The 55307-nt window shown below is 66.3% G+C and carries 53 protein-coding genes, 4 tRNA genes and 3 pseudogenes (1 of these 60 running past the window's edge); 39 read left to right on the forward strand and 21 right to left on the reverse strand.

The genetic code is table 11. The features are described 5' to 3' along the window. On the reverse strand, positions 1-332 hold a 332-nt coding region (locus tag C1I89_RS24075), incomplete at its 3' end, for a DnaA N-terminal domain-containing protein (protein ID WP_308810285.1). A 427-nt stretch (positions 333-759) separates the two neighbouring features. Here C1I89_RS24075 and rpmH point away from each other — a divergent pair. The 5 genes from rpmH (at position 760) to C1I89_RS24100 (ending at position 4979) form a co-directional block, all read left to right on the forward strand. Further along, positions 760-894 carry a 50S ribosomal protein L34 gene (gene rpmH / locus C1I89_RS24080; protein ID WP_006228069.1) on the forward strand — a complete coding sequence of 45 codons (135 nt, stop codon included), beginning with the start codon at positions 760-762 and terminating at the stop codon, positions 892-894. 49 nt (positions 895-943) lie between these two features. Beyond that, positions 944-1315 carry a ribonuclease P protein component gene (locus tag C1I89_RS24085; RefSeq protein WP_102774967.1) on the forward strand — a complete coding sequence of 124 codons (372 nt, stop codon included), beginning with the start codon at positions 944-946 and terminating at the stop codon, positions 1313-1315. Beyond that, complete coding sequence (gene yidD, locus C1I89_RS24090; RefSeq protein WP_102774968.1) at positions 1312-1605, forward strand: membrane protein insertion efficiency factor YidD; 294 nt, start codon at positions 1312-1314, stop codon at positions 1603-1605. The genes C1I89_RS24085 and yidD overlap by 4 nt, the downstream gene beginning before the upstream one ends. Before the next feature lie 48 nt (positions 1606-1653). Beyond that, positions 1654-3342, forward strand: coding sequence for a membrane protein insertase YidC (gene yidC, locus C1I89_RS24095; RefSeq protein WP_102774969.1), 1689 nt, complete (start codon positions 1654-1656; stop codon positions 3340-3342). Positions 3343-3533: 191 nt separating this feature from the next. Beyond that, positions 3534-4979 carry a catalase gene (locus tag C1I89_RS24100; protein ID WP_102774970.1) on the forward strand — a complete coding sequence of 482 codons (1446 nt, stop codon included), beginning with the start codon at positions 3534-3536 and terminating at the stop codon, positions 4977-4979. A 65-nt stretch (positions 4980-5044) separates the two neighbouring features. On the opposite strand, the gene C1I89_RS24105 is transcribed toward C1I89_RS24100, so the two are convergent. The 10 genes from C1I89_RS24105 to C1I89_RS24150 all read right to left on the reverse strand — a co-directional run bounded on the left by C1I89_RS24105 (position 5045) and on the right by C1I89_RS24150 (position 16028). Continuing rightward, positions 5045-5923: an ABC transporter permease gene (locus C1I89_RS24105; protein WP_102774971.1), complete on the reverse strand. Its 879-nt coding sequence runs from the start codon at positions 5921-5923 to the stop codon at positions 5045-5047. 9 nt (positions 5924-5932) lie between these two features. Next, positions 5933-6760 (reverse strand): ABC transporter ATP-binding protein, encoded by an 828-nt coding sequence (locus C1I89_RS24110; RefSeq protein ID WP_102774972.1) that lies wholly within the window; start codon positions 6758-6760, stop codon positions 5933-5935. Between the two features lies 1 nt (position 6761). Beyond that, positions 6762-7805 (reverse strand): ABC transporter substrate-binding protein, encoded by a 1044-nt coding sequence (locus C1I89_RS24115; protein WP_102774973.1) that lies wholly within the window; start codon positions 7803-7805, stop codon positions 6762-6764. A 46-nt stretch (positions 7806-7851) separates the two neighbouring features. Then, entirely contained in the window at positions 7852-8775 is a 924-nt protein-coding gene (locus C1I89_RS24120; RefSeq protein WP_102774974.1) for a TauD/TfdA dioxygenase family protein, read from the reverse strand. 328 nt (positions 8776-9103) lie between these two features. Next, positions 9104-10303 carry a M20 aminoacylase family protein gene (locus tag C1I89_RS24125; RefSeq protein ID WP_102774975.1) on the reverse strand — a complete coding sequence of 400 codons (1200 nt, stop codon included), beginning with the start codon at positions 10301-10303 and terminating at the stop codon, positions 9104-9106. Positions 10304-10343: 40 nt separating this feature from the next. Further along, positions 10344-11504, reverse strand: coding sequence for an ABC transporter ATP-binding protein (locus C1I89_RS24130; protein ID WP_102774976.1), 1161 nt, complete (start codon positions 11502-11504; stop codon positions 10344-10346). Continuing rightward, on the reverse strand, positions 11501-12511 hold the full coding sequence (locus C1I89_RS24135) for an ABC transporter ATP-binding protein (RefSeq protein ID WP_102774977.1): 1011 nt from the start codon (positions 12509-12511) through the stop codon (positions 11501-11503). Before C1I89_RS24135 ends, C1I89_RS24130 begins: the two co-directional genes overlap by 4 nt. Before the next feature lie 11 nt (positions 12512-12522). Next, the gene (locus C1I89_RS24140) at positions 12523-13449 is read right to left on the reverse strand and encodes an ABC transporter permease (protein ID WP_102774978.1); all 927 of its coding nucleotides are present in this window, start codon (positions 13447-13449) and stop codon (positions 12523-12525) included. Continuing rightward, positions 13446-14420 (reverse strand): ABC transporter permease, encoded by a 975-nt coding sequence (locus tag C1I89_RS24145; protein WP_102774979.1) that lies wholly within the window; start codon positions 14418-14420, stop codon positions 13446-13448. The genes C1I89_RS24140 and C1I89_RS24145 overlap by 4 nt, the downstream gene beginning before the upstream one ends. 21 nt (positions 14421-14441) lie before the next feature. Then, positions 14442-16028 (reverse strand): ABC transporter substrate-binding protein, encoded by a 1587-nt coding sequence (locus tag C1I89_RS24150; RefSeq protein WP_102774980.1) that lies wholly within the window; start codon positions 16026-16028, stop codon positions 14442-14444. Positions 16029-16143: 115 nt separating this feature from the next. Here C1I89_RS24150 and mnmE point away from each other — a divergent pair, with 115 nt between their 5' ends. Next, the gene (gene mnmE / locus C1I89_RS24155; protein ID WP_102774981.1) at positions 16144-17496 is read left to right on the forward strand and encodes a tRNA uridine-5-carboxymethylaminomethyl(34) synthesis GTPase MnmE; all 1353 of its coding nucleotides are present in this window, start codon (positions 16144-16146) and stop codon (positions 17494-17496) included. 137 nt (positions 17497-17633) lie between these two features. Here mnmE and C1I89_RS24160 read toward each other — a convergent pair whose 3' ends face one another. Beyond that, positions 17634-17990: a MarR family transcriptional regulator gene (locus tag C1I89_RS24160; protein WP_102774982.1), complete on the reverse strand. Its 357-nt coding sequence runs from the start codon at positions 17988-17990 to the stop codon at positions 17634-17636. Positions 17991-18048: 58 nt separating this feature from the next. Between C1I89_RS24160 and C1I89_RS24165 the strand changes: the two genes are divergently transcribed. Beyond that, on the forward strand, positions 18049-18612 hold the full coding sequence (locus C1I89_RS24165) for a hypothetical protein (RefSeq protein WP_102774983.1): 564 nt from the start codon (positions 18049-18051) through the stop codon (positions 18610-18612). A gap of 5 nt (positions 18613-18617) precedes the next feature. On the opposite strand, the gene C1I89_RS24170 is transcribed toward C1I89_RS24165, so the two are convergent. From C1I89_RS24170 to C1I89_RS34620, 3 genes are all read right to left on the reverse strand, one after another. After that, positions 18618-18953, reverse strand: a complete 336-nt coding sequence (locus tag C1I89_RS24170; RefSeq protein WP_102774984.1) for a hypothetical protein — start codon at positions 18951-18953, stop codon at positions 18618-18620. A 177-nt stretch (positions 18954-19130) separates the two neighbouring features. After that, a complete protein-coding gene (locus tag C1I89_RS24175) occupies positions 19131-20513 on the reverse strand; it encodes a ClcB-like voltage-gated chloride channel protein (RefSeq protein WP_102774985.1) in 1383 nt (460 codons plus the stop codon). Positions 20514-20539: 26 nt separating this feature from the next. Further along, the gene (locus C1I89_RS34620; protein WP_181391042.1) at positions 20540-20689 is read right to left on the reverse strand and encodes a hypothetical protein; all 150 of its coding nucleotides are present in this window, start codon (positions 20687-20689) and stop codon (positions 20540-20542) included. A 314-nt stretch (positions 20690-21003) separates the two neighbouring features. Between C1I89_RS34620 and C1I89_RS24180 the strand changes: the two genes are divergently transcribed. The 5 genes from C1I89_RS24180 (at position 21004) to C1I89_RS24200 (ending at position 26329) form a co-directional block, all read left to right on the forward strand. After that, positions 21004-21684 (forward strand): response regulator, encoded by a 681-nt coding sequence (locus C1I89_RS24180; RefSeq protein ID WP_102774986.1) that lies wholly within the window; start codon positions 21004-21006, stop codon positions 21682-21684. Next, positions 21671-23143, forward strand: coding sequence for a sensor histidine kinase (locus C1I89_RS24185; protein ID WP_102774987.1), 1473 nt, complete (start codon positions 21671-21673; stop codon positions 23141-23143). Before C1I89_RS24180 ends, C1I89_RS24185 begins: the two co-directional genes overlap by 14 nt. A gap of 115 nt (positions 23144-23258) precedes the next feature. Then, the gene (locus tag C1I89_RS24190; RefSeq protein WP_102774988.1) at positions 23259-24257 is read left to right on the forward strand and encodes a Bug family tripartite tricarboxylate transporter substrate binding protein; all 999 of its coding nucleotides are present in this window, start codon (positions 23259-23261) and stop codon (positions 24255-24257) included. A gap of 111 nt (positions 24258-24368) precedes the next feature. Beyond that, the gene (locus tag C1I89_RS24195) at positions 24369-24806 is read left to right on the forward strand and encodes a tripartite tricarboxylate transporter TctB family protein (protein WP_102774989.1); all 438 of its coding nucleotides are present in this window, start codon (positions 24369-24371) and stop codon (positions 24804-24806) included. Continuing rightward, the gene (locus C1I89_RS24200) at positions 24803-26329 is read left to right on the forward strand and encodes a tripartite tricarboxylate transporter permease (protein WP_102774990.1); all 1527 of its coding nucleotides are present in this window, start codon (positions 24803-24805) and stop codon (positions 26327-26329) included. Before C1I89_RS24195 ends, C1I89_RS24200 begins: the two co-directional genes overlap by 4 nt. Before the next feature lie 131 nt (positions 26330-26460). Here C1I89_RS24200 and C1I89_RS24205 read toward each other — a convergent pair whose 3' ends face one another. After that, complete coding sequence (locus tag C1I89_RS24205) at positions 26461-27627, reverse strand: pyridoxal phosphate-dependent aminotransferase (protein WP_102774991.1); 1167 nt, start codon at positions 27625-27627, stop codon at positions 26461-26463. 88 nt (positions 27628-27715) lie between these two features. Here C1I89_RS24205 and C1I89_RS24210 point away from each other — a divergent pair, with 88 nt between their 5' ends. The 9 genes from C1I89_RS24210 (at position 27716) to C1I89_RS24245 (ending at position 37357) form a co-directional block, all read left to right on the forward strand. Continuing rightward, on the forward strand, positions 27716-28774 hold the full coding sequence (locus C1I89_RS24210) for an AbrB family transcriptional regulator (protein WP_102774992.1): 1059 nt from the start codon (positions 27716-27718) through the stop codon (positions 28772-28774). Positions 28775-29007: 233 nt separating this feature from the next. Further along, entirely contained in the window at positions 29008-29214 is a 207-nt protein-coding gene (locus C1I89_RS24215; RefSeq protein ID WP_006216596.1) for a cold-shock protein, read from the forward strand. Positions 29215-29986: 772 nt separating this feature from the next. Further along, complete coding sequence (locus C1I89_RS34185; protein WP_146196942.1) at positions 29987-30493, forward strand: hypothetical protein; 507 nt, start codon at positions 29987-29989, stop codon at positions 30491-30493. 612 nt (positions 30494-31105) lie between these two features. Then, complete coding sequence (gene mnmG, locus C1I89_RS24220; RefSeq protein ID WP_102774993.1) at positions 31106-33025, forward strand: tRNA uridine-5-carboxymethylaminomethyl(34) synthesis enzyme MnmG; 1920 nt, start codon at positions 31106-31108, stop codon at positions 33023-33025. Positions 33026-33108: 83 nt separating this feature from the next. Beyond that, positions 33109-33765: a 16S rRNA (guanine(527)-N(7))-methyltransferase RsmG gene (gene rsmG / locus C1I89_RS24225; RefSeq protein WP_181391055.1), complete on the forward strand. Its 657-nt coding sequence runs from the start codon at positions 33109-33111 to the stop codon at positions 33763-33765. Beyond that, entirely contained in the window at positions 33762-34562 is an 801-nt protein-coding gene (locus C1I89_RS24230) for a ParA family protein (protein ID WP_102774995.1), read from the forward strand. Before rsmG ends, C1I89_RS24230 begins: the two co-directional genes overlap by 4 nt. A gap of 9 nt (positions 34563-34571) precedes the next feature. Then, positions 34572-35396, forward strand: coding sequence for a GNAT family N-acetyltransferase (locus tag C1I89_RS24235; RefSeq protein WP_102774996.1), 825 nt, complete (start codon positions 34572-34574; stop codon positions 35394-35396). A gap of 43 nt (positions 35397-35439) precedes the next feature. Then, entirely contained in the window at positions 35440-36360 is a 921-nt protein-coding gene (locus C1I89_RS24240; protein ID WP_102774997.1) for a ParB/RepB/Spo0J family partition protein, read from the forward strand. Further along, positions 36353-37357: an asparaginase gene (locus C1I89_RS24245; RefSeq protein ID WP_102774998.1), complete on the forward strand. Its 1005-nt coding sequence runs from the start codon at positions 36353-36355 to the stop codon at positions 37355-37357. The genes C1I89_RS24240 and C1I89_RS24245 overlap by 8 nt, the downstream gene beginning before the upstream one ends. Here C1I89_RS24245 and C1I89_RS24250 read toward each other — a convergent pair. Beyond that, the gene (locus C1I89_RS24250) at positions 37351-38238 is read right to left on the reverse strand and encodes a LysR substrate-binding domain-containing protein (protein ID WP_102774999.1); all 888 of its coding nucleotides are present in this window, start codon (positions 38236-38238) and stop codon (positions 37351-37353) included. The genes C1I89_RS24245 and C1I89_RS24250 overlap by 7 nt on opposite strands. Positions 38239-38352: 114 nt before the next feature. Here C1I89_RS24250 and C1I89_RS24255 point away from each other — a divergent pair, with 114 nt between their 5' ends. The 5 genes and pseudogenes from C1I89_RS24255 (at position 38353) to C1I89_RS24275 (ending at position 43175) form a co-directional block, all read left to right on the forward strand. Then, on the forward strand, positions 38353-38940 hold the full coding sequence (locus tag C1I89_RS24255; RefSeq protein ID WP_102775000.1) for a cysteine dioxygenase family protein: 588 nt from the start codon (positions 38353-38355) through the stop codon (positions 38938-38940). A 2-nt stretch (positions 38941-38942) separates the two neighbouring features. Then, positions 38943-40127 carry a cystathionine beta-lyase gene (gene metC / locus C1I89_RS24260; protein WP_102775001.1) on the forward strand — a complete coding sequence of 395 codons (1185 nt, stop codon included), beginning with the start codon at positions 38943-38945 and terminating at the stop codon, positions 40125-40127. Positions 40128-40135: 8 nt separating this feature from the next. Further along, positions 40136-40399: pseudogene (locus tag C1I89_RS35410) on the forward strand (rhodanese-like domain-containing protein); the annotation flags it as partial. 320 nt (positions 40400-40719) lie between these two features. Then, positions 40720-42039: pseudogene (locus tag C1I89_RS34625) on the forward strand (rhodanese-like domain-containing protein); the annotation flags it as partial. Positions 42040-42179: 140 nt separating this feature from the next. Further along, positions 42180-43175: a Bug family tripartite tricarboxylate transporter substrate binding protein gene (locus tag C1I89_RS24275; RefSeq protein WP_102775002.1), complete on the forward strand. Its 996-nt coding sequence runs from the start codon at positions 42180-42182 to the stop codon at positions 43173-43175. Between the two features lie 18 nt (positions 43176-43193). On the opposite strand, the gene C1I89_RS24280 is transcribed toward C1I89_RS24275, so the two are convergent. From C1I89_RS24280 to C1I89_RS24295, 4 genes are read right to left on the reverse strand one after another with little or no spacing between them, the layout of a single operon-like run. After that, entirely contained in the window at positions 43194-43955 is a 762-nt protein-coding gene (locus C1I89_RS24280; protein WP_102775003.1) for a DeoR/GlpR family DNA-binding transcription regulator, read from the reverse strand. 26 nt (positions 43956-43981) lie between these two features. Then, entirely contained in the window at positions 43982-45664 is a 1683-nt protein-coding gene (locus tag C1I89_RS24285) for an ABC transporter permease subunit (protein WP_102775004.1), read from the reverse strand. Positions 45665-45674: 10 nt separating this feature from the next. Beyond that, positions 45675-46682 carry an ABC transporter ATP-binding protein gene (locus tag C1I89_RS24290; RefSeq protein WP_102775005.1) on the reverse strand — a complete coding sequence of 336 codons (1008 nt, stop codon included), beginning with the start codon at positions 46680-46682 and terminating at the stop codon, positions 45675-45677. A 49-nt stretch (positions 46683-46731) separates the two neighbouring features. After that, the gene (locus C1I89_RS24295) at positions 46732-47745 is read right to left on the reverse strand and encodes an ABC transporter substrate-binding protein (protein ID WP_440130663.1); all 1014 of its coding nucleotides are present in this window, start codon (positions 47743-47745) and stop codon (positions 46732-46734) included. Positions 47746-47939: 194 nt separating this feature from the next. Here C1I89_RS24295 and hisN point away from each other — a divergent pair, with 194 nt between their 5' ends. The 13 genes and pseudogenes from hisN to rplK all read left to right on the forward strand — a co-directional run. Then, complete coding sequence (gene hisN / locus C1I89_RS24300; RefSeq protein WP_102775007.1) at positions 47940-48746, forward strand: histidinol-phosphatase; 807 nt, start codon at positions 47940-47942, stop codon at positions 48744-48746. 61 nt (positions 48747-48807) lie between these two features. Beyond that, complete coding sequence (locus tag C1I89_RS24305) at positions 48808-50193, forward strand: glutamine synthetase family protein (protein WP_102775008.1); 1386 nt, start codon at positions 48808-48810, stop codon at positions 50191-50193. Between the two features lie 31 nt (positions 50194-50224). Further along, the gene (locus C1I89_RS24310) at positions 50225-51613 is read left to right on the forward strand and encodes an aldehyde dehydrogenase family protein (RefSeq protein ID WP_102775009.1); all 1389 of its coding nucleotides are present in this window, start codon (positions 50225-50227) and stop codon (positions 51611-51613) included. Between the two features lie 24 nt (positions 51614-51637). Then, positions 51638-52798 carry an iron-containing alcohol dehydrogenase gene (locus C1I89_RS24315; RefSeq protein ID WP_102775010.1) on the forward strand — a complete coding sequence of 387 codons (1161 nt, stop codon included), beginning with the start codon at positions 51638-51640 and terminating at the stop codon, positions 52796-52798. Positions 52799-52912: 114 nt separating this feature from the next. Next, positions 52913-52999 (forward strand) — tRNA-Tyr (locus C1I89_RS24320). A 164-nt stretch (positions 53000-53163) separates the two neighbouring features. Continuing rightward, positions 53164-53237 (forward strand) — tRNA-Gly (locus tag C1I89_RS24325). 9 nt (positions 53238-53246) lie between these two features. After that, a tRNA-Thr gene (locus C1I89_RS24330) sits at positions 53247-53321 on the forward strand. 69 nt (positions 53322-53390) lie between these two features. Continuing rightward, positions 53391-53603, forward strand: a pseudogene (locus tag C1I89_RS35415) (GTP-binding protein); the annotation flags it as partial. Between the two features lie 38 nt (positions 53604-53641). Then, complete coding sequence (locus C1I89_RS35420; protein WP_258231520.1) at positions 53642-53779, forward strand: hypothetical protein; 138 nt, start codon at positions 53642-53644, stop codon at positions 53777-53779. 142 nt (positions 53780-53921) lie between these two features. Next, a tRNA-Trp gene (locus C1I89_RS24340) sits at positions 53922-53997 on the forward strand. Positions 53998-54061: 64 nt separating this feature from the next. Continuing rightward, entirely contained in the window at positions 54062-54442 is a 381-nt protein-coding gene (gene secE, locus C1I89_RS24345; protein ID WP_102775011.1) for a preprotein translocase subunit SecE, read from the forward strand. A 9-nt stretch (positions 54443-54451) separates the two neighbouring features. Further along, a complete protein-coding gene (gene nusG, locus C1I89_RS24350) occupies positions 54452-54985 on the forward strand; it encodes a transcription termination/antitermination protein NusG (protein ID WP_006389586.1) in 534 nt (177 codons plus the stop codon). 65 nt (positions 54986-55050) lie between these two features. Then, positions 55051-55307, forward strand: the 5' portion of a protein-coding gene (gene rplK / locus C1I89_RS24355) for a 50S ribosomal protein L11 (RefSeq protein ID WP_102775012.1). The gene runs 175 nt beyond the window's last position; 257 of the gene's 432 nt are visible here — the first part of the coding sequence; the start codon lies at positions 55051-55053; its stop codon lies off the right edge, out of view.

Below are 55307 nucleotides of genomic sequence, written 5' to 3' on the forward strand. Positions count from 1 at the left end.
CCGCCCAGCGGGGCCGCGCCGGACGGGTGCGTCGGCGCCGGCTGCGCGGCCCGCACGGGCGCGACCGGCATGCGCGGCGCGGCGCCCTGGGTCGGCAGCTCGAACAGAACCTGCACCGGCCGCTCGAACCACTCCGCGGCCAACGCTTCGATCTGGTGGGAAAAGTTCTTCCGCACCCAATCCAGCTTGAAGCGGTTGGGCGCGGCCACGCGCAGCACCGCCTGCGTCTCGTCATACGCAAGCGGGACCAGCGGTCGTATCCACGCGCTGATTTGTTGGGGGGGAAGTTCCTGCTCAAGACGACTGACGCAGGTCTGCCAGAATTCTTTCATGTCGCTCTTATTCAAACCTCGATTCTACCTTGCCTGGGCTGGGGTTATCCACAGGGCGCGCCATAAGTGTGCGCAGGGCGCACGCTTAACTGTTTGACAAGACAGGGAAAACTTGCTGAAATGGTGGGCTTTTCCGAATTCTGTCTGTCAGAAGGTTTCACAGCGAGCGTGACCGTTTGCAGGAAAGGACAGGGCTTGCGCGGGTTTGAGACTTGCGCTTTGGCCGGGCCATTGGCCTATCCACCTGGCTTTTCAGCACGGCAGCCGCTAATAGGTCGCCTGGGAATTTTCCCGGTCAGAGCCCCGTCTGCAGGTTGTTTTTTGCCGATGTTGCAAAAATGCCCGCCAGATACCCGCTACCTGAATACGCGACCAGGAACCCTCCGGGCAGGTCCCTTCTGACTTTTGTTCTTTTTGTGGATCGTCCATGAAACGTACCTACCAACCTTCCGTTACCCGTCGCAAGCGCACCCATGGTTTCCGCGTGCGTATGAAGACCCGCGCTGGCCGCGCCATCCTGAGCGCTCGCCGCGCCAAGGGCCGCAAGCGTCTGGCCGTCTAAGTCCGTGTCTTCCGGTCCTGCCGGAAACCTGACGCCCGATCCGCAGTCCATGCCGCGCGCCACGCTTCCCCCGGAGGCGCGGCTGCATCGCCCCTCCGAGTTCGCCGCCGCCCTCAAAGGCCGGCGTCTTGCCCGAGGGGCTTTCTTCATTGTGAGCGCCGCTCCCAATGAGCTGCCCGCCGGCCAGGAAGCCTGCGCCCGCCTGGGCCTGGTGATCGCCAAGCGCTTTGCCGCGCACGCCAGCACCCGCAACGCCTTGAAGCGGGTCATCCGCGAGGCGTTCCGCCATCGGCGCCTGGAGCTGCCCGCGCGCGACTACGTCGTGCGGCTGCACAGCAAGGTCGCGCCCGCCACGCTCACCGCGCTGAAACGCAGTGCGCGAGCCGAAGTGGACGCTCACTTTGGACGCATCGCGCGATGACCGGGCGCAGCCGCAGGCTGGGGGCCGCTTTACTCATTGCCCCGATCCGGTTCTACAGGTTCTTCCTGAGTCCCTGGATCGGACGGCAGTGCCGCTTTACCCCGACCTGCTCGGCCTATGCGATCGAGGCGATCGAGCGCCACGGCGCCGGCCGCGGCTTCTGGCTCGCGCTGCGGCGCATCGGCCGCTGCCACCCGTGGTCGCCGGGCGGCCTGGACCCGGTTCCGCCGGCCAAGGGAACCAATGGCGCCCCGCGCTGTTCCCACAGCCACCGCATCGAGCATGATTGACGCTAAACTGGCGGGCTTTGCTGGCCCGTATTCACTTCAGTAGGCACCATGGATATCCGACGAACCGTCCTCTGGATGATTTTTTCCTTCTCGCTGTTGCTCCTATGGAACAACTGGCAGATCCATAACGGCAAGCCGTCGCTGTTCGGGGGCCCCACGCCCACGGCCAGCACGAGCGACCCGCAGGCTGCGGCCAACAACCAGGCTTCGAACGCCACGCCCTCGGTGCCCAGCGCGCCCGCGGCGGCTCCCGCCTCGGCCGTTCCCGGCGCCACCGCCCCCGCGGCCGCCGCGCGCTCGGAAGAAGTCGTCATCACCACCGACGTGCTGCGCCTGACGTTCGACACCATGGGCGCCCAGCTGGTGCGCGCCGAGCTGCTGAAGTACCCGGCCACCGGCCAGCCCGACAAGCCCACGGTGCTGCTGGACCGCTCCGCCGGCCTGAACTACGTGGTGCAGACCGGCGTGGTCGGCGCACCCAACGGCCAGAGCTTCCCCACCCACCAGACGCCGTTCCGCGTCGTATCGTCCGAGCGCCAGCTGACCGGCGACAGCCTGGTCGTCGCCTTCGAGGGCGAGTCCGGCGGCGTGAAGGTCACCAAGACCTTCACGCTGCACCGCGGCCGCTACGACATCGACGTGCGCCACGATCTGGCCAACACCGGCTCCGCCGCCGTGACGCCCTCGCTGTACCTGCAGCTCGAGCGCGACGGCAACGACCCGGCCGACACCTCCAGCTTCTATCACACCTTCACCGGCTTCGCGGTCTATTCCGAGCAGGACAAGTTCCAGAAAGCCACCTTCAGCGACATCGAGAAGAAGAAGGCCAGCTACATCAAGCAGGCGGACAACGGCTGGATCGCCGTGGTGCAGCACTATTTCGCCACCGCCTGGGTGCCGCCGCAGGGCAAGCCGCGCACCAACGAACTGCTGGAAGTGCAGAAGAACCTGTACGCCGCCCGCAGCATCGAAGCCGTCGGCGAAGTCGCCCCGGGCGCTTCCGCGCGCGTCGATTCGCACCTGTGGGTCGGCCCGCAGGACCAGAAGGCCATGGCGGCGCTCGCCCCCGGCCTGGAACTGGTGGTCGACTACGGCTGGCTGACCATCATCGCCAAGCCGCTGTTCAAGCTGATGACCTGGCTGCACTCCATCCTGGGCAACTGGGGCTGGACCATCGTGGCGCTGACCGTGCTGATCAAGGCCGTGTTCTACCCGCTGGCCGCCGCCAGCTACCGCTCCATGGCCCGCATGAAGCAGGTGGCTCCGCGCCTGCAGGCGCTGAAGGAAAAGTACGGCGACGACAAGCAGAAGCTCAACGCCGCCATGATGGAGATGTACCGCACCGAGAAGATCAACCCGCTGGGCGGGTGCCTGCCGATGGTGGTGCAGATCCCGGTGTTCATCTCGCTGTACTGGGTGCTGCTGGCCAGCGTGGAAATGCGCGGCGCGCCGTGGATTCTGTGGGTCCACGACCTGTCGATCCGCGACCCGTTCTTCATTCTGCCCGCCATCATGATGGCCACCATGTTCCTGCAGATCAAGCTGAACCCCACGCCGCCGGACCCCGTGCAGGCCAAGGTCATGATGATCATGCCGCTGGTGTTCGGCGGAATGATGTTCTTCTTCCCGGCCGGCCTGGTGCTGTACTGGTGCGTCAACAACATCCTGTCGATCGCGCAGCAGTGGTCCATCACCCGCGCCATCCAGCGCAAGGCGGAAGCGGCGGCGAACCGCTGATCGCCCCGCTGCAAGCGAAAAACCGGCCCCGTCATCGGGGCCGGTTTTTTTTCGTCCGCGCTGGCCCCTGTGCGATAGTTATTTTTTATCAAGCCAGCTATTGCAATCAACTTCACAACGTCATGCAGGCCACCTATGATGGGCAGGCGTCGGGTCCCGGCCGGCCCGTGCATCAACTCAAGGAGCGTGCAATGAACGACAAGAAGCATCTGACCACCGCCTCCGGGGCGCCCGTGGCGGACAACAACAACACCATGACGGCGGGCCCCCGCGGCCCGGCGCTGTTGCAGGACTTCTGGCTGATCGAAAAGCTCGCCCACTTCGACCGCGAGCGCATCCCTGAACGGGTGGTGCACGCCAAGGGCTCGGGTGCCTACGGCACCTTTACCGTCACCCACGACATCACGCGCTACACCCGCGCCAGCCTCTTTTCCCAGGTCGGCAAGCAGACGCCCCTGTTCCTGCGCTTTTCCACGGTGGCCGGCGAACGCGGCGCGGCCGACGCCGAACGCGACGTGCGCGGCTTCGCCATCAAGTTCTACACCGACGAAGGCAACTGGGACCTGGTGGGCAACAACACCCCCGTGTTCTTCATCCGCGACCCGCTGAAATTCCCCGATTTCATCCACACGCAGAAACGCGACCCCAAGACCAACCTGCGCAGCGCCACGGCCGCCTGGGATTTCTGGTCGCTCAATCCCGAATCGCTGCACCAGGTCACCACCCTGATGAGCGACCGCGGCATTCCGGCCAACCTGCGCCAGCAGCACGGTTTCGGCTCGCACACGTTCAGCTTCATCAACAAGGACGGCGAACGCTTCTACGTGAAATTCCACTTCAAGTCGCAGCAGGGCATCGCCTGTCTGACCGACGAAGAAGCGGCCCAGGTCGTGGCCCACGACCGCGAAAGCTCGCAGCGCGACCTGTTCGACAACATCGAGCAGGGCAACTTCCCGAAGTGGACGCTGAAGGTGCAGATCATGCCCGAGGCCGAAGCCGCGACCTACCACATCAACCCCTTCGACCTGACCAAGGTCTGGCCGCACGGCGACTACCCGCTGATCGAGGTCGGGGTGCTGGAACTGAACAGGAACCCGGAAAACTACTTCGCCGAAGTGGAGCAGGCCGCCTTCACGCCGGCCAACGTGGTGCCCGGCATCGGCTTCTCGCCGGACAAGATGCTGCAGGGCCGGCTGTTCTCGTATGGCGACACGCACCGCTACCGCCTGGGCATCAACCATCACCAGATTCCGGTGAACGCGCCGCGCTGCCCCTTCCACAGCTTCCACCGCGACGGCGCCGGACGCGTGGACGGCAACGCCGGCGGCACCCTGAACTACGAGCCCAACAGCTTCGGCGAATGGAAGGAAACCCCGTCCGCCGCCGAGCCGCCGCTGCCGCTGGACGGCCAGGCCGCGGCGCGCTGGAACCACCGCGTGGACGATGACTACTATTCGCAGCCGGGCGCGCTGTTCCGCCTGATGACGCCGGCCCAGCAGGAACTGCTCTTCGGCAACATCGGCCGCCACATGGCCGGCGTGCCCGAGGAAATCCAGCGCCGCCAGCTGGAGCACTTCCGCAAGGCCGATCCGGCCTACGCGGCCGGCGTGGCCAAGGCGCTGGGACTGAAGCTGTAATTCCCTGCGCCGGCAGCAAAGGCGGCCCTTGCGGGCCGCCTTTTTTCATTGCCGCTCGCGACCGTTCAGCGCTGCATGCCCCAGCGCCTGACCGTCAGGCGCTCCAGCGTGTCGAATCCCAGGTTTTCCACAAGCAGGCCGATGATGACGACGGCCGCCAGCCCGGCGAACACGCGGTCTGTGTACAACTCGTTGCGGTTCTGGAAGATGTACCAGCCCAGGCCGCCCTTGCCGCTGGACGCGCCGAACACCAGCTCGGCCGCGATCAGGGTGCGCCAGGCGAAGGCCCAGCCGATGCGCAGCCCCGCCAGGATGGCGGGCAGCGCCGCCGGCACCAGGATCTGCAGCACGTAGCGCAGGCCGCCCAGGCCGTAGTTGCGCCCCGCCATGCGCAGCGTCTCGGACACGCCCAGAAAGCCCGCATACATGTTCAGGGCCAGCGCCCACAGCACGGAATGGATCAGCACGAACACCAGGCTGCCCGTCCCCAGGCCGAACCACAGCAGCGCCAGCGGCAGGAGCGCGATGGCCGGCAGCGGATTGAACATGGCGGTCAGGGTCGACAGCAGGTCGCGCCCGAAGCGCGTCGAGACGGCCAGCGTGGTCAGCACGAAAGCCAGGGCCACGCCGGCCGCGTAGCCCTGCACCAGCACCTGCAACGACTGCGCGGCGCGGGCCGGCAGTTCGCCGCCGGCCAGGCCCTGCGCGAAGGCCTGCGCCGTCTGCAGGGCGCCGGGCAGCAGCAGTTCGTTGTCGGTATAGCGCGCGGCCAGCTCCCAGATGCCGGCCAGCAGCGCCAGGATGGCCAGCTTGCGCAGGCCGGCATGCTGCCACAGGCGTTCATGCCAGGGCAGCGGCGTTTCCGCGGCCTGCGCCGGCAGCGGCGGCAACGCGTATTCGATCTCGGGCCGGATCGGGACCGGCCCGGCATGGACGTGATTCATGCTTGCTCCTCAGGCCGCGGCCCGCTGGGCCGGCTGCGGCGCCGGCTCGAACAACAGGTCGTGGATGCGCCGGGCGGCCGCCTGGAAGGCCGCCGATCCCTGGCTGTGCAGGCCGAAGGCATGCGCGTTCAGCTCGGCCCGCACCCGGCCCGGATGCGGCGACAGCAGCAGTATGCGGCTGCCCAGCACCAGGGCCTCTTCGATGGAATGGGTGACGAACAGCAGCGTGAACCGCACCTCTTCCCACAGCGCCATCAGCTCTTCCTGCATGCGCCGGCGCGTGAGCGCGTCCAGCGCGGCGAAGGGTTCGTCCATCAGCAGCACGCGCGGCTGCATGGCCAGGGCGCGGGCGATGGCCACGCGCTGCTTCATGCCGCCCGACAGCGTGTGCGGATAGGCGTCGGCGAAGGCGGACAGGCCCACTTTCTCCAGATAATGCATGGCGCGTTCGTCGGCTTCGCGCCGCCCCAGCCTGCGCGCGGCCAGCAACGGGAACGCGACGTTCTGGCGCAGGGTCTTCCAGGGCGGCAGCTGGTCGAATTCCTGGAACACCACGATGCGGTCCGGCCCCGGGCCGCGCACGGCCTGGCCGTCGATCTCGATGCGCCCTTCGGTGGGCGGGATGAACCCCGCGATGGCCTTGAGCAGGGTCGACTTGCCGCAGCCCGACGCCCCTAGCAGGATCGTGCGCTCGCCCTCGTGCACCGAGAAACTGGCCTGGTGCGTGGCGCGCACCCGCCGGTCGCGCGTCTTGTATTCGATCGACACCTTATCCACAAGCAGCAGGGGCGCGGGCTTGTCAGGCTTATCCACAGGCGTGGCGGCGGTCAGGCCCATATCAGCTGCCTTGCGCCGTGAGCGGATCGTCGAAGAAATAATCCTGCCAGCTCGCCGGCGCGTTCTTGATCGCGCCCACCTTGTGCATGAACTCGGCCAGCGCATAGGTGTTCTGCGGCGCCAGCTTGAACTGCACGTCCGGATTCTTGATGACCCCGATCAGAAAGCCGCGGTCCAGCTTGGCGCCGGTGACGCGCAGGTAGGTATCGGCGGCCTGTTCCGGATGGGCGGCGGCGAAGGCGGCCGCTTCCTGCAAGGCGGCCTGGAACGCCTTGTAGGTCTTGGGATTTTCCTTGCGGAATTTTTCCGTCGCGAACAGCACGGTGGAGGAGCTGGGTCCGCCCAGTACGTCGTACGATTTGAGGACGATGCGCGCCTTGGGGTTTTCGGCCAGCTCCTGTTCCTGGAACGGCGGATTGCCGAAATGCGCCGTGATCTCGGTGCCGCCGGCGATGATGGCGGCCGCGGCGTCCGGATGCGGCAGGGCCACCGACAGCTTGTCCAGCTTGTTGTACTGCGCATCGCCCCACAGCTTGGCCGAGGCCAGCTGCAGCACGCGCGACTGCACCGAGACGCCCACCGAGGGCACGGCGATGCGGTCCTTGTCGGTGAAATCCGCGATCGTCTTCACGTCCGGATTGTTGCTGACCAGGTAATAGGGAAAGTTGCCCAGCGAGGCCACGCCCTTGACGTTCTGCTTGCCGCGCGTGCGGTCCCAGATCGTCAAAAGCGGCCCGACGCCGGCCCCCGCGATATCCACAGCCCCCGACAGCAGCGCGTCATTGACCGCCGAGCCGCCGGACAGCTTGGCCCATTCGACCGAGATGTCCAGGCCTTCGGCCTTGCCGTGCTTCTCGATCAGTTGCTGGTCGCGGGCCACGTTGAGCAGCAGGTACACGATGCCGTACTGCTCGGCGATGCGGATGCGGCCTTCGGCCAGCGCCGGCGTCGGCGAGGCGAGCGCCAGCACGGCCAGCGCCAGCGCAAGACCCGCGCCGGTGGCGGCGCGGATGAAGCGGTCCCTCAGGTTGGAAGAAAAATGCATGGCGTTCCTTGTGGATAAATCGTGGGGCGGGCGCGGGCGCCGGTTTTCAGAACGGCATATCGCCTTCGATGGTGGTGCGGTACAGCTTGCGGCGCAGGTGGTCCGGCGTGCCGGCGGCCAGGTGGATCAGCGAGCGGTTGTCCCAGAACACCAGGTCGTGGGGCTGCCATTGGTGGCGGTAGATGTGTTCGGGCCGGATGCTGTGGGCGAACAGCTCGTCCAGGATCTGGCGGCTCTCGTCCTCGGGCAGGCCTTCGATGCGGGTGGTGAAGCCTTCGCTGACGAACAGCGCGCGGCGGCCCGATTCGGGATGCGTGCGCACCACGGGATGAACGACTTCCTGCACCTGCGCCAGCTGCTGCGCGCTCAGGTCGGGACGCCAGGCGCCTTCCTTCTGCAGCTGCCCGTACTTGGCCAGGTAGGAATGCACGGCGCGCCTGCCTTGCACGGCATCGCGCAGCGCGGCGGGCAGCGTGTCGTAGGCCAGGTGCATGTTGGCGAAAAGCGTGTCGCCGCCCTGCGCCGGCAGTTCCTGCGCATGCAGCAGCGAGCCCAGGCTGGGCAGCGCCTTGTACGAGATGTCCGAATGCCAGTACTTGCCGGCGTCGCCCAGGCCCACCGGCTTGCCGTTTTCCACGATGTTGGACACGACCAGGATCTCCGGATGTCCGGGCAGGTGGAATTGATGCAGCACGTGGATCATCAGGCGGCCGAAGCGGCGGCTGAAATCGATGTGCTGCTGCGGCGTGATGCGCTGGTCGCGGAACACCAGCAGATGGTGGTCCAGATGGGCCCGGTGGACCCGGGCGAAATCGGCCGCGTCGAGTTCCTGCGACAGGTCGATGCCGACGATTTCGGCGCCCATCGCGCGCGCCAGCGGGCGGATTTCGAAATCCTGGGGGGCGGGGGCGCCGGCGTAACGCGGCGCGGTGTGCGCTTCGGGCAGGCGCAGCGCGTTGCTCTGGGACATGGATCGCTCCTTGCGGTTGGGCCGCCGGCCGGGCCGGCATTGGAGCGATCCATTATGAAAAGCCGGCAGCCCGGCACCAACGAATTATTCGGCCTTTGTTCAAGCCGCTCCGGCATAAAGGGGACTGTGCCGGCCTGTGGATAAACCTATGGATAAGCCTGGAGACAAGCCCGGGAAAAGCGGTGAATAGCCGGTGGATACCCAGGGGATATCCCGGTGGATAGCCGGTGGAAAGCCAGTGGACAGGCGGTGCACAACCCGGCCCGCGCATGGAAAAAGGCGCGGACCCCGACGGTTCCGCGCCTTTTAAATCAATGACTTGCGTATATCAGGGGGCGGCCAGGAAGGTCTGAGCCAGTTTCACCCAGTAAGTCGCGCCCACCGGCAGCAGGGCGTCGTTGAAGTCGTAATTCGGGTTGTGCAGCTGGCACGGCCCCATGCCGTGATAGGTTTCCAGCCGGTGCCCGCCGTCGCCGTTGCCCAGGAACAGGTAGGCGCCCGGCACCGCCTCCAGGAAGAAGGAAAAGTCCTCGGCGCCCATGAAGGGCGGCATGTCCCGCAGCACCTGGTCGGCGCCGAACACGTCTTCGGCCACCTGGGCGGCGAAGGCCGTTTCCTTTTCCCAGTTCACCAGCGGCGGATAGGCCCGCACGAAGTCCAGTTCGCCCGTGCCGCCGTATACCTGGGGCAGCGTGGTGGCGATGCGGCGCATGTCGGATTCGATCTTGTCCAGCGCCTCCACCGTATAGGTGCGCACGGTGCCGCGCAGCACGGCCTCGCCGGGAATCACGTTGTAGGCGTCGCCGGCGTGGATCTGCGTGATCGACAGCACCGCCTGGTCCAGCGGATTCTTGCTGCGCGAGATCACCGTCTGCAGCGCATGCACCATGTCGGCCGCCACCACGATGGGATCGACCGAGGCGTGCGGCTGCGCCGCGTGGCCGCCCACGCCCTTGATGACGATGTCCCAGCGGTTGCTGGAAGCCATGGTCGGCCCGGCGCGGAACCCGAACTGGTTGACCGGCATGCCCGGCATGTTGTGGATGCCGAACACCGCGTCGCACGGAAAGCGGTCGAACAGGCCATCCTCCATCATGGCGCGCGCGCCGGCGTTGCCGCCTTCCTCGGCCGGCTGGAAGATGAACACGATGGTGCCGTCGAAGTCGCGATGCCTGGCCAGATACTGCGCCGCGCCCAGCAGCATGGTGGTGTGGCCGTCATGGCCGCAGCCGTGCATGCGCCCGCTGATCGTGGACTTGTGCGCGAAGCGGTTGTGCTCGGGCATGGGCAGGGCGTCCATGTCGGCGCGCAGCCCGATGGTTTTCTTGCCGCTGCCGGCGCGCAGCACGCCCACCACGCCGGTTTTCCCCAGCCCGGTGTGGACTTCCAGCCCCCACTCCCGCAGGCGTTCGGCCACCAGCGTGGAGGTGCGCGTTTCCTGGAAGGCGAGTTCGGGATGGGCGTGGATATCGCGGCGCAGCGCGGTCAGCTCGCCGTGCACGCGTTCGATTTCGGCTATGGTTTTCATGGCTGTGGATAAACGGTAGGAGTGTGGATAGGCGTTTTTTCTAGGCCGCGTCGTTCAAATGGCAGGCGCTGAGCTGGCCCGGCGCGACTTCCTTCAGCAGCGGCCGCTCGGCGGTGCAGCGCGGCATGGCGTGCGGACAGCGCGGATGGAAGGCGCAGCCGCTCGGCGGGTCCAGCGGCGAAGGCAGTTCGCCCTTGATCGGCTGGTACGTGCGCCGCCCCGGCTGCAGCGTCGGCAGTTCTTTCAGCAGGGCCTGGGTGTACGGATGGTTGGCGCGCCGGAAAACGGTGTCGGTGGGCGCCAGCTCCACCACGCGGCCCAGGTACATGATAGCCACGCGGTCTGAAATATGGCTGACCACGCTCAGGTTGTGGCTGATGAAAAGATAGGTCAGGTCCAGGTCGGCGCGCAATTGTTCGAACAGATTAAGCACCTGGGCCTGGATCGATACGTCCAGCGCGGCGACCGCCTCGTCGCACANAGCCACGCGGTCTGAAATATGGCTGACCACGCTCAGGTTGTGGCTGATGAAAAGATAGGTCAGGTCCAGGTCGGCGCGCAATTGTTCGAACAGATTAAGCACCTGGGCCTGGATCGATACGTCCAGCGCGGCGACCGCCTCGTCGCACACGATGACCGAAGGCTTGAGCGCCAGCGCCCGCGCAATACCTATGCGCTGCCTCTGGCCGCCCGAGAATTGATGGGGATAACGCTGTGCAAAACTCGCGTCCAGGCCCACCTGGCGCATCAGCCCCGCCACGTACTCGGCCTTGTCGCGCGAGCGCACCAGGCCGTGCGCCACCGGCGCCTCGCCGATGATCTCGCGCACCCGCATGCGCGGATTCAGCGAGGCGTAGGGGTCCTGGAAAATCATCTGCACGCCCAGTTCGTACGCCTTGCGCGCCGGGCCCGCCAGGTCCTGCACCGGCTTGCCCAGGTAATGCACCTCGCCGGCCGTCGGCGGCAGGATGCCGCAGACCACGCGGCCCAGCGTGGATTTTCCACAGCCCGACTCGCCCACGATGCCGATCACCTCGCCGGGCATCACGTCCAGGTCTACGCCGGCCACCGCGTGCACCACCTGCGTCTTCAGGCCCGCGCCCAGCAGATTGGCGATGCGGCCGGCCAGGTCCACGCGCTGCACGAAGCGCAGCTCGACCTGGCGCAGGGACAGGATGGGGCGGGAATCGGCGGCGTTCATTGGATGTCGGGGCCTCCTGCATGCCAGCAGCGCACCCATTGCGCCGGACGGACTTCCACGGGCTGCGGCTCGGCCAGACAGGCGTCGGTGGCGCGCGGGCAGCGCCCCCGGAACGCGCAGCCCGCCGGCAGGTTGAGCAGCGACGGCGTCATGCCGGGAATCGGCACCAGCGGCTTGCCGCGAGATTGCGGCGTGGGAATCGAGGCGATCAGGCCATGCGTGTAGGGATGCATGGGATGGCTGATCACGGCCTCGGTGCTGCCGGTTTCGACCACGCGGCCCGCGTACATCACGGCCACGCGGTCGGCCAGCCCGGCCACCACCGCCAGGTCATGCGTGATCCAGATCAGGCCGGTGCCGGTCTCGCGGCACAGCTTCTGCACTTCGAACAGGATCTGCCCCTGTATGGTCACGTCCAGCGCCGTGGTCGGCTCGTCGGCGATGATCAGGCGCGGCGAATTCAGCAGCGCGATCGCGATCGCCACGCGCTGGCGCATGCCGCCGGACAACTGGTGCGGATAGCTGCGCAGCCGCTCCTGCGGAGACGGAATGCCGACCATCGCCAGCGTTTGCAGGGCGCGCTGGCGCGCCTGTTCGCGCGTGGCCGGGCCGTGCGCCTGCACCGCCTCTATCATCTGCGTGTCCACGCGCAGCACCGGGTTCAGCGTCATCATCGGGTCCTGGAAGATCATCGCGATCTCCTGGCCGCGCAGCTGCCGCCAGCGCGCCGGCGTGGCGCCGCGCAGGTCTTCCCCGTTCAGCCGCAGCTCTCCGTCGACGATGCGGCCCGGCGGGTCCAGCAGCCCCATCAGCGAAAAGCCGGTAATGCTCTTGCCGGAGCCGGACTCGCCCACCAGCCCCAGGATCTCGCCTTCGGCCAGATGCAGGTCCACGCCGTCGACCGCCTTCACCACGCCGGCGCGCGTGAAGAAATGCGTCTTCAGCCCGCGCACTTCCAGGATGGAGCGCGGCGCGGCGGACGGGTTTTCCACAGGCTGGGTCTGCATCGCGGCGCCCCTCAATTCGCGTGGCGCGGGTTGAGCACGTCGCGCAGGTGATCGCCCACCAGATTGATGGCGATGATGGCCAGCGCCAGCGCGATGCCGGGAAAGAACGAGATCCAGTACTGGCCCGACAGCAGGTATTCGAAGCCGTTGTAGATCAGCATGCCCAGCGACGGCTCGGTCACCGGCACCCCCACGCCCAGGAACGACAGCGTGGCTTCCAGCGCGATGGCGTGCGCCAGGTCTATGGTGGCGATCACGATCAAGGGCGGCATGCAATTGGGCAGCACGTGGCGAAACAGCACCCGCCCCCATGACAAGGACATGCAGCGCGCCGCCTCCACGTATTCCTTGCCGCGCTCGACCAGCGCCGCGCCGCGCGCCGCGCGCGCGAAATACGCCCACTGCACCACGATGAGCGCGATGATCACCTTGTCCACACCCTTGCCCAGGATCGCCAGCAGCATCAGCGCCACCAGGATGGCCGGAAACGACAACTGGATATCCACAATGCGCATCAGCAAGGCGTCGATGCGGCCGCCGAAATAGGCCGCCACCAGGCCCACGGTGGCGCCGATGCCGAAGGCGGCCAGCACCGACACCGTGGCCACCAGCAGGCTGGTGCGCATGCCGTACAGGATCGCCGACAGCAGGTCGCGCGCCTGGCCGTCGGTGCCCAGCCAGTAGCGCATGCTGGCGTCGCCGCTTTCGCTGCCCGGCGGGAGCTTGGAATCCATGATGTCCAGCATCGCCAGGTCGTACGGATTCTGCGGCGCGATCCACGGCGCCAGCAGCGCGGCGCCCACGATCAGCACCAGCATCGCCAGGCCCAGCGTGGCCAGCTTGCTGGCGAAGAAATCGCCCAGGAAGCGGCGCCAGGGCGTCTGTTCCCGGACCGGTTGCGCGGTCGCGGCGGCGGGGGCGGAAACGGGCGTGGTCATCGGCGGCTATCCAGTCGTACGCGGGGGTCCAGCACCGTATAGATGATGTCCACCACCAGGTTCAGCATGACCAGGAAAAACACGATCAGCAGCAAGTAGGCCACCACCACCGGACGGTCCAGGTTGATGATGGAATCGATCAGCAGCTTGCCCATGCCGGGCCAGGAAAACACCGTCTCGGTCACCACCGCGAACGCCATCACCTGCCCGAACTCCAGGCCCGCGACCGTCACCACCGGAATCAGGATGTTCTTGAGCAGATGCACGCCCAGCACACGCTTTTCCGACAGCCCCTTGGCGCGCGCGAACTTGATGTAGTCCATCGGCAGCGCCTCGCGCGTGGCCGCGCGCGTCACGCGGATGATCATGGCGCACTTGGCGAACGCAATGGTGGCGGCCGGCAGCGCCAGGCTGAGCCAGCCGTCGAAAGTCAGCACGCTGAGCTGCAGGGCGCCGATGCTGACGGTCTGCCCGCGCCCGCCGGCCGGCAGCCAGCCCAGCATGACGGCGAACACCATGATGAGCATCAGCCCCACCCAGAAGTTGGGCAGCGAAAAACCCAGCACCGAGCCCGTCATGATGGCCCGCGATCCGGGCGCCTCCGGCTTGAGGCCGGCGCGTATGCCCAGCGGCACGCCGATCAGCACCGACATCAGCATGGCCACACAGGCCAGCTCCACCGTGGCCGGCATGCGCTCCAGGATCAGCCGCATGGCCGGCTCGCCGGTCAGGAAACTGTTGCCGAAGTCGCCGCGCACCGCCTGGCCCATGAAGATCAGGTACTGCCGCCACAACGGCAGGTCCAGGCCCAGCGAGGCGCGCACCGCGGCGCGCTGCGCCTCGGTGGCTTCCGGGCTGGCCAGCATCGAGACCGGGTCGCCCACCATGTATATGCCGGCGAAGACCAGCGCCGACATGACGAACATGACGACGATGGTCTGCAGCAGCCTTCTTACGATCGTGGCCAGCACGTGGCGTTATCCGCGGGCGCGCTACTTCTTCAGGGTCGCGTATTGCGCCAGCGTGACCTGGTCCGGCCGGCCCTGGTAGCGGATGTCGTTCTTCATGGCCCACACCGACAGCTCGAAATGGATGGGCAGCATGGCGTAGTCATCCATGGCGATGTTGCCGGCCTCGGACAGCAGCTGCGCGCGCTTGGCGTCGTCCATGGTGGACGAGGCCTCCTTGACCAGCGCGTCCATCTTCGGATTGGAATAGCGGCTGCGGTTGGTGGTGCCCAGGCCCGCTTCCGGGTTGCGCGTCACCAGCAGCGACGTCAGCGCGTTGGACATTTCGCCGCTGGTCACCGACCAGCCCGCCAGGTAGGCCGAGAACTTGTAGCTGTCGCGGCTCTTGAAGAACACCGGGGGCGTCAGCGCGTCCACGCTGGTCTTGACGCCGATGCGCGTCCACATCGAGGCGATCGCCTGCGCCACCTTGGAGTCGTTCACATAACGCCCCGAAGGCGAGCCCAGCGTGATCGAGAAACCGTCGGGATAGCCCGCTTCCTTGAGCAGCGCCTTGGCTTTCTCGACGTCGGCCTTGGGCGCCTTGGAATGCTCCTTGCTCGATCCGAACATGGGATAGGGCAACAGGTTGCCGGCCGGCAGCGCCACCCCGCCCATCACGCGTTCGACCAGCGCCTGGCGGTTGATGGCCAGCGACAGCGCCTCGCGCACGCGCTTGTCCTTCATGGGGTTCTTGTCGGTGCCCTGCACCCCGAGCGACGGCTCGGCGTACTGGTCCAGCGCGACGTACACCACGCGCACCGACGGCGTTTCCTCGACGTAGAGCTTCTTGTCGGCCTTCAACTTGGGCAGGTCGTCGGTCGGGGGGTCCTCGATCATGTCCACGTCGCCGGCCAGCAGCGCCGCCACGCGCGCGGCCGCATTGCTGATCGGGCGGTAGACCACGCGATCCCATTCGGGCTTCTTGCCCCAGTAATTGTCGTTGCGCGCCAGCACGAACTCGGCGCCGCGTTTCCACGACACGAACTTGTACGGGCCGGTGCCGATCAGGCCGTCGCCGCTATTGAGTTCGGTGGTGGTCTTGCCCTCCGGCGCCGGCCCCGAGGCCGCCTTCTTGGACATGATGGGCAGCTGCGCCAGGTTGACCAGCAGGTTCGGCGCCACTTCCTTGGTGGTGATGCGCACGGTATGCGGATCGACCGCCTCGGTCTTTTCCACCGCGCCCAGGTACAGCGTGAAGGGCGACGGGCTGTTGGGCACCTTGGGCACGCGCGCATAGGTGAAGACCACGTCTTCGGCGGTGAACGGCGTGCCGTCGGAGAACTTCACGCCGGGCCGCAGCTTGAAGGTCCACACCTTGCCGTCCACGGTCCAGGACTCGGCCAGCGCGGGGCGCGGCTTGAGCTGCGCGTCGGTCGCCACCAGCGTGTCGAAAATGGTCTGGGAGATCTGCGTATTCGGCGTGAGCGCGTGATACTGCGGGTCCATGGAGGACGGTTCGGTCTTCAGGGCGATCACCAGATCGCGGGCCATGGCCGAACCGAGAGCGCCCAACGCCAGAACCGCCGCGGCCGCGCCGCAGGTCAAGACACGCGAAAACCGAGACGCCATAGTGATCTCCCAGAGTAGTTTCGGGTTTTGAACCTCCGGGCCACATTAACCAGCAAACAAGCCGCCGCGCAACAGTTATATTCCCTTATTGTCCTTGCCCCGCCCCGCCTGAAATATGTCCGTCCACGCCCCCATCGCCGCCATCGCCACCGCCCCCGGAAGAGGCGGCATCGGCGTCGTACGGGTCTCGGGCGCGGACCTCTCGGGCTTGGCGCGCCGTCTGTTCCAGCGCGACCTGACCCCGCGCCACGCCCACTACCTGCCCTTCAAAACCGAATCCGGCGAACTGCTGGACGAAGGCATCGCCATTTATTTCCGGGCGCCGCACTCTTACACCGGCGAGGACGTGCTGGAACTGCAAGGCCACGGCGGGCCCGCCGTGCTGCGCCGCGTGCTCGACAGCTGCCTGGCCGCCGGCCGCGACCTGGGCCTGAGGCTGGCCGAGCCCGGCGAATTCACGCGCCGCGCCTTTCTCAACGACCGCATGGACCTGGCCCAGGCCGAGGCCGTGGCCGACCTGATCGACGCCTCGTCGGTGGCCGCCGCGCGCGGCGCCATGGCCTCCCTGTCGGGCGAATTCTCGGCGCGCGTGAACGACCTGTCCGACCGCATCGTGCATCTGCGCATGCTGGTCGAGGCCACGCTGGACTTCCCCGAAGAGGAAATCGACTTCCTCGAAAAATACCAGGCGCGCCCGACGCTGGAAGCCCTGGCCGCCGACCTGGCCGCGCTGATCGCCCAGGCACGCCAGGGCGTCATCCTGCGCGAAGGCCTGCACGTGGTGTTCGCCGGCCAGCCCAACGTCGGCAAATCCAGCCTGCTCAACGCGCTGGCCGGCGACGACATCGCCATCGTGACCCCCATCGCCGGCACCACCCGCGACAAGGTCGTGCAGGAAATCCATATCGACGGCGTGCCGCTGCACATCGTCGACACCGCCGGCCTGCGCGAAACCGAAGACACCGTCGAAAGCATAGGCATCGCCCGTACCTGGCAGGAAATCGAACGCGCCGACGTCATCCTGCACCTGCAGGACGCCACCCAGCCCGGCGACCAGCTCGACGCCCAGATCACCGCGCGCCTGCCGCCGCGCACGCCGGTGCTCAAGGTCTACAACAAGATCGACCTGCTGGCCGCCCCCTTCGCCGCCGGTCCCGGCGAACTCGGCATCTCGGCCAAGCGCGGCATCGGCCTGGACGCGCTGCGCGCCGAACTGCTGCGGATCGCCGGCTGGAACCCGGGGGCGGAATCCCCTTGGCTCGCGCGCGAACGCCATCTGCACGCGCTGCAGGCGGCCGCCGAACACCTGGCGCTGGCCGGCGAACACGCGCAACAGGACGACCGCGTGCTGGACCTGTTCGCCGAAGAACTGCGCCTGGCGCACGACAGCCTTTCCAGCATCACCGGAAAATTCACCAGCGACGATCTGCTGGGGGAGATTTTTTCGAGTTTTTGTATTGGGAAGTGAGGCCAGCTTCAGGGCCGGCAAAATGCTTGCTCGACCATTTTGCGCAAGTCCGCAAAATGGTCCGCCACTGATTCGTAGATCAGGCTGCAGCTTTCTAAGGCAATCCGGACCGCGATACCGGCAACCCGCAATCACTGCTACGGCTTGCGCGCCGCCTCCACCAGGCATTCCGACAGCCGGTCGAAATGCTTGAGCGCCGCCTGGCTGAGTTCGACCTGCTTGCGGCGGGCATCCTCGGTGTCGACCAGTTGCACCCAGCCTTTCTCGCGCATGGATTTCAGGCGCGCGTGCAGGGTCGCGGGCGAGCCTATGCTGTCGACGGCCATGACGTCGCGCACCGACAGGCGGCGCTCTTCCTGAGAGGCGCGCGCCACCAGCGTGAGGATGCGTTCTTCCACCGGGTCCAGAGTGGGCAGCGAGGGCAGGCCTCGCAGCGCGTCGGCCAGGTGCAGAAAGCGCAGGTAGATGTCGGCGGGCCTCTTTCTTTGTTTCATGGATAATGACGCGGCGACCGAGGGCGGGCAACGAAAAGTGGGCAAAGATACTTAGGTTATGGGCGACATTCTAAGGCAGGGAAAATGGGTGCTGGCCACGACCTTCCTGTTCCTCGCCAGTCTGGCAATCAACGAGTGGGTGTTCACCAATCTGGAATTCATGCGCGGCGTGAACTGGGTCTACCTGCCCGCCGGCGTGCGGCTGGTTGCCACGCTGCTGTTCGGGCTGGCGGGGGCGATGGGCGTGCTGATCGGTTCCTGGACCGCCTACTTTTTCTACCATTTCCCGAACGACGTCGTGCAATCGGTGGCCGGTGGCATCATGGAAGCCGCGGCGCCCTATCTGGCCTATCTCTGGGCCCGGAGCGCGCTGCGGCTGCGGCCGGACCTGGGCAATCTGACCACCGGACGCCTGCTGGCCTGCGCGGTCAGCTACGCGCTGGTGAATTCCGCCATCCACCACGCCTGGTTTTTCCTGCATGGCGCGCGCGAAACGCTGGCCACCGGGTTCGTGGCGATGTTCATCGGAGACCTGACGGGCGCCCTGTTCGTGCTGTATGCGCTCAAGGCGGCCACGGCCGTGCTGCGCCGGCTTGCGGCCGGCGCACGCACTGACCGATAGCGGTATCAGCCTGCCAGCACCGCCGGGTCCCGTTCGGGCGTTTCGCTGTCCAGGGCCGGCGCGACGGTTTGCTGGTTGCAGCCGGCCAGCGCGCGGTCCAGGCGCGCCGCGAGCTGGCGCATGTCGCGGGCGCGCTTGCCATGCAGCACGCGGCCCAGCGCGCCCAGGTTGAGCGCCATGATTCTCAGTTCCGCGCACTCGTTTTGCGCCAGCGGAATATGCGGGTCCGCGCACTGCTCGATGCGGTCCAGAACGGCGACGCACGCCTCGTGGAATCTGGCGTACTGCTGCCAGAGATTGGGCGCGTCGCTACCTGCCGTGGCAGACTTGCCGGGTGCCATGGATGCTCCTGTGGGTACTGCTGATCATTCTTCTTGTGACTGCGCGCCCTCATGGGGCGCGCAGCGGTTTAGTTATAAATTCTATAACTAAATTGCCGGCAATGCCGGCCGCCGCCTGCAAGGCCGCGGCCGGACTCGTATTTTTCGCCCGGCCAGAATACGAGTATTTACTCGCAATCAAGCGGCAGGCTTGCTTTCGGCCCTTTCTCCAGGGACCGCGAGCCGCGCCCGCCGGTTGTTGGCCAGCGACTTGGCGTACACCGAATCCGGCCTGATCCGGTGCGCGATCACGTAGGCCGTGACGCAGGCCAGCATGAGCGGCAGCATGACTTCGTAGCTCAACGTCATCTCGAAGATCATCAGGATGGACATCAAGGGCGCATAGGTGGTGGCCGCCAGCAGCGCGCCCATGCCGACGATGGCGTAGCTGGACACGGCCGAAAGATCGCCCGCGGGAAACAGGGCTTGCAGGCCGGTGCCATACAAGGCGCCGAGCGCCGCCCCCACGAACAGGGTCGGGGTGAACACGCCGCCCACCGCGCCCGACCCCACGCTGGCGGCGGTGGCCAGCGTTTTCAGCAGCAGGATGGCGGCGACCGCCTGCCATGCCCATTGCGTGTGCAGCATGCTGTTGACCACGCTGTAGCCATTGCCCCAGACCTCGGGGTTGACCACCGAAAGCGCGCCCACGATCAGCCCGCCCGCGGCCATCCTGGCCCACAAGGGCCAGGGCAGCCGGCCGAAGGCGCGCCGCGCCACGTCCAGGAAGCGCAGGAATTGCGGCGCCGCCAGGCCGGCGATCAGGCCCAGGCCCAGATAATTGATGACTTCCCAGCCCGACACGAAATCGAAGCGCGGCATATGGAACACCGCGTCGTAGTGCAGGATCTGGCGCGTCACGATGTTGGCCACCACCGACGAGACCACCAGCGGCACCAGCGTGGCCGAGGAAATCGCGCCGTAGACGATTTCGGAAATGAACAACGCGCCGGCGATCGGCGCGTTATAGGCGGAGGTGATGCCCGCGGTGGCGCCGCAGGCCACCAACAGCCGCAGATGCCGGGGCGGCAGCACCAGGTAGCGCCCGCTCAGCGAGGACAGCATGGCCGCCAGCTGCACCATGGGGCCTTCGCGGCCGATCGAGGCGCCCGAACTGATGGAAAAGATCGACGACAGGCTGCGCGCGATGGTCTGGCGGAAACCGATGACGCCGCGGCCCACCGAGATCGCTTCCATATAGTCGGCCGCGCCGCGCTTGGGCAGGCGGCTCGCGGCCAGCTGCAGGATGACGCCGGCCACCGCGCCGCCGGCGGCGGGCAGCAGAAACCGCTGCCAGGGGTCCAGCCCCCGCGCCAGCGACACCATGCCGTGGGGCGCGTCGCCCCCGCCGAGCAATACCTGCGTCCAGCCCAGCAGTTCCCGGAACACCACGGTGGCCAGCGCCCCCAGCAGGCCCATCAAGGCGGCCGCGCAGACGGTGGCGGGCAGGTTATCGGCCAGCAGACGGCCTCGCAGCCAGGTCGCCCAGCCCGAATGCTTGATTCTGATTTCTTTCGCCATGGCTCGGATTTTACGGCGAAAGCTGCTCACTTTTTGTTCAGTCCCTTGTAATGAAAGCGGGCATTCCAGGCCCCGAATCCCGGTTTCCGATAGGCGCTCAGCGGGCCTTTAAACGCGTCTGAAAGGCCGAAAAAGCGGGGATGCACAAGCCGGTTTTTCGGGGTAAAAGTGCCCATTTCCCGGTCCGCACCCAGGAACAGGGCTGTGGATAACTCCTAGGGCGGCCGGTTGTGCACATTTTGTGGAGGCAAGTTGAACAAGCAGGGGTTTCGGACCGGGTCCAAAATCTTGTCCAACTTCAGCTTTTTTCCCACACAGAGTTCTTGCACAGCCAAAAACGGCCGCAAGGCTATGAAAAAAAAGAGGTTTTCAGGGTTAAGGTAGTTATCCACAGCCCTTATTAATCATTAGTCTTTATATAAAGAGAAATAAAGGAAAAGCCAAACATGTCTTCCCATTCCGCCCAGCCATCCCCCCGCGGACTCCGTCCATGCGCATCCTGCTGATAGAAGACGAAGCCGAACTTGCCCGCTGGCTTTCACGAAGCCTGGCCCGCCATGCCGGCTTCGTCGTCGAGTGGGCCGATGACGGACTGGTTGCCGAACGACGCCTGGCGGTCGAGGAATTCGACGCCGTCATCCTGGACCTGGGACTTCCCGGCATGGATGGCCATACTTTGCTGGCCAAGATCCGCGCGCGGGACGACCGTACGCCGGTGCTGGTCCTGACCGCGCGCGATTCGCTGGCCGAAAAAATCGGGACACTCCACCAGGGCGCGGACGATTTCCTGCCGAAACCCTTTGTCGTGGAAGAATTGGAAGCGCGCCTGATTGCGCTGATCCGGCGCAGCCGCGGGCGCGAACATCCGCGGCTGACTCTGGGAAACCTGGTTTTCGAGACTGCCGCGCAAAAATTCACGGTCCACGGACAGGCCCTGCAGTTATCCCCACGTGAACACGCGGTGCTGCGCGTGCTGATCCAGAAAAGCGGAGAACCCATCAACAAGCAGCAGATCCTGGACCGCATCCTGACCGACGACGCGGACATCAACCTGGAGGCCATCGAGGTCCTGGTGCACCGGCTGCGCAAAAAATTGGCGGATACCGGCGTGCAGATCGTGACCATGCGGGGCATGGGCTACTGCCTGGAGAACGCTGTTGACAACCCGTAGTTCGAAAAAAACCGGGCAGAAACGCAACCGCACCCTGAAGACCCAGTTGCTCTGGTGGCTGATTCCGACCCTGGTCCTGGTGATGGTGGGCGCGCTCTGGATGTCCAACCAGCAGCTGCGCAACCAGGTCGATACGGCCTACGACCGATCCCTTGCCGGAGCGCTGCGCGCCATCGACCACAACATATCCACAGCCAGCGGTGGATTAGCCATGGAGCAGCCATACCTGATGCTGGAATTTTTCGAGCTGACGGCCAATGGCAGCGTGTTCTACCGCGTGGCCACCGAGGACGGGCTGGCCGAAATCGGCTATCCCGACCTGCCGATGCCGGCCGAGCCGCTGGTTTCGGGCGAGCCGCGCTTTTTCTACGCCACCTACCAGGGCACGCCGGTGCGGGTGGCGGTGCTGGCCCGCCCCATGGACCCGCCGCTGTACGACAACAAAGGGGGACGGGTAGTAGTGCAGGTCGCGGAGGGGCTGGGCACGCGCCAGGCCTTCCTGCACCGGGCCCTGGTGCGCTCCGTGGAGCGGGACCTGGCCGTCATCCTGATCAGCGTCCTGGTGATCATCGTGGGCGTTTTCATGGCCTTGCGGCCCCTGGCCCGGCTGCGGCAGGAGGTCGAAGGGCGTTCTGCGGACGATTTAAGCCCCGTCAGCGCGTCCGACATGCCGGGGGAGGTCCTACCCCTGGTGGCGGCCGTAAACCTCCACATGGCCCGTTTTGCGGCCCAGGCGAGGGTCCAGAGCCAGTTCCTGGACGACGCATCGCACCAGTTGCGCACGCCGCTGTCGGTTTTGCGGACCCAGATGGCCTATGCTCTGCGCGAGACAGACCCCCAGGAGGTCCGTACAGCCCTTCTGGCGATGCAGGAGGGGCTGGACAGGGCCGTACGCACCACCAACCAGATGCTGGCCCTGGCGCGCGCAAAAGACGCCTCCCTGGCCGAAGGGGGATTTGTCCCCGAATCGGTGGACCTGGTGGACCTGGCCGACGGCGTCATCCGCGGCCTGCTGCCCACCGCCCGCCTGCGCCAGCTGGACATCGGCCTGGAGGCCGAGCAGCGGCCCGTCATGGTGCGCGGCGCCGACTGGCTGCTGCGCGAAGCGGTCAGCAACCTGGTGGACAACGCCATCCGCTACACCTCGCCGGCCGGGGAGGTCACGGTGCGGATACAGGCCGACGCCGTCCAGGCCCGCCTGCTGGTCGAGGACAGCGGCCCGGGCATGTCCGCCGACGACATCGCGCGGGCCTGCGTGCGCTTTCGCCGCGGCGCGGCCGGCAAGAACAAGCCCGGCGCCGGCCTGGGCCTGGCCATCGTCGGCACCATCGCCGAAATCCTGGGCGCGCGATTGGTGCTGGAGAACCGCGCGCCGCTGCCCGGACTGCGGGCGGCATTGGTGTTTACCCTTGGATCGGCGTCGGATGCTGCGCCGCGGCAAGAAATCGGTCCAGTTTGAAAGGTGTTGGAAAGGTTCGATTTTGTACGGTTGCGTTCACTGGGGCAGCCACCGTGCAGAATCGGCGGCGCGGCTTCCAGACACACCTAGACCTATAAATCTCGGAGACGCAAAAATGCAGACGAGTCTGAAGCTGCGCCTGGCCGCCTTTGCGGCGCTTGGCGCGATCACCCTGTCCCTGGGAGCCGCGCAGGCGGCCGAAGAGCCCCGCCGTCCGGAATGCATCGCCCCGGCCCAGCCCGGCGGCGGCTTCGACCTGACCTGCCGCCTGGCCACCGAAGGCCTGAAGCAGAGCGGCGCGCTCAAGAGCGCCATGCGCATCGTCTACATGCCCGGCGGCATCGGTGCGGTGGCCTACAACAACATCGTGGCCCAGCATCCCAACGAGCCGGGCACCATCGTGGCCTTCTCCGGCGGTTCGCTCCTGAACCTGGCGCAGGGCAAGTTCGGCAAGTACAACGTCAACGACGTGCGCTGGCTGGCCGGCATCGGCACCGACTACGGCGTGGCGGTGGTCCGCAACGATTCGCCGTACACCGATCTCAAGAGCCTGATGGAAGCGTTCAAGCAGGACCCGACCAAGATCGTGCTGGGCGCCGGCGGCACCGTGGGCAGCCAGGACTGGATGAAGGCCGCGCTGACCGCCAAGGCGGCGGGCGTGGACTTCAAGAAGATGCGTTTCGTGGCCTTCGAGGGCGGCGGCGAAGCCGTCACCGCGCTGCGCGGCGGCCATATCCAGGCCTACATGGGCGACGCGGCCGAAGCCTTCACCATGCTGGAAGGCGGCGCTCCGATCCGCGTGCTGGCGGTGTTCAACGACGAACGCCTGCCGGGCAAGCTGGGCACCGTGCCCACCGCCAAGGAACAGGGCTATGACATCGTGTGGCCGATCATCCGCGGCTTCTACGTGGGCCCGAAGGTGTCCGACGCCGACTACCAGTTCTGGGTCGACGCCTTCAACAAGGCGACCAACTCGCCCGAGTTCGCGAAACTGCGCGAGCAGCAGGGCCTGTTCCCGTTCAACAAGACCGGCGCCGAGCTGGACGCCTACGTGAAAGAGCGTGTCCGGCACTACGGCGAGCTGGCCGATTCCTTCGGCCTGATCAAGAAGTAAGCCAGGCCTTACTCCCCCGTTCGCGCCCGTCAGGGCTCCTTTCCGCCGCGGTCCGGCCGCGGCGGCGGGAGGCGCTGCGCCGCGTGATGCGACTACATCGGAAAAGTGATCATGAACGATCGAATACTGGGATTGGCGGCGCTCGGGCTCGCCGTCTTCCTGACCGCCGCGGGCTGGGGCATCGAAGCCCCGTTCGCCTATGAGCCCGTCGGCCCGCGCGCCTTTCCGCTGCTGCTGGCGCTGATCATCGGCCTGTGCGGCCTGTGGCTGGTCTACAAGGGCGGCCACCAGGTGGAGGCGAATCCGCCGGGCGCCAACGGCCGCATCGCGCTGATGGTGGTGTTCGCCACGGCCTATGCGTTCCTGTTCCAGTGGCTGGGCTTCGTGATCGCCACCACCCTCATGACGGTGTTCGTCGGCCGCCTGTTCGGCGGCGGCTGGATCAAGTGCGCCATCGGCGGCGTGGTCATGAGCATTTTCTTTTTCGTGCTGTTCGACAAGGTGCTGGACGTGGTCCTGCCGGCCGGACTGCTGGAGAACCTGATATGAGCGCCATTCTTGATCATCTGTCGATCGGCTTCGGCGTCGCCTTCTCGGCGACCAACCTGCTGGTGGCCGCCATCGGCTCGTTCTTCGGGACGATGGTGGGCGTGCTGCCCGGGCTGGGGCCGATCAACGGCGTGGCGATGCTGATACCGATCGCCTTCGCCATGAACCTGCCGCCCGAGACCGCGCTGATCCTGCTGGCGGCGGTGTACGTGGGCGCGGAGTACGGCGGGCGCATCACGTCCATCCTGCTGAACGTGCCGGGCGAGGCCAGCGCCATCATGACGACGCTGGACGGCTATCCGCTGGCGCGCCAGGGCCTGGCCAGCGTGGCCTTGTCGCTGTCGGCGTGGTCGGCGTTCTTCGGCGCCATCGTGTCGGTGGTCGGCATCATCCTGCTGGCGCCGCTGCTGGCCAAATGGGCGCTGGCCTTCGGCCCGGCCGAGTACTTCGTGCTGATGGTGTTCGCGTTCTGCTGCCTGACCAGCCTGCTGGGCAAGCAGCCGGTCAAGGGCGTGCTGGCCGCGATGATCGGCCTGGCGATTTCGGTGGTGGGCGTGGACGCCAACTCCGGCGTCTACCGCTATACGTTCGAGTCGGTGCACCTGGCCGACGGCATCGACTTCGTGGTGGTCGTGATCGCGCTGTTCGCGGTGGCCGAAATGCTGGAGATGCTGGAGAAAGTCATGGCCGGCCACAGCGTCGAAGTCAAGCCCAGCGGCCGCAAGATCTTCAATCTGAAAGAGCTGGTCTTCACGTGGTGGAGCGTGGTGCGCAGCGCTTTCGTGGGCTTCGGCGTGGGCGTGCTGCCGGGCGCCGGCGCCAGCGTGGCCGCCGCCGTGGCGTACTCGCAGGAAAAACGCATCATCGAAGCCAAGGACCCGAACGCCAAGTTCGGCAAGGGCGACATGCGCGGCCTGGTGGCGCCCGAGGCCGCCGCCACGGCCTCGGCCATCGGCTCCTTCGTGCCCATGCTGACGCTGGGCGTGCCCGGCTCGGGCACCACGGCGGTGATGATGGGCGCGCTGACCCTCTACAACATCACGCCGGGCCCGGTGCTGTTCGATTCCAAGCCGGATCTGGTGTGGGGTCTGATCGCTTCGCTGTTCGTCGCTAACGTGCTGCTCTTCATCATGAACGTGCCGCTGGTGCGCCTGTTCTCCAAGGTGCTGTCGGTGCCGGGTTGGCTGATGGTGCCGGGCATCCTGTGCATCAGCTATATCGGCGTGTACGCGATCAACGCGGGCACCTTCGACCTGCTGCTGGTGGCCGGCATCGGGACGCTGGGCTACTTCCTGCGCAAATTCGGCGTGCCGATGGCGCCGCTGGTGCTGGGCGTGGTGCTGGGAGACATGATGGAGCAGAACCTGCGCCGCGCGCTGTCGATCACCGACGGCGACGTGGGCGTGCTGTTCGCCAGCCCGGTCTCGATCGGCCTGTGGGCGGGCGCTGCCGCCGTCGTGATCGTGCCGCAAATCATGCGCAAGCTGCGCGCAGCAAGAAAGGTTGCCGCCGACCCGGCCTGATGCGAAGCCGGCGCGGATGCGCCGGGGCATCGCCGGAACTGCATGGGGCGCCTCGCGGCGCCCCTTTTTTATCCATCGAAACCGGCAAAATATGAATATGAGCTTTTACTCATATTCGGTCGAAGTTGCCGTCAGACCCGGGCCAGCCGCTGCAGCGCGGAGTCCAGGGTTTCGTCCTTTTTCGCGAAACAGAAACGCACGATGCGATGGTTCGATTCGGGCGCGTCGGGATGGCGGTAGAACGCCGAAACCGGGATCACGGTGACGCCGTGATTGACGGTCAGGTCGCGCGCGAAGTCGGCCTCGTTCTGGCGCGAAATCTCGCTGTAATCGGCCAGCAGGAAGAACGTGCCGGGGCTGGGCAGCGGGCGGAAACGGGTCTTTTCCAGTCCTTGCGCCAGGCGGTCGCGCTTGGCCTGGTAGAAGGCCGGCAGATCCAGGTAGGGCTTGGGGTCGCGCATGTATTCGGCCAGCGCGAACTGCATGGGCGAGGGCACCGTGAACACCATGAACTGGTGCACCTTGCGCAGTTCGGCGCTGAGCTGGCGCGGCGCGCAGCAGTAGCCTATCTTCCAGCCGGTGGTGTGATAGGTCTTGCCGAAGGACGAGATCACGAAGGCGTGCTCGGCCAGCAGCGGGCGGCGCGCCACGCTGGCATGCGGCCTGCCGTCGAACACGATGTGTTCGTAGACCTCGTCGGAAACCAGCAGCACGCCGGTGTCGCGCACGATGGATTCGAGCGCGTCGAGGTCGCTGTCGTCCAGCACGGCGCCGGTGGGGTTGTGCGGGAAGTTCAGCATCAGCAGGCGCGTCTTGGACGTGATGGCGTCGCGCACCCGCTGCCAGTCGATGCGGTAGTAGGGATCGTCTGCGGTCGGCGCGCGCAGCGGCACCGGCACCGCGGTGCCGCCGGCCAGGCGGATCGCCGGCAGATAGGAGTCGTAGCAGGGCTCGATGACCACGACTTCGTCGCCGCTGCCCACGGCGGCGAGCACCGTGGCCATCAAGGCCTCGGTGGCGCCGCTGGTCACCGTGATCTCGGTTTCGGGATCGTACGCGTGGCCATAGCATGCGAGCGTCTTGGCGGCGATGGCGTCGCGCAGCGGCGCGACGCCGGGCATGTAGGGGTACTGGTTGTGGCCCTCGGCCATGGCCTTGGAGACCAGCTCGCACAAGGCGGGATCGGGATCGAAGTCTGGGAAGCCCTGGCCCAGATTGATGGCCTTGTGTTCGATGGCAAGGCGGCTCATCACGGTGAAGATGGTGGTGCCGACGTCAGGAAGTTTGGATCGGATCATGGTGGACGAGGAAGTGGACGCTACCAGCGCAGAGAGTTTTCGTAAGTATCCCACTAACTCATAATTCGTTTTCTCGAAACGCAGCGATATGGAAGGGGGCGTGGTGCAGAGTATGTCGGGTAGGGTGCTGGGCGGTTTCGTGATCGCGCTGGCCGGAGCGTTGCTGGCCGTGTGGGCGCATATTCCGCTGCCCTGGATGCTGGGCGCGCTGCTATTGACGGCCGCGACGCGGATCGCCGGATTGGGCACGGCCTGCCCCAGGCCCGCGCGCAACGGCGGGCAGTGGGTGATCGGCACCTCGCTGGGCCTGTACTTCACGCCGCAGGTGATCGGGCATATCGGCAACAACGCCGGCCCCATCGTCGTGGGCATGCTGTTCGCGCTGGGGCTGGCGTTTCTGGGCACGGCGATCCTGCGCCGCTACACCGACGTGGATTTCAAGACGGCCTGGTTCTCGGCGGCCATCGGCGGCGCCAGCGAGATGGCCAACCTGGCCGAGCGCCACGGCGCGCGCATCGACCGCGTGGCGACGGCGCACAGCGTGCGCGTGCTGCTGGTGGTGGTGACCGTGCCGTTCATTTTCCAGTGGTGGGGCGTGGCCGGGCTGGACCCCACCGTGCCCGGGCCGCGCGAGGTGCATGGCGCCGGCCTGGCCTTGCTGGTGGCGCTCACCTGCGTCGCCGGCGCCATCTTCATGAAGCTGCGCCTGCCCAATCCCTGGGTGCTGGGGCCGATGCTGGTGGCAATGATCCTGACGGCCTCCAGCATCGAGCTGTCGGCGCTGCCCGACTATGTGCCGAAGATCGGGCAGCTGTTCATAGGCTGGTCGCTGGGAGACCGCTACCGGCCCGATTTCTTCCGCGCCGCGCCGCGCTTCATCGCGGCGATGGCCGGCTTCACCATTCTGGCGCTAGCCCTGGCCTTCGGCCTCGGCGCCCTGTTGTCGCTATGGTCGGCGGCCCCGATCCCGACCCTTATTCTGGGCACCACGCCGGGCGGCATCGCCGAAATGGCCATTACCGCCAAGGTGCTGCAGCTGGGCGTGCCGGTGGTCACCGCGTTTCACGTGACGCGGATGGTGTTCGTGGTGCTGGTGACGGGGCCGCTATACCACCTGCTGGCGCCGCGTCAGGCGCGCTCCGCCTGAGCCGGATTGCTTCAAGTCTGAAAAATACGACATTGGGGAAAACAACTATATGAGTCTGTAATGTCCGGTGAGTATGCTGGTCAGGCAGTTGATTCAAGCAGCGCGCGGACTCGTTCTGCAGCCTGGCGGCAGGCGGGAACGCAGCAGCAACGCAGGTGTCACAACCGGTCGTTCAGTTCTCACGGCGTCCTTGATTCATTGCATTTCGAGTTAATTACAGGACGCTAGAAAAAATGGCTCAGAAGGGCAAAGTTAAGTGGTTCAACGCTGACAAGGGTTACGGTTTCATCACTCCGGACGTCGGCGGCACCGATGTTTTCGCACACTTTTCCGCCATCCAGGGCCGCGGCTATCGCAGCCTGAACGAAGGGCAGGAAGTCGAATTCGAAGTCAAGGATGGTCCGAAAGGACCTCAAGCGGCCGAAATTCGCCCGCTCTAAATCGGGAAATCCCAATTTCCCGTCTGCCAGGCTTGGCCTGGCTACAACGCCCCAAGACCTCAGGTCTGGGGCGTTGTTTCATTTGGGCGGCGTCGTCCAATGCGGGCGCCGCCGATTTTCGGTTTTGGGTTTTCAGCCATTTGTTAGTAGCTACTAACATATTCTCGGGCCGTGGATAAGTTTGTGGATAATTATTTTCGGGCATGAGTACTTTCATGCGCAGTAATGAAGCATTTCATTGCTCCCACGCAAGGATTTGCAGAGTTATCCCAAATTCCGTACCGCATTCCTGGTCTTGCCCAGGCAATGGCGCAAGGACCGCTACGGTGGTCTGACTGTCCTCAATACGCGCATTTTCCCCAGTAAATACGCAGGTTTGGGCGGATTTTCCCGCTCCAGCGGGGCACAGGCCTCTATATTCTTCCGGCGCCCCAAGGCCGATTTCTGGCCCGCCGGCGGGCGGTTGTTCACAAAGATATCCCCATCTCGGTTATGCACAGAATTAGGCCTTTGGTAGCCCGATTCGGGTGTTCGCGCCTGTGGATATAAATGGGGATAGCAGGAGCTCGCTAAGACTTTCGGATGGCATGGATGCCCAATGGCAGATGGCCCACGCCAGGCCGCTAGCCGTCGTGCGCGGTTAATTTTTTTGTCTTGAATCGTGCAGGCGAGTTTTCCACAACGCGCAGGGGATAATCCGGCACTCACCCAAAAGGATGATGGCGCGGCGAGCCGGGCAGGAGCAAGATACTTGCTTCATCAAAGATTCCCGATGACGGCGCTCTATGGATGCGATAGATCCGGAATATGGCTGCGGCATGGGATAACACTGGGGATAAGCCAAGGCGATGAACTTGGCAGGCGATTCCAGTTCGGAAATCAAATCTTGTTGGCCGGCGATGTCAGCCCGGCGGTGAGTTTTTCGGCGCGGCCGTTCGGCGGCGCCATCTTATCCACAAAGTTTTCCACGGTTATGCAGGGCGCTATGCGGCTTTTCGGCGCTGCGCTTTTTGCTGCTTTCTTGCTTTCATTTCCGAGTACTGCACGCGCCGCTTTCATAGGGGGCAGCTTGCGTATTTGTGCATTTTCATGGATTTGGCCTGGCGATTCCGGTGCGCGGCGAATAGGCGTGGGAACGCCCCTTGCGGCTGTCCGTATTCGACTTATCCCCAAAGTTGTTCCACGTGAAACGCGGGCACGCAGTAATTCAACGACAGCTGGATTTGTTGATAACTTTGTTATGAACTCGAAGCCGGTTTTATTGGGTCAATTTTGCTGATCTCGGCCAGCATGGAACTTTGCCGGAATGTTTTTCATAACGTGTAGCGGAGCGATCGTGGACAACAGTTCACGAATGCGTCGTCTGCCTTTGCTTGATTATGTGGTGAATACTTCGGAAAAATTGATTTTTCAGGGGTAGGGGTAGGGTAGGGGTGGAAATATCAGTTTTTCTTCGTTTCATCGGAACTTCGTGGTCTCACGTGAAACAACGATGAGGGACTGACGTTTTCATCTGCCGTATGTTTCACGTGAAACACGAAAAACGCTGTGGAGACGATGTTTCACGTGAAACATCGAGATCGGCGTCTTATGTGTCGAACCTGGAAATGACTATCCGGCTAAATGGGACTCCAAGGTAGTGTTTCACGTGAAACATCGCAGCACCGCGGGCCTTCCTTTAGACATCTGAATCCCGATGTTCCACGTGGAACACGCATTCGAAACACCGGCAGGTGCCGACATATTGTGCGGGTCTCCATGCCTGTCGTTGTCAATTGCCGACGCCTGAAGGGAGCTGCGACGCTTCGTTGCTGCAGCGAAACATGTTTCACGTGAAACATGGAAGCCCTGCCTCTATAATGAGCACCGAACGCTCTCTTACCTCCCCATCATGGACTATCCCCGCGCATTCGATGTCATCGTTGTCGGTGGCGGCCACGCCGGCACCGAGGCGGCTTTGGTTGCCGCGCGCACCGGCGCACAGACGCTGCTGCTGACGCATAACATCGAAACCCTAGGTCAAATGTCTTGCAATCCCTCCATCGGTGGGATCGGCAAGGGACACCTTGTCAAAGAAGTCGACGCCCTGGGCGGCGCAATGGCTTTGGCGACCGATGAGTCGGGGATTCAGTTCCGCATCCTGAACAGCTCCAAGGGGCCGGCCGTGCGAGCCACTCGCGCCCAGGCCGACCGCGTGCTGTACCGCAAGGCTATCCGTGGCCGTCTGGAGAACCAGCCCAATCTGTGGCTGTTCCAGCAGGCCGTGGAAGACTTGATGGTGGAGGGCGACCGTGTGGTCGGCGCGGTGACGCAGGTAGGCCTGAAGTTCCGGGCCAAGACCGTGGTGCTGACTGCCGGCACGTTCCTCAACGGCCTGATTCACGTGGGCCTGCAGAACTACTCGGGCGGCCGGGCGGGAGATCCTCCCGCTATTTCGCTGGGGCAGCGCCTGAAGGAGCTCAAGCTTCCGCAGGGCCGGCTCAAGACGGGCACGCCGCCGCGCATCGACGGACGCTCGATCAACTACGGCATCCTGGAAGAGCAGCCTGGCGACCTGGACCCGATCCCGGTGTTCTCGTACCTGGGCAATGTGGCGATGCATCCGCGGCAGCTGCCTTGCTGGATCACGCACACCAATGCTCGCACGCACGACATCATCCGCGGCGGCCTGGACCGTTCGCCCATGTATAGCGGCGTGATCGAAGGCGTGGGCCCGCGCTATTGCCCGTCCATCGAGGACAAAATCCACCGTTTCGCCGACAAGCAGTCGCACCAGGTGTTCCTGGAGCCCGAGGGCCTGGACACGCACGAGGTGTATCCGAACGGAGTGTCGACCAGCCTGCCGTTCGACGTGCAGCTGGAACTGATTCACTCGCTGCCCGGGCTGGAGAACGCGCACATCCTGCGCCCCGGCTACGCCATCGAATACGATTACTTCGATCCACGTGGATTGAAGAGCACGCTGGAGACCAAGGCCATCGCCGGCCTGTTCTTCGCCGGGCAGATCAACGGCACCACCGGCTATGAAGAAGCTGCGGCCCAGGGCCTGCTGGCCGGCACCAATGCCGCGCTGCTGTCGCTGGAGCGCGAGCAATGGACGCCGCGCCGCGACGAAGCCTACCTGGGCGTGCTGGTGGACGACCTGGTCACGCGCGGCGTGACCGAGCCCTACCGCATGTTCACGTCGCGGGCGGAATACCGTCTGAGCCTGCGTGAAGACAACGCCGACCTGCGCCTGACGGAAATCGGCCGCCGCCTCGGCATCGTCGACGATGCGCGCTGGGACGCCTTCAACCGCAAGCGCGACGCGGTGGCCGCCGAAGTCGAACGCCTCAAGTCCTCGTGGGTCAATCCGCGCGTGCTGCCGGCCGAGGTCGCCGAGCCGCTGCTGGGCAAGGCGATTGAACGTGAGTACTCACTTGCAGACCTGCTGAAACGCCCCGGCGTTTCCTACGAAGCGCTGATGGCCGCCCGCAATACCGACGGCACGCTGCTCGCCGGTCCTGGGGTGGTCGCCGACGAGGTGCTGGCCGAGCAGGTCGAGATCCAGGTCAAGTACGCCGGCTACATCGCGCGCCAGCAGGACGAGGTCCAGAAGCACATCGCGCACGAGCAGCAGCCCATTCCCGCCGACGTGGACTACGACGCCGTGACCAGCCTGTCGTTCGAAGTCCGCCAGAAGCTCAAGACGCACCGTCCCGAGACCATCGGCCAGGCCGCGCGGATCTCGGGCGTCACGCCCGCCGCCATCTCGCTGCTCCTCATCCACTTGAAGCGCCTGCACTACGGCTCGCGCAAGCAAGCGGCATGAGCCCCGTGGGGCGCCCCAAGGGCGAGTACCGCAGCGTACATGAAAGCCATTCCGTGACCGGCCGCGCAGACCAGCCCGCCGACATGGCCGGCCGGCTCGCGCGCGCGTGCGAACAGCTGGGGCTGGACGCCGACGCGTCCGCCCGGGCCAGGCTGCTCGACTACCTGGCGCAGATGCAGCGCTGGAACCGGACCTACAACCTCACCGCGATCCGCGATCCGCAGCAGATGCTGGTGCAGCACCTGTTCGACAGCCTGGCCGCCGTGGCGCCCTTCAGCGAGGCGCTGGGCGGTCCGGACGCGCCGGCCAAGGTCTACGACGTCGGCTCGGGCGGAGGCCTGCCTGGCGTCGTCCTGGCCATCATGCGGCCGCACTGGTCCGTGACCTGCGTGGACGCCGTCGAAAAGAAAACCGCATTCGTGCGCCAGATGAGCGGCGCGCTGGCCCTGCCCAACCTGCAGGCGCGCCACGCCCGCATCGAAACGCTGGAGCCGGCCGAGTGCAACATTGTCACGTCGCGCGCCTTCGCATCGCTGGACGATTTTGCGCAGCTCGCAGGTCGGCACGTGCGCAACGATGGTACCCTCGTCGCCATGAAGGGCAAGCACCCCGAGGATGAAATCCAGGCGTTGCATGCGCGCGGGCAATGGCAAGTCGATCACATACAGCCGCTGTCCGTGCCGGAACTGCAAGCGGAACGCTGCCTGGTCTGGATGCGCCGCAGTCAAGGAACCCTATGAAGAACATACCCCCCAGCACGACCGCCCGCGTATTCTGCATTGCCAACCAGAAGGGCGGTGTGGGCAAGACGACCACCGCCATCAACCTGGCGGCCGGCCTTGCCACGCACAAGCAACGCGTGCTGCTGGTGGACCTGGACCCTCAGGGCAACGCCACGATGGGCAGCGGCATCGACAAGAACTCGCTCGAATCGAACCTGTACCAGGTGCTGATCGGCGAAGCCGGCATCGAACAGGCGCGCGTGCGCTCCGAATCGGGCGGCTACGACGTGCTGCCGGCCAACCGCGAACTCTCCGGCGCCGAGATCGACCTGGTGCAGATGGAACAGCGCGAGCGCCAGCTCAAGGCCGCCATCGACACCGTCTCCAGCCAGTACGACTTCGTGCTGATCGACTGCCCGCCCACGCTCTCGCTGCTGACCCTGAACGGCCTGGCCGCCGCCCACGGCGTCATCATTCCGATGCAGTGCGAATACTTCGCGCTCGAAGGCCTGTCCGACCTGGTCAACACCATCAAGCGCGTGCATCGCAACATCAACGACGACCTGCGCGTCATCGGCCTGCTGCGCGTGATGTTCGACCCGCGCATGACGCTGCAACAGCAAGTGTCCGCGCAACTCGAGGCGCATTTCGGCGACAAGGTCTTCAAGACGGTCGTGCCGCGCAACGTGCGCCTGGCCGAAGCACCCAGTTACGGCATGCCCGGCGTGATCTATGACCGCGCGTCACGCGGCGCGCAGGCCTACATTGCATTTGGTGCCGAAATGATCGAGCGCGTAAAACGGGATTTGAAGTAATCCATATCCATGTCGGCCTCCGCGCGCATCGCTCCGCTTCCGTCGATCGCCCGCCGCGTGCCTTGCGCCGGCGAGCGCGACAGCCTGCGCGTGCGTCTCGAAGAGGCCGCGCTGAACGCGACGGCGGTCGGCGCGCAGGTGCTTTATGATGGCTGGCTGGTGCGTTTCGCGCAGTCGCCGGCCAAGCGCATGCGCAGCGTGAATGTGCTGGGGTTATCCACACGTACGCTGGATGAGCGGCTGGCGTATTGTTCATCGTTGTACGCGCGCCATGGCCTGCCTATGGTGCTGCGCCTGACCTCCATCGGCCCCGACTTTTCCCTCGATGCCGACCTGGAGGCCCGCGGTTATGTTTACACCGGCGAGACCCGGGTCATGAGCATGCCGCTCGCGCCCGGGCACGGCGCCACGGGCGGGCTGCGGTTCCAGACGATCGCCGCAGACCGTTTCGCGCAGGCGGTCGGCGCCATGCGCGGCGCCTTGCCCGAGCACGTCGACGAACACCGCAGGCGCCTGCAGGGCCTGGCTGTGGATATCCTGCCGGTGCTTGCCACGGACGCGGCGGGGCGCGGCGTCGCCGCCGGCCTGGCCGTGCGCGACGGCGATCTGCTCGGCCTGTTCGACATCGTCACCGACCCCGCAGAGCGGCGCAAAGGCCATGCCGGCGCCCTGGTGGAACACTTATTGGCTCTGGGCGCTGCCGGCGGCGCCACGACAGCCTATCTGCAGGTCGAGCCGGAAAATTCAGCCGCGCGCGCCTTGTACGGCCGCTACGGTTTCAAAGACTGTTACGCGTATTGGTATCGCGTGCCCGCCGAGCACGCGGACACCTGAGCCTGGCTCGGGATACAAAAACAGAAGGAAAGAGGATTTAACTATGGCCACCAAGAAACCCAAGGGATTGGGCCGCGGACTGGACGCCTTGCTCGGCGCGGACGCGCCCGCCATCGAGAACATCGGCAAGGCCGCGGCCAAGCCCGAGGGTCCGCCGTCCACCTTGCCCGTCTCCAAGATGCGCGCCGGCAAATACCAGCCGCGCACGCGCATGGACGAGGGCGCCCTGGGCGAACTGGCCGAATCGATCCGCACACAAGGCATCATGCAACCCATACTTGTGCGCGCGCTGGGCGAGGCCGCGCCCGGCCAGTACGAAATCATCGCGGGCGAGCGCCGTTTTCGCGCCGCCCAGATCGCCGGCCTGAAGGAAGTGCCGGTGCTGGTGCGCGAAGTGGCCGACGAGAACGCGGCCGTCATGGCGCTGATCGAAAACATCCAGCGCGAAGACCTGAACCCGCTCGAAGAGGCGCAGGGCGTGCGCCGCCTGCTGGACGAATTCGGCCTCACGCACGAACAGGCCGCACAGGCCATCGGCCGCTCGCGTTCGGCCACCAGCAACCTGCTGCGCCTGCTCAACCTGGCCGCCCCGGTGCAGACCATGCTGCTGGCCGGCGACGTGGACATGGGCCACGCGCGCGCGCTGCTGGCCGTGGACGCGGCCACGCAGATCCAGCTGGCCAATCTAATCATTGCGCGCCGCCTGTCGGTGCGCGAAGCCGAAAAACTGGTCGCCAAGACCGCCAAGGACGCCGACGCGTCGGCCGCGCCGCGCAAGAAAACCAACGGCGCCTCGCGCGACCTGACGCGCCTGGAGGAAGCCCTGTCCGACCACCTGGGCACGCGCGTCGCGCTCAAGGTGGGCGCCAAGGAAAAAGGGCAGATCGTCATCGACTTCCACGGCTGGGAGCACCTGAATTCGCTGCTGGAACGCCAGGGCCTGTCCGGAGTGGTGGATGCCTGAGCGCGCGCTGCCTGTCATCGCCGTACTGGCGACGGGCGGCACCATCGCCGGCGCCCAGCCCGACGCCACCGCCGCCGGCTACAAGGCGGGCTCGGTCGGCGTGGGCGAGCTGCTGGCCGCCGTGCCGCAGCTGGCCGCCATCGCCGACATTCGCGCCGAACAGGTCGCCAACGTCGGCAGCCAGAACATGACGCACGAGGTCTGGCGCGCGCTGGCGCTGCGCGTGGACGCGCTGTGCCAGGACCCATCGGTGGCCGGCATCGTCATCACGCACGGCACGGACACGCTGGAGGAAACCGCGTATTTCCTAAGCCTGGTGATCCGCCACGACAAGCCCATCGTGCTGGTGGGCGCCATGCGTCCGGCCACCGCGCTGGGCGCCGAGGGCCCGGCCAATCTGTATAACGCCGTGGCGCTGGCGCGCCATCCCGACGCCCGCGGCCGCGGACCGCTGGTGGTCATGAACGAGGACCTGCACTACGCCCGCGAGATCCAGAAGACCGCGGCCGCCGGCCTGTGCGCGTTCGCGTCGCCGAACCGCGGCCGCGCCGGCGTCATGCACGGCGGCGCGCCGCAGTTCTATTCGCGCAACACCACCGCGCACACCACAGAAAGCGAGTTTTCACTCGCATTGCTGGAGCGGGCCGGCTGGCCGCGCGTGGCCATCGTCTACGCCCACGCCGACCTGCAGGACGACCTGATCGATTTCCTGGCCGGCGCGGCCGACGGCATCGTGCTGGCCGGCGTCGGCGACGGCAACGCCACCGACCTGGCCATCGACGGCCTGCTGCGGGCCGCCGCCAGCGGCGTCGCGGTGGTGCGCGCCAGCCGCACCGGCAGCGGCCTGGTGGCGCGCGACGTGGAACTGGACGACGCCGCCCTGGGCTTCGTCGCCGCGCGCGACCTGAACCCGCAGAAGGCGCGCATCCTGCTGATGCTGGGCCTGTGCGTCACGCGCGACCCGCAGGCGCTGCAGCGCTTCTTCGACCGCTACTGAACGCCTGAATCGGCCGCCTGGAGTCCGCGGCCCAGGCCGAGCTGGGTCTTGAGCATGTCGTAGACCTGGCGCGTCAGCGGATTGATCAGATCGCGTCTTATCCACAGGAAGTAGGTCACGTCCGGCAGCGGCGGCAGCCCTTCCTTCTCGCCCAGCACCCGCATCTCCGGCCCCAGCAGTTCCACGCTGCGCGCCGTCACGCCCAGGCGCGCGCGCAGCGCGGCCTTGATCCCCACCAGGTTCGGCGCCACGTAGTTGGTGTGCCAGCGCACCTGCGCCTGTTCCAGCGCATTGAGCGCCAGCCGGCGGAAGATGCTGGGCTCGTCGGCCAGCACCAGCGGCACCGGGGCGTGCATATCGTGCACATAGTCGGCGCAGGCCAGCCACACCGTGGGCGAACTGCGCAGCGCCACGCCTTCGAACTCCTGGTCGAAGCGGGTCGAGATCGTCAGGTCCAGCTCGCCGGCGCGCAGCGCGTCCATCAGGAACGGGCTGCGATCGGTGCGGATCTCCAGTTTCACGCGCGGCGCCGAGCGCGCGATGTGCATCAGCAGGGTGGGCAATATGGTGTCGGCCACGTCCAGCGGCGCGCCCAGGCGCAGGTCGCCTTCCAGCGGCCCGTCCTGCAGGGCGCGCAGCGCCTCGTCGTTGATGGCCAGTATGTGGCGCGCGTAGGCCACCAGGCGCCGGCCATGCGAGGACAGCACCTTGTTGCGGCCCTGCTTTTCGAACAGCGGCTGGCCGATGACCGATTCCAGCCGCTGCATCTGCTGGGTCACGGCCGACTGGGTCTTGTGCAGCCGGGTGGCGGCCTGCGAGAAGGTCTCGTATTGGGCGATGGCGGTCAGGGTGCGGAGCAGGTCCAGGTCCAGATTGCGCATGGCAGGCTAAAAGTATTAGGAACGCTAATGGAATATTAAGGCAATTTAAATTGTTTACGCCGGGCGCGGGGGATACATTGGCTTTGATAACGACCGACAACAGGGAAAATCAAAGTGAGCACTCCGCATCCCCATCAGGCCGGCATAGACGGCGCCATCGGAAATATTAAGAAAACTGTAGGAAATAAGGGGCTGAACCGCGACAGCCTCAAGCTGGTGCTGGACGAGCTGATCGGCCTGGCCGGCCACACCGACTGGTGGGCGGCCGACCGCTATCCCGCGCCCGAGGACGGCGAGCGCCAGGCGCGCTACCTGATCGCCGAAGACCCCGACAAAAGCTACGCGCTCTATCTGAACGTGATGCGTCCGGGCAAGCAGATCGTTCCCCACAACCACACGACCTGGGCCTGTATCGCGGCCGTGGAAGGCGTGGAACACAACTACGTGTACGACCGCCTGGACGACGGCGCGACGCCCGGCGTGGGCCGCCTGAAGCAGACCGGCACCGTGGTGGTGGGGCCGGGCGCCGGCATCGCGCTGATGCCGGATGACATCCACGCCGTGGAAATCCAGGGCGACAGCGTCATCCGCCACCTGCACATGTACGGCCGCGCGCTGGAGACCCTGAACGAACGCCTGGCGTTCGACCTGGAAGCGGGCACCTGCAAAGTCATGCCGATCGGCGTGCAGACGCGGCGCTGAGCATGGACAAGCCGCTGCGGCCCGCGACGCGCCTGCTGCGCGCAGGGCGTCCCCACCGGGGCTGGGTCAATACGCCGGTCACGCGCGCCAGCACCTATGTCTTCGACAGCGTGCAGGCCTGGCGCGATACGCGCGCCCGGCGCGAACAGGAACGCCTGCCGTCCTATGGCGCGCGCGGCACCGACAGCACCCACGCGCTCGAGGATGCGCTGGTCGAGCTGGAGGGCGGCCACCGCGCCAATCTGTATCCGACCGGCCAGGCCGCCATCGCCACCGTGCTGCTCGCCTATCTGCGCGCCGGCGACCACGTGCTGCTCACCGATGCGGTGTACGAGCCGGTGCGCCGCTTCTGCGCCGAGCACCTGTCGCGGCTGGGCGTCGAATACACGTACTACCGGCCGGACGGCGCCGGCATCGCGGCGCTCATCCGCCCCAACACGCGGATGATCTATGCCGAGTCGCCCGGTTCGCTGACCTACGAGATGCCGGACCTGCCCGCGCTCGCCGAACTGGCGCGCCGGCATGACTGCTGGCTGGCTGTGGACAACACCTGGGCCTCCGGCCTGCTGTGCCAGCCGCTGGCGCTGGGCGCCGACATCTCCATTCTCGCGGCCACCAAATACCTGGGCGGACATGCCGACGTGATGATGGGCGCGGTCGTGACCAATGCGCGCGCCTGGCGCGCCCTGGAGCGCGCCACCATCGATTTCGGCCAGACGGTGGGCGCCGACGACGCGTACCTGGTGCTGCGTGGCATGCGTTCGCTGCCCCTGCGCATGGCCCAGCATGCGCGCAGCGCGCTGCGCGTGGCGGACTGGCTGCTGGGCCGCCCCGAAGTGGCGCGCGTGCTCTGTCCGGCGCTGCCCGGCGATCCCTCGCACGCCATCTGGAAGCGCGACTGCAGCGGCGCCAACGGCTTGCTGACGGTGGAGTTCTCGGCCGGGTTCGGCGAGGCGGACGTCGAACGCCTGCTCGACGGGCTGCGGCTTTTCGGCATCGGCGCGTCGTGGGGCGGATTCGAAAGCCTGGCGATCCCGGTGCGGCTGGATAGCTGCCGTTCGCTGCCCGACACCGAAAAGCGCGGTGTCATGGCGCGCCTGCACATCGGCCTGGAAGACCCCGAAGACCTCATCGCCGATCTCGAACATGCGCTGTCCGCGCTTTCCTCCGTTTCCCGTTCCCTCTGAATCCGATGATGCATCCCACCCCTGACCATTCCGTCGCCGACGTCGATACGCACACGCTCAAGCAATGGCTGCATGACGGCGGCGAAATCGCGTTGCTGGACGTGCGCGAACACGGCCAGTACGGCGAGTCCCACCTGTTCTACGCCGTGCCGCTGCCCTACAGCCGGCTCGAAGTGGACGTCGTGCGCCTGGCGCCGCGACGCGACGTGCGGATGGCGATCTACGACGAGGGCGGCGACGACGCCACCGCCTTGCGCGCCGCGCGCGCGCTGGCCGCGCTGGGCTATACCAATGTGCACCGCCTGGCCGGCGGCATCGCGCAGTGGCGCGAAGACGGCTACGCCGCCTTCGCCGGCGTCAACGTGCCCAGCAAGACCTTCGGCGAACTGGCCGAAGAAGTTTTCCACACCCCGCGCATCGGCGCGCGCGAACTGGCCGAGCGCCAGCGCCGCGGCGACGACCTGATCGTGCTGGACGGCAGGCCCTATTCCGAATACCAGAAGATGAGCATCCCGGGCGGCGTCTGCTGCCCCAACGGCGAGCTGGCGCTGCGCGCCCACACGCTGGCCAAAAGCCCGCAGACCACCNNNGCTATACCAATGTGCACCGCCTGGCCGGCGGCATCGCGCAGTGGCGCGAAGACGGCTACGCCGCCTTCGCCGGCGTCAACGTGCCCAGCAAGACCTTCGGCGAACTGGCCGAAGAAGTTTTCCACACCCCGCGCATCGGCGCGCGCGAACTGGCCGAGCGCCAGCGCCGCGGCGACGACCTGATCGTGCTGGACGGCAGGCCCTATTCCGAATACCAGAAGATGAGCATCCCGGGCGGCGTCTGCTGCCCCAACGGCGAGCTGGCGCTGCGCGCCCACACGCTGGCCAAAAGCCCGCAGACCACCATCGTGGTCAATTGCGCCGGCCGCACGCGCAGCATCATCGGCGCCCAGACGCTGATCAATCTGGGCGTGCCCAATCCCGTGTACGCGCTGGAAAACGGCACGCAGGGCTGGTATCTCGAAGACCTGCAGCTGGAACACGGCGCGCTGCGCCGCTACGGCGACGACATCGCGCCGCAGGACCTGCCGGCGCTGGCGCAGCGTTCCGCCGCGCTGGCCGAGCGCCACGGCGTGCCCATGGTGTCCGCCGGCGACGTGCAGGCCTGGCTGGACGACGCGGCGCGCAGCACCTTTCTGTGCGACGTGCGCAGCGCCGAGGAATACGCCCAGGGCTCTTTGCCCGGCGCGCAGCACACGCCCGGCGGCCAGCTGATCCAGGCCACCGACCAGTACGTGGCCGTGCGCGGCGCGCGCATCGTCGTGTTCGACGCCGAAGGCGTGCGCGCGCCGGTCATCGCCAGCTGGCTGCGGCAGATGGGCTGGGACGCCAGCGTGCTGAAAGAGGGCGTGCGCGCCCGTCTGGCGTTGCGTGTGGACAGGACGCCCGCGCCGCAGGTCCGCGTGCTGGACGACGCCGCGCTGGCCGAGGCGATGGCGCAGGGCGCGCAGCTGCTGGATATCCGCCCGGGCATGCGCTATCGCGCCCGGCATATCGACGGCGCGCGCTGGGCCATCCGCCCGCGCCTGGACCGCCTGCGCCTGGACGCCTCGCGCCCGGTGGTGCTGCTGGCCGAAGACGCCGCGCTGGCCGCCTGGGCCGCGCAGGACTTGAAGGCGCTGGGCGTCGACGACGTCAGCGCCAATACCGGCACGCCGGCCGGCTGGTCCGCCCAGGGCATCGCGCTGGCGTCCACGCCTGACGAGCCCGCCGACGCGGACTGTATCGACTACCTGTTTTTCGTGCATGACCGTCACGACGGCAACAAGGCCGCGGCGCGCCAGTACCTGGCCTGGGAAACCAATCTGGTCAGGCAGATCGACGATCGAGAACGCGCGGCCTACCGCTTTCCGGCCGGCTGACCTATCGCGCCGCGAGGCGCGGCAAATGCATCCAGACAGTACGCCCCGCGGCTGACGCCGCCGGGGTGCGGGCGGTTCATTGCGAACCGAAATGCAACGGACGGCCGAGCATCCGGCCGCCAATACCAGGGGAAATCCAAATGAAGCAGATCGCATCGTACTTTTGCGCAACCGCGGCCGTGGCCGGCCTGCTGTGCGCCGGCGCCGCCCATGCCCAGGCGCCCGCGCCGCTGGCCGACTATCCCAAGCAGGCCATCACCATCGTCTCGCCGTTCCCGCCGGGCGGCGGCAACGACAACGTGGCGCGCCTGATCGCGCAGGAGCTGGGGGCCATCACGGGCCAGAGCGTGGTGGTGGAAAACCGCTCCGGCGCGGGCGGCAACGTCGGCACCGCGCAGGTCTCGCGCGCCAAGCCCGACGGCTACACCCTGGTGATGTCGCAGACCAGCGTGATGGCGGTCAATCCGCGCGTCTACAAGAACGTGGGCTTCGACCCGATCAAGGACTTCGTGCCCATTTCCCAGATCACCTCGGCGCCGCTGGTGCTGGTGACGCGCACCGAAAGCCCGTACCAGTCCCTGAAAGACTATCTGGAGGCCGCGCGCAAGCAGCCCGGCGTGGTCACCTACGCGACGCCCGGCAACGGCACCATGAGCCACCTGATGGGCGCGCTGGTGTCGAAGAAGGCCGACGTCCAGCTGGTGCACGTGCCGTACCGCGGCGCCGCGCCCGCCATCACCGACCTGATGGGCGGCACGGTGGACATGCTGATCACGTCTCCGGCGTCGGCCGAGCCCATGGTGGCCGCGGGCAAGCTGCGCGTGCTGGCGATGAGCCACGAGACCAGCATCGGCCGCTTCAAGGGCGCGCCCACGCTCAAGCAGTCCGGCATGGAGGGCATCACGGCCGATGACTGGTACGGGCTGTTCGCGCCGGCCGGCACCCCCCCCGAGCGCATCGCCTATCTGGCGCAGGCGGTGGGCCAGGCGATGAAGTCGCCCGAGGTGGTCGCGAAGATCAACGGCGGCGGCAGCAATGCGGTGGGCAGCCAGCCCGAGGCCTTCAAGACGCGCCTGGCGCAAGACACGGCCTATTGGGCCGGCATGGTCAAGACCGCCGGCGTGTCGCTGGACTGAAGCCGGCGCGGCGGCGCCCTATACGGCCAGGACGTCGCCGACCGCCGCCTTCAGCGCGGCGTAGGCCGGTTTTTTCTGCGCGCTGGTGTTGGTGACCAGGTGGTCGATGCGGTCCACGCCGCAATAGGACACGCGGCTGCACAGGCCGATCTTGCTGAAGTCGGCCAGCAGCACCAGCCGCTTGGCGTTGGCGGTCATGGCGCGCGCCACTTCGGCTTCGCGCAGATCGTAGTTGGTGGCGCCGAACTCCGCGTCCACGCCCACCGGCGACAGCAGCGCCAGGTCGGCGCGGTAGCGGTGGATTTCCGCGATCGTGATGTCGCCGGCGGTGGCGCAGACCGGGCCGCTGACCGAGCCGCCCAGCATGATGAGCTGGTTGGCGCCGCTGCCGGCGGTGCCGACCTTGAGGGCCACGTCGAACGAGTTGGTGATGATGGTCAGGCCCGACAGCTTGGCCAGTTCGTCGGCCAGCACGCTGGTGGTGCTGCCCGCGTCCAGGAACAGGGTCTGGCCGCTGGAGACCAGGCCGGCCGCCGCCCGCGCGATGGCGCGCTTGTACTTGACGCGGGTGTGCACGCGTTCGGCGATGGGCGGCTCGCTGTGCACCGGCACCGCGCCGCCATGCACCCGGCGCAGTTCGCCCATCGATTCCAGCTCCAGCAGGTCGCGCCTGACGGTCTCCCGCGATACCCCCAATTCGCCGACGATGCGGTCGGTCGATACCTGCTGCAATGAAGACAGCAGGGCGCGGATTCTCTGATACCGCTCTTCTTGCCACATATCCGATGTTTCCTAGTTCTCTATCCCTATGCCCGCCGCCGCGCGGCCCACGCAATCAGCGCGCGCAGGGCCAGCAGGGAACCTCCAACGACCAGCATGATAAGCGTTGAATAGGCCGCCGCCCGCGAGACGAATCCGGCTTCGTCCAGGCGCAGCACCGAAACCGGGGCCACGCTGACCGAAGGCGTGACCAGGAAGATCACCGCCGACAGCGTGACCATGGAGCGCATGAACAGGAAAAAGAAGACGCCCAGCACCGTCGGACCGATCAGCGGCAGCACCGCGTCGCGCAGCACCCGCAGGGTGCCGCCGCCCAGGCAGCTGACCGCTTCCTCCAGGGCCTGCGGCACGGCCCGCATGCCGGTCATCATCGTCAGGAACCCCTGCGTATGGTAGTGGTAGAAGTTGCACAGCGCGATCAGCGCCGCGCTGCCGTACAGCGCGTACAGCGGCGTGCCGGGCGCGTTGAACGCGAAGATGTAGGACAGGCCCAGCACCAGGCCCGGCACCCCCACCGGCAGCACCGACAGCATGTACACCGGCTTGGCCCAGGCGCGCGGGATGCGGCAGACGCCGAAGCTCAGGAAGAACAGCAGCAGCACCCCGCCGCCGGCGGCGGCCAGCGACAGGTACAGCGAGGTCCACAGCGGCGCGTAGCCGCCGCTGACCGTGATGTCATAGTGCTTCAGCGTCCATTCCATGCGGTAGGGCCACAGCCGCATGAAACTGGCGAACACCACCGTGGCCACCGTGACGATGATGGCGCCGGCGGCCAGCAGCACGGCGGCGCCGAAGGCGGCGTCGCGCGCCCGCGCCGGCTGCGGCGCGACCCTCAGGCCGCCGGGCGAGGCCGAGCCGAACTGGCGCTGCGAGGCCACGCGCTCTATCTGCACCGATATCAGCGAAGGCAGCAGCAGCAGGATGCCCACCACCGACCCCAGGCCGAAGTTCATCTGGCCGGACACCTGGCTGTAGATCTCGGTGGCCAGCACGCGGTAGTTGCCGCCGATCACCGCGGCGTTGCCGAAATCGGTGATGGTGATGACGAACACCACGAAGGCCGCGCTCAGCAGGCCGAACTTGCAGTTGGGCAGGGTGATGTCGAAGAACTGGCGCGCGCTGGAGGCGCCCATGACTTCGGCCGCGTCGTAGTAGCGCGCATCCATGTTGCGCAGCGCCGCCTGCAGGATCAGCACGGCCTGGGGCAGGGCATAGAACACGTTGGAGATCAGCAGCCCCCAGAAGCCGTAGATGTCGATGTCCCAGCCGGTCCAGCGGTGCACCAGGCCGTTGCGCCCCAGCAGGAAGATCAGGCCCAGGCCCTGCACCAGCGACGGGGCCAGCAGCGGCAGCACCAGCGCCACCCGCACGATGGCCTTGCCGCGCATGCAGCTGCGGTCCAGCCCATAGGCGATGGCGAAGCCCAGCACGATGCTGACCGCCGTGGTGGCGAAGCTCATGACCAGGCTGTTGAGCGTGGCGGTCAGGATGCCGCGCGTGGCGAAGACTTCGGCGTAGTTGCCCAGGCCGATGGAGCCGTCTTTCTCGACCAGGCTGTTCCAGGCCACGGTCGCCAGCGGATAGAGGAAGAACAGCGCCAGGCCCGCCATCGGTATGCCGACGCAGGTCCAGAGCAGCAGGCGGTCGGCCGTCCAGGGCGCGCGGCCGGCGGGGGCGGCCAGCGCGGCGCCGGCGTGTGCGGCGCTCATCGGAGCGCCCTCATACGCTGACCCAGGCGCACTGGCCCGGCTCCGCGTCCAGGCGCACGGGGGCGCCGCGCGCCAGCCCGGCCGCGCCATGCTGCTCCACCACCAGTTCGCGTCCGCGCCACGCGATGCGCAGGCGGGTCAGGTTGCCCATGAACGTCATGTCCTGCACGCGGCCGGCGCCGCGCTCGTCGGCCGCCACCCGCAGGTTCTCGGGCCGCAGGCAGGCTTCATAGCGCTCGCTGGCGCCTTCGGGGCGGCTCGCCAGCAGCTCGGGCATGGCTTCGCGCACCCAGTCGGTGGGCAGCAGGTTGCTCAGGCCGACGAAGTTGGCCACGAAACGCGTGCGCGGGCGCAGATAGAGGTCGGCCGGCGAGCCGACCTGCTCGATGCGCCCGTCGTTCATGCAGACGATCTTGTCGGCCAGCGTCAAGGCTTCTTCCTGGTCGTGGGTGACCATGATGGTCGGGATTTTCAGGCGCCGCTGCACGTCGTGGATCTCGGCGCGCATATCGGTGCGCACGCGCGCGTCCAGCGCCGACAGCGGTTCGTCCAGCAGGATCAGCGCCGGGTCCACGGCCAGCGCGCGCGCCAGCGCCACGCGCTGCTGCTGGCCGCCGGAGAGCTGGTGCGGGTAGCGTTCGGCGTGCTCGGGCAGCTTGATCAGCGCCAGCAGTTCGCGCACCCGCGACGCGATGCGCTCGCGGCTTTCGCCGCGGATGCGCAGGCCGTAGCCCACGTTCTCGGCCACGGTCATGTTGGGAAACAGCGAGTACGACTGGAACACGATGCCGAAGCCGCGCTTGCGCGCCGGCAGCGCGCTCAGGTCGTGCCCGCCCAGCGTGATGGCGCCGCGGTCGAACGGCAGCAGCCCGGCCACGATGCGCAGCAGCGTGGTCTTGCCGCAGCCGCTGGGCCCGAGCAGGCAGACGAATTCATGCTCGCCCACCGACAGGTCGATGTCCTGCAGCGCGACCGAGCCGTCGAAAGTCTTGCGTATCCCGCGCAATTCCAGGTACATGGGCGTCTCCAGGACGGGACGCGGCCGGCGGCGGCCGGCCGCGCCGCCGTCAACGCTTGATGGTTTCCTGCCAGGTCTTGATGATGGCGTCCCGCTCGGCCGCCGACTTCTGGAAGTCCACGGGGTACAGCACCGTGCCCAGGTCCTTGGGCAGGCCCGCGGCCTCGGCGGCCTTGTTGGGGGCGGCGCCGGGGATGGTGACGAGTTCCTTGTACTTGCTGTAGAGGCCGCCGGCCTGCTGCGACAGGGTCCAGTCCAGGAAGCGCTTGGCGTCCGCGGGATTCTTGGCCGTTTTCATCAGGCCCGAAGCCTCCAGCTCGTAGCCCACCCATTTGGACGGGATCACCATCTTGATGGGATAGCCCTCTTCGATGGACTGCATGGCCGGAAAGGCGAAGGACACGCCGATCGCGTACTCGCCGGCGCGCGCCATCTTGCAGGGACGCGAACCGGAAGGCGTGTACTGCGCCACGTTCTTGTCCAGGTCCTTGAGCAGGGCCCAGCCCTTTTCCTTGCCCAGGCCCTGCAGCAGGGCGGCGATCTGCAGATAGCCGGTGCCGGAGGCGGCCGGGCTGGGGATCACGATCTCGCCCTTGTAGGCGGGCTTGGTCAGGTCTTCCCATGACGTGGGCATGGGCAGGTTCTTGGACTTCAGCCTGTCGGTGTTGACACAGAACGCCGCCACGTAGCCGGTGGCGGCGAACCACTTGTTGTCGGCGCCCTTGTAGCGGGCGGGCAGGGCGTCCATGCCCTTGACCGCATAGGGTTCCAGCAGGTTCTGCAGGCGCGGGTCGAGCATATTGCTGACCGCGAAGCCCCAGATCACGTCCTGCTGCGGGTTGGAGGCCTCGGCGATCAGGCGCGCGCCCAGGTCGCCGGTGGACAGGCGGAGCACGTTGACTTTCAGGTCGGGCATGGCGGCGTTGGCCGCCTTGAGGTAGGCCGCGATCTCGTCTTCCTCGAGCGCGGTGTAGACGGTGATGGCGCCGGCATGGGCCTGCGAGCCGATGGCACCTAGGGAAATTACTGCAACCACAAGGCTGAGCTTCTTCATACATTGCATGATGGGACTCCGGTTGGAATACACGGCAACGGTGCGAGCTACATATGCGGACTGCGGGGCTGCAAGACAGGTGCGAGTTGCAGTTTTAAGTATATTTGCAAATTTGTGGCAACGTGTCTAGACTGGAAAAACCTCGTATGCACGGTTTTTTTTGGCCTGGGCCCGATCCCGCGGCCGGTCTGGAGGCATCACCGATGCAAACCTCATTGCCGCTATCCGCGCCGCAGCTGGCCGCCTATCGCGCGTTCGCCCAGACGCTGGCCGACCGCGTGCGGCCGCTGTCGCGCAAGTGGTTCCGCCATCCGCTGGCGGTCGACACCAAGGCCGACGCCAGCCCCGTCACCCAAGCCGACCGCGAAGTCGAGACGGCCCTGCGCGCGGCCATCGCGGAGCAATACCCGGAGCACGGCATCCTGGGCGAGGAGTTCGGCGTATCGCACATGGAGGCCGAGCTGGTCTGGTCGCTCGATCCCATAGACGGCACCCGCGCCTTTATTTCCGGCAACCCGCTGTGGGGCACGCTGCTGGCGCTGCTGCACCGCGGCAGGCCGGTGCTGGGCCTGATCGACATTCCCGCGCTGGACGAACGCTGGATCGGCGCGGCCGGCCAGCCCGCCAGCCTGAACGGCCACGCCTGTCGCGTCAGCGGCTGCACCGAACTGGGCGAGGCCATCCTCTACGCGACCTCGCCGGACATCTTCGCCGGCGCCGAGCTGGCCGCCTTCGACGCGCTGGCGCAGGCCGCGCGCATGCGCCGCTACGGCGGCGACTGCTACAGCTACGGGCTGCTGGCCAGCGGCCACGTCGACCTGGTGGTCGAGTCCGGCCTGCAGCCATACGACTATCTGGCGCTGATGCCCGTGATCGAAGGGGCAGGCGGCGTCATTACCGACTGGTCCGGGCAGCCGCTCGGCCTCCAGTCGCAGGGCCGCGTGATCGCGGCCGCCACGCCGCAGCTGCATCGCCAGGCGATGCGGCTGCTGGGGGCGGCCGCGACCTGAACGCCGCGCCGCCCGCCCGACAGGTCAACGCAACGCTACAGTCACAGCAAGGTGGACAAGCATGCATGCACTAGGGGTAGCAACGGTGGAAGACGCGGAGCGGTTGGTGCAGGCCAGCGCGCTCTCGCACATCAAGGTCGGCCTGTCCGACGTCGACGGCGTCATGCTGGGCAAGTACCTGCGCCGCGATAAATTCCTGGGGGCGCTGCGCTCCGGGCTCGCATTTTGCGACGTGGTGTTCGGCTGGGATCTCGACGACCAGCTCTACGACAACACCAAGTACACCGGCTGGCATACCGCCTATCCCGACGCCAAGCTGCGGATCGTCCCGCAAAGCGCCCGCAGGCTGCCGCTGGAGCAGGGGCCGGGCGGCGAGGACATGCTGTTGTTCCTGGCGGAATTCGAAGGCGAGGCCGGCGCCATCTGCCCGCGGCGCCTGCTGCACCGGGTCATCGACCGGGCCGCCGACATGGGCTTCGACGCCTACGCCGCGCTGGAATACGAGTTCTTCATGTTCCGCGAGACCCCGCACTCGGTGCGCGCGAAGCACTACCGCAACCTCGAGAACTGGACGCCCGGGAATTTCGGCTACTCGGTGCTGCGCAGCACGGTGGAGGGCGATTTCTACCGCAAGCTGCTGGACATGTGCGAACGCATGGACATGCCCATCGAAGGCCTGCATACCGAGACCGGGCCGGGCGTGCTGGAAGCCGCGCTCGCGGTCGACCAGGCCGCGGCCGCCGGCGACAAGGCATTCCTGTTCAAGACCTTCACCAAGGCGCTGGCGCAGCAGAATGGCCTGATGGCGACCTTCATGGCGAAGTGGTCGCACGAGCATCCCGGCCAGAGCGGCCACATCCACCTGTCGCTGCGCGACCGCAAGACCGGGCGCTCGGCGTTCCACGACGAGTCGCGGCCGCACTGCATGAGCGCGACGCAGGCTTCCTTCATGGCCGGCGTGCAGCGCTACCTGCCGGAATTCATGGCCCTGTACGCGCAGACCGTCAACAGCTACTCGCGCCTGGTGCCCGGCTACTGGGCGCCGCTGGACGCCACCTGGGGCATGGAGAACCGCACCACCGCGCTGCGGCTGATTCCCGGCAGCGACAAGTCGCAGCGCGTCGAAGTGCGCATCGGCTCGGCCGACGCCAATCCCTACCTGGCGCTGTCGGCCGCGCTGGCCTCGGGCCTGTACGGCATCGAACAGGGGCTCGAACCCGAGCCCATGGTGCAGGGCAACGCCTATACCCAGCAGTTTCCCGCGCATCTGCGCCTGCCGAGCACGCTGTGGGACGCGGCCCAGCGGCTGGGCGAATCCGAGGCCGCGCGCCGGCTGTTCGGCGACGCCTTCGTCGAGCACTACGTGGCCGCGCGCGAATGGGAAGAAAGGCAGTTCCGGCGCCACGTGACCGACTGGGAACTGGCGCGCTACTTCGAAATCATCTGACCATCGACCACACCGTTTGCATAGGGCAGCCATGACGCAGGAACTCATCACCATCAGTCCGATCGACGGGCGCGAGGTCGTCCGCCGTCCCTATGCCAGCGAGGCGCAGATCGCGCGTGCGCTGGCCGACGCCCAGGGCGCGCAGCCGGGCTGGGCGGCGCTGGGCGTGCAGGAGCGGGGGCGCATCGTGTCGGCCGCCGTGGACCGCTTCGTCGCGGCCAGGGACGAAATCGCGCGCGCCATCACCGTGCAAATGGGCCGGCCCCTGCGCTACACGCCGGGCGAAGTGGCCGGCTTCGAGTCGCGCGCGCGTCACATGATCGCCATCGCCGCCGAGGCGCTGGCCCCGATCCGGGTTCCCGAGCAGCCCGGGTTCACGCGCTTCATCAGCCGCGAGCCCATCGGCGTGGCGCTGACGATCGCGCCGTGGAATTATCCGCTGCTGACCGCCGTCAACAGCATCGTGCCGGCGCTGATGGCCGGCAACGCCGTCATCCTCAAGCACTCGGATCAGACGCCGCTGTGCGCCGAATTCATCGAGCGCGCGTTCCGCGAGGCCGGCGCGCCCGCGGGCGTGTTCCAGTACCTGCACGCCAGCCACGAGATCGCGCAGCGACTGATCCGCGCGCCGGAAATCGGCTATGTGTCCTTCACCGGCTCCGTGCGCGGCGGACACAGCGTGGAAGAAGGCGCGGCGGGGCGCTTCATCGGCGTCGGCCTGGAGCTGGGCGGCAACGACCCGGCCTATGTGCGCAACGACGCCGACATCGGCCACGCGGTCGAGACGCTGGTCGACGGCGCGTACTTCAATTCCGGCCAGTCCTGCTGCGGCATCCAGCGCATCTACGTGGCGCGGCCGCGCTACGATGAGTTCGTCGAGCGCGCCGTGGCGCTGACCGAGCAATACGTGCTGGGCGATCCGCTGCAGGACGGGACCACGCTCGGGCCGGTGGTGCGCAAGCGCGCCGCCGACGAGATCCGCGAGATCGTCGGCGCCGCGGTCGCGGCCGGCGCCAGAAACCTGATAGATCCATCGCGTTTTAAAAATGCGAATAAAAACTCGCCTTACGTCGCGCCGGCGCTGCTGACGCAGGTGGACCACGGCATGCACGTCATGAACGACGAATGCTTCGGCCCCGTCGTCGGCATCATGCCGGTAGACAGCGATGAGCAGGCCATCGCGCTCATGAACGACAGCCCCTACGGCCTGACGGCCGCGGCGTTCACGCAGGACCAGGAGGCCGCGCTGCGCATCGGCCGCCAGGTCCGCACGGGCACGTTCTTCATGAACCGCTGCGACTACCTGGACCCCGCGCTGGCCTGGACCGGCGTGAAGAACTCGGGCCGCGGCGTATCGCTGTCCGTGGTCGGATACGAGCAGCTCACGCAGGCCAAATCCTTCCATCTGCGCAGCCTCTAACCAGATATCCACAGGAAGCCGACCATGAGCGTGCCTAGCGTCAACTGGAATTACCCCACCGCCATCAAGGCCGGTCCCGGCCGCATCAGCGAACTGCCGCAGGCATGCCGCGAACTGGGCATGGCGCGCCCGCTGCTGGTGACCGACCCCGGCCTGGCGGCGCTGCCGATGGTGGCCGCGGCGCAGGCCGCGTGCCGCGAAGCCGGCCTGCAATGCGGCCTGTTCCACGATATCAAGGGCAACCCCACGGGCCGCAACGTCGACGACGGCGTGGCGGCGTACCGGCAGGGCGGCCATGACGGCGTGATCGCGATGGGCGGCGGGTCGGCGCTGGACGCGGCCAAGGCCATCGCGCTGATGGCGGGCCAGCAGCGGCCCCTGTGGGACTTCGAGGACGTGGGCGACAACTACCTGCGGGTGAACGTGGCCGGCATGGCGCCGGTGGTGGCGGTGCCCACCACCGCGGGCACCGGCTCGGAAGTGGGACGCGCCTCGGTCATCACCGACGAGGCGGCCGAGGTCAAGCGCATCATCTTCCATGCGCGCATGCTGCCGGCCATCGTCATCCTGGACCCCGAACTCACCGTCGGCCTGCCGCCGAAGATCACGGCCGCCACTGGCATGGACGCGCTGTCGCACAACCTGGAGGCCTATTGTTCGCCGGTGTTCCATCCGATGGCCACGGGCATCGCGCTCGAAGGCATGCGCATGGTCAAGGAATACCTGCCGCAGGCGGTGGCCGACGGCGCCGACCTGCAGGCGCGCCAGCAGATGCTGGTGGCCTCCAGCATGGGCGCCACCGCGTTCCAGCGCGGGCTGGGCGCCATGCACGCGCTGGCGCATCCGCTGGGCGCGCTCTACGACGCGCACCACGGCCTGCTCAACGCCATCCTCATGCCCTACGTGCTGAAAGCCAACCAGCACGCCGTGGCCCCGCGCCTGGAAGCGCTGGCGCGCTACCTGGACCTGCCGGCCCGGCCGGGCGCGGTGCTGGACTGGGTGCTGGCGCTGCGCGAGGCCATCGGCATTGCGCACACGCTGGCCGAGATCGGCATCGATGACGCCCAGGCCGAGCGCGTCGGGCGCATGGCGGCCGCCGACCCTTCGGCCGGCACGAATCCGGTGGACTACTCGGCCGCGCAATACACCGAACTTTTCCGTGCAGCGGTTCACGGAAATCTGTAAGATTGCCCCCCTCTGCGTGCAAACGCGGGGTGACTGAACCGGAGTTCTGAATATTTTTCGTCCGAATCGTTTGACAGCGATTTAGAAAGTGTTCATAATCTCGAATTCTCCTCTGGAGGAGTGCCCGAGTGGTTAAAGGGGGCAGACTGTAAATCTGTTGGCCTTGCGCCTACGTTGGTTCGAATCCAACCTCCTCCACCAGAGACCCGTACCTCGTGTAGTAGTACACAGGAATCCAGGCGCAGTTGGCCTGGATTTACAATGTGAGGTTCTGGATGCTTGGCCGCCTTTGCAAGAAAGGCGGCACGGTTTTCCAGGCTTTGTATTGAAAGAGGTTCGGGAAGAGAGAAGGTGAAAGGATAGCCGCGGGTGTAGCTCAATGGTAGAGCAGAAGCCTTCCAAGCTTACGACGAGGGTTCGATTCCCTTCACCCGCTCCAGCTTTATATGCCCATGTGGCTCAGTGGTAGAGCACTCCCTTGGTAAGGGAGAGGTCGCGCGTTCGATCCGCGCCATGGGCACCACTAATTCCCTAAGTTCTTTTCTTCAGTCGCAGCTTTAGTCAAAAGCGCAATCCAGGTCAGGAGTCAGCCATGGCAAAAGGCAAGTTTGAACGTACCAAGCCGCACGTGAACGTGGGTACGATTGGTCACGTTGACCACGGCAAAACGACGTTGACGGCGGCCATCACGACCGTTCTGTCGACCAAGTTCGGCGGCGAAGCCCGCGGCTACGACCAGATCGACGCGGCTCCTGAAGAAAAGGCTCGCGGCATCACCATCAACACCGCCCACGTCGAGTACGAAACNTGACGGGCACGATCGACCTGCCGGCCGACAAGGAAATGGTTCTGCCGGGCGACAACGTGACGATGACCGTCAAGCTGCTGGCCCCGATCGCCATGGAAGAAGGCCTGCGTTTCGCCATCCGTGAAGGCGGCCGTACCGTCGGCGCCGGCGTGGTCGCCAAGATCATCGCCTAAGCAGTCTCCAGAGTGGATAGAGCGGATTTTTCAATCCCTCTATCCATTCTTGCAGTAAAAGTAGTATGATGTATGGTTCCGCGAGCTGATATGGCGCGGAAAGCAGCGGTGAAGAGCGGCTGCGAACTAATGCAAGTGTTTTAGGGGCATAGCTCAATTGGCAGAGCGTCGGTCTCCAAAACCGAAGGTTGTAGGTTCGATTCCTACTGCCCCTGCCACCGCCAGGATAAACCCGCGGGAGATCATCGCGAGTTACGCATTCACGGCGGCTCGCGTCGCAAAATGTCTAATACCAGCGTAGAAACCGTAACCAGTACCGCCGACCGGGTCAAGCTCGGGCTGGCGGTTCTTGTCGTTATTGCTGGCATCGTCGGGTTCTCCGTGCTCAGCGCGCAGCCGATGCCTGCTCGTATCGGCGTGTTCGTCGCCGGCCTCGTGATCGCCGCCGTGATCGCGTGGTTCAGCGAGCCGGGCCGCCGCACCCTGAGCTTCGCGAGCGAATCCTACAACGAAGTCAAGCGTGTCTCGTGGCCCACGCGCAAGGAAACGACCCAGATGACGGGCATCGTTTTCGCGTTCGTGGCGATCATGGGCATTTTCATGTGGGTGCTCGACAAGGGCATCGAATGGATTCTCTACGGCCTGTTGTTGGGCTGGAAATAAGGACGGCGAATGAGTAAGCGTTGGTATGTCGTCCATGTGTACTCCGGCATGGAAAAAAGCGTACACAAGGCCCTGAACGAGCGCATCGAGCGCGCAGGCCTGCAAACGTCGTTTGGCCGCATTCTTGTGCCCTCCGAGGAAGTCGTCGAGGTCAAGGGCGGTCAGAAGTCGATCACCGAGCGCCGCATTTTCCCCGGTTATGTCCTGGTTGAAATGGACCTGACCGACGAAACGTGGCACCTGGTCAAGAACACCAACCGCGTCACCGGCTTTCTGGGTGGCTCGGGCAATCGTCCGACCCCGATTTCCGAAAAGGAAGTCGAAAAGATCCTCTCCCAGATGGAAGAGGGCGTCGAGAAACCCCGCCCCAAGATCCTGTTCGAAGTGGGCGAGATGGTTCGGGTCAAGGAAGGTCCGTTTGCGGACTTCAACGGCAACGTCGAAGAAGTCAACTACGAAAAGAGCAAGGTGCGTGTGTCGGTCACCATTTTTGGTCGCGCCACCCCCGTCGAGCTCGATTTCAGCCAGGTCGAAAAGACCTGATTTCAACCCCCGGGGAGCTTCGGGCCTGAACGGCGCGAAGCGATATAACCCGCAAGGAGCAAAGCATGGCGAAGAAGATCGTCGGCTTTATCAAGCTGCAAGTGCCGGCTGGTAAGGCTAACCCCTCCCCCCCGATCGGTCCGGCGCTGGGTCAGCGCGGCCTGAACATCATGGAATTCTGCAAGGCGTTCAACGCCAAGACGCAGGGCATGGAGCCCGGTCTGCCGATTCCGGTGGTGATCACCGCCTTCGCGGACAAGAGCTTCACCTTCATCATGAAGACCCCGCCCGCGACGGTCCTCATCAAGAAGGCCGCTGGCGT

This window comes from Achromobacter pulmonis (genome assembly GCF_002885955.2).
In the GTDB taxonomy this organism is placed as follows: domain Bacteria; phylum Pseudomonadota; class Gammaproteobacteria; order Burkholderiales; family Burkholderiaceae_B; genus Achromobacter; species Achromobacter pulmonis_A.

Excerpts from the sequence above, each read along its gene's own strand:
- rpmH (WP_006228069.1), top strand. The coding sequence starts at position 760 with ATGAAACGTACCTACCAACCTTCCGTTACCCGTCGCAAGCGCACCCAT.
- C1I89_RS24085 (WP_102774967.1), top strand. The coding sequence starts at position 944 with ATGCCGCGCGCCACGCTTCCCCCGGAGGCGCGGCTGCATCGCCCCTCC.
- yidD (WP_102774968.1), top strand. The coding sequence starts at position 1,312 with ATGACCGGGCGCAGCCGCAGGCTGGGGGCCGCTTTACTCATTGCCCCG.
- yidC (WP_102774969.1), top strand. The coding sequence starts at position 1,654 with ATGGATATCCGACGAACCGTCCTCTGGATGATTTTTTCCTTCTCGCTG.
- C1I89_RS24100 (WP_102774970.1), top strand. The coding sequence starts at position 3,534 with ATGAACGACAAGAAGCATCTGACCACCGCCTCCGGGGCGCCCGTGGCG.
- C1I89_RS24105 (WP_102774971.1), bottom strand. The coding sequence starts at position 5,923 with ATGAATCACGTCCATGCCGGGCCGGTCCCGATCCGGCCCGAGATCGAA.
- C1I89_RS24110 (WP_102774972.1), bottom strand. The coding sequence starts at position 6,760 with ATGGGCCTGACCGCCGCCACGCCTGTGGATAAGCCTGACAAGCCCGCG.
- C1I89_RS24115 (WP_102774973.1), bottom strand. The coding sequence starts at position 7,805 with ATGCATTTTTCTTCCAACCTGAGGGACCGCTTCATCCGCGCCGCCACC.
- C1I89_RS24120 (WP_102774974.1), bottom strand. The coding sequence starts at position 8,775 with ATGTCCCAGAGCAACGCGCTGCGCCTGCCCGAAGCGCACACCGCGCCG.
- C1I89_RS24125 (WP_102774975.1), bottom strand. The coding sequence starts at position 10,303 with ATGAAAACCATAGCCGAAATCGAACGCGTGCACGGCGAGCTGACCGCG.
- C1I89_RS24135 (WP_102774977.1), bottom strand. The coding sequence starts at position 12,511 with ATGCAGACCCAGCCTGTGGAAAACCCGTCCGCCGCGCCGCGCTCCATC.
- C1I89_RS24140 (WP_102774978.1), bottom strand. The coding sequence starts at position 13,449 with ATGACCACGCCCGTTTCCGCCCCCGCCGCCGCGACCGCGCAACCGGTC.
- C1I89_RS24150 (WP_102774980.1), bottom strand. The coding sequence starts at position 16,028 with ATGGCGTCTCGGTTTTCGCGTGTCTTGACCTGCGGCGCGGCCGCGGCG.
- mnmE (WP_102774981.1), top strand. The coding sequence starts at position 16,144 with ATGTCCGTCCACGCCCCCATCGCCGCCATCGCCACCGCCCCCGGAAGA.
- C1I89_RS24160 (WP_102774982.1), bottom strand. The coding sequence starts at position 17,990 with ATGAAACAAAGAAAGAGGCCCGCCGACATCTACCTGCGCTTTCTGCAC.
- C1I89_RS24165 (WP_102774983.1), top strand. The coding sequence starts at position 18,049 with ATGGGCGACATTCTAAGGCAGGGAAAATGGGTGCTGGCCACGACCTTC.
- C1I89_RS24170 (WP_102774984.1), bottom strand. The coding sequence starts at position 18,953 with ATGGCACCCGGCAAGTCTGCCACGGCAGGTAGCGACGCGCCCAATCTC.
- C1I89_RS24175 (WP_102774985.1), bottom strand. The coding sequence starts at position 20,513 with ATGGCGAAAGAAATCAGAATCAAGCATTCGGGCTGGGCGACCTGGCTG.
- C1I89_RS34620 (WP_181391042.1), bottom strand. The coding sequence starts at position 20,689 with ATGGGCACTTTTACCCCGAAAAACCGGCTTGTGCATCCCCGCTTTTTC.
- C1I89_RS24180 (WP_102774986.1), top strand. The coding sequence starts at position 21,004 with ATGCGCATCCTGCTGATAGAAGACGAAGCCGAACTTGCCCGCTGGCTT.
- C1I89_RS24190 (WP_102774988.1), top strand. The coding sequence starts at position 23,259 with ATGCAGACGAGTCTGAAGCTGCGCCTGGCCGCCTTTGCGGCGCTTGGC.
- C1I89_RS24195 (WP_102774989.1), top strand. The coding sequence starts at position 24,369 with ATGAACGATCGAATACTGGGATTGGCGGCGCTCGGGCTCGCCGTCTTC.
- C1I89_RS24200 (WP_102774990.1), top strand. The coding sequence starts at position 24,803 with ATGAGCGCCATTCTTGATCATCTGTCGATCGGCTTCGGCGTCGCCTTC.
- C1I89_RS24205 (WP_102774991.1), bottom strand. The coding sequence starts at position 27,627 with ATGATCCGATCCAAACTTCCTGACGTCGGCACCACCATCTTCACCGTG.
- C1I89_RS24210 (WP_102774992.1), top strand. The coding sequence starts at position 27,716 with ATGGAAGGGGGCGTGGTGCAGAGTATGTCGGGTAGGGTGCTGGGCGGT.
- C1I89_RS24215 (WP_006216596.1), top strand. The coding sequence starts at position 29,008 with ATGGCTCAGAAGGGCAAAGTTAAGTGGTTCAACGCTGACAAGGGTTAC.
- C1I89_RS34185 (WP_146196942.1), top strand. The coding sequence starts at position 29,987 with ATGACGGCGCTCTATGGATGCGATAGATCCGGAATATGGCTGCGGCAT.
- mnmG (WP_102774993.1), top strand. The coding sequence starts at position 31,106 with ATGGACTATCCCCGCGCATTCGATGTCATCGTTGTCGGTGGCGGCCAC.
- rsmG (WP_181391055.1), top strand. The coding sequence starts at position 33,109 with ATGGCCGGCCGGCTCGCGCGCGCGTGCGAACAGCTGGGGCTGGACGCC.
- C1I89_RS24230 (WP_102774995.1), top strand. The coding sequence starts at position 33,762 with ATGAAGAACATACCCCCCAGCACGACCGCCCGCGTATTCTGCATTGCC.
- C1I89_RS24235 (WP_102774996.1), top strand. The coding sequence starts at position 34,572 with ATGTCGGCCTCCGCGCGCATCGCTCCGCTTCCGTCGATCGCCCGCCGC.
- C1I89_RS24240 (WP_102774997.1), top strand. The coding sequence starts at position 35,440 with ATGGCCACCAAGAAACCCAAGGGATTGGGCCGCGGACTGGACGCCTTG.
- C1I89_RS24245 (WP_102774998.1), top strand. The coding sequence starts at position 36,353 with ATGCCTGAGCGCGCGCTGCCTGTCATCGCCGTACTGGCGACGGGCGGC.
- C1I89_RS24250 (WP_102774999.1), bottom strand. The coding sequence starts at position 38,238 with ATGCGCAATCTGGACCTGGACCTGCTCCGCACCCTGACCGCCATCGCC.
- metC (WP_102775001.1), top strand. The coding sequence starts at position 38,943 with ATGGACAAGCCGCTGCGGCCCGCGACGCGCCTGCTGCGCGCAGGGCGT.
- C1I89_RS24275 (WP_102775002.1), top strand. The coding sequence starts at position 42,180 with ATGAAGCAGATCGCATCGTACTTTTGCGCAACCGCGGCCGTGGCCGGC.
- C1I89_RS24280 (WP_102775003.1), bottom strand. The coding sequence starts at position 43,955 with ATGTGGCAAGAAGAGCGGTATCAGAGAATCCGCGCCCTGCTGTCTTCA.
- C1I89_RS24285 (WP_102775004.1), bottom strand. The coding sequence starts at position 45,664 with ATGAGCGCCGCACACGCCGGCGCCGCGCTGGCCGCCCCCGCCGGCCGC.
- C1I89_RS24290 (WP_102775005.1), bottom strand. The coding sequence starts at position 46,682 with ATGTACCTGGAATTGCGCGGGATACGCAAGACTTTCGACGGCTCGGTC.
- C1I89_RS24295 (WP_440130663.1), bottom strand. The coding sequence starts at position 47,745 with ATGCAATGTATGAAGAAGCTCAGCCTTGTGGTTGCAGTAATTTCCCTA.
- hisN (WP_102775007.1), top strand. The coding sequence starts at position 47,940 with ATGCAAACCTCATTGCCGCTATCCGCGCCGCAGCTGGCCGCCTATCGC.
- C1I89_RS24305 (WP_102775008.1), top strand. The coding sequence starts at position 48,808 with ATGCATGCACTAGGGGTAGCAACGGTGGAAGACGCGGAGCGGTTGGTG.
- C1I89_RS24310 (WP_102775009.1), top strand. The coding sequence starts at position 50,225 with ATGACGCAGGAACTCATCACCATCAGTCCGATCGACGGGCGCGAGGTC.
- C1I89_RS24315 (WP_102775010.1), top strand. The coding sequence starts at position 51,638 with ATGAGCGTGCCTAGCGTCAACTGGAATTACCCCACCGCCATCAAGGCC.
- C1I89_RS35420 (WP_258231520.1), top strand. The coding sequence starts at position 53,642 with ATGGTTCTGCCGGGCGACAACGTGACGATGACCGTCAAGCTGCTGGCC.
- secE (WP_102775011.1), top strand. The coding sequence starts at position 54,062 with ATGTCTAATACCAGCGTAGAAACCGTAACCAGTACCGCCGACCGGGTC.
- nusG (WP_006389586.1), top strand. The coding sequence starts at position 54,452 with ATGAGTAAGCGTTGGTATGTCGTCCATGTGTACTCCGGCATGGAAAAA.